Origin of the sequence: Porphyromonas cangingivalis (assembly GCF_900638305.1) — a bacterium.
In the GTDB taxonomy this organism is placed as follows: domain Bacteria; phylum Bacteroidota; class Bacteroidia; order Bacteroidales; family Porphyromonadaceae; genus Porphyromonas_A; species Porphyromonas_A cangingivalis.
The window spans coordinates 1,268,772-1,326,442 of record NZ_LR134506.1 but is presented as its reverse complement, the minus strand read 5'-3'; the positions used below and the strand labels follow the sequence as shown (position 1 = coordinate 1,326,442).

The following is a 57,671-nucleotide window of genomic DNA, read 5'->3' as shown; positions in this document are numbered from 1 at the left end:
CAATGCTGATCAAAGTCGTCTCGAGAGACAATGCACACCTGATGGAGGTCCTCAGCGAGCACATCCAAAACATCCCCGGTGTCCTCTCGACAGAGACGATGATCTCTCTCGAAGAGAACTTCTCTCGCCCCTATGTCCTTACCGATATAGTGGATGGGAAGTGACCCCTCATCCCTGACTTGATGAAGGGTATTTGAAACAACGAGGTGCATCGGACCCCGAGAGGGGATTGCGGTGCACCTCGTTTTATCTCATAAAAGCTGTTAAGTCCCTCGTGTGTAGGACAGAGATGTGTTGAGAATTTGGTTTTTTATTCATATATTGCGAGGCGGATGATGCAAGGTTGTTGTACTCCGTGGATTATAGGTATAGAAAAGGGAATGTAATCGAAATCCAAGTATTCACACTCTAAAAAGGAAGAGGAGGATAATAAAGATATGAAAGCTCTAAAGTGGATTATTATTGTGATGATGTCACTCGTTTCGGTCAATGTGTTTGCACAGAACGACTTTGACGATGCTTACCTCACACCCTCTCAAGCTCGAAAGATGAGGGAAAAGAAGGAGGCCGAACGTCTCGAAGCGCTCAAAAAGCGTCAACAGATCCTTGCCGAAAGGGAAGCTGAAGAGGCTAAGTATCAAAACGAAGTCACTGACTGGTACAACAGACGTGGTATGAAGGTTACTGTCGAGGAGATGGAGGATAATCTCGACCGTCTCGATGGGGCTTCCGGTACGAAACGCCCTAAGGGTGGAGAGTACAGCAAACGTCTCCGTCGCTTCCATAAGGACGATAAACTCGTCTTGACGGGAGTGGACAAGGTCTACATCGTCGATGATATGGAATATGACGCTTGGTCGGACCGCTATTACGGCTATGACGACCATGCCAATGTCAATATATATGTCGATGCCAGTGCGAGACCAAGGTATTATGGCTCGTGGGGTTATCGCTCGCCTTATTACTACGACAGGTATTACTACCGTAATCTCTACCCTTGGTACGACTCATGGTATGATCCTTGGTACTACGGTTGGGATGGCTTCGGATGGGGCTGGAGTTACTATGGTTACTACAACCCATGGAGGCATCGCTACTATGGCGGATACGGCAGTAGCTACTACAATGGTTACTACGATGGCTACTATGACAGATACTATGGCGGGTATTACGGAGGTTACTCCCACTCTTACTCTGTTCCTCGTCGCAATTACTCGTCTTATGGGCGTTCGGCAGGATCTGCGAGTTACAATAGTTACAGCCGCACATACGGAGAGTCTTTAGGTACAGGTAATGTCCGTAGTTATGGCAGTGGTGGCGATGTTCGTAGTTATGACAGCTACAACAATCGCAGCAGCCGTAGCTATGATAGTGGTAACTCCAGATCGTATGACGACAGTCGCCGAGGTCGTATTTCTTCCCCAAGTCGTTCGGAATGGGGGCGTTCGTACGATACGAATACCCGTAGCTCATCTGACTACAGACGTAGTGATGACAGAGGGTCAAGCTATCGTTCGGGATCGTCAGGATCATCCGGAAACTCGAGCTCGTCCGGTAGTAGTGGATCGTCCGGCCGTAGCGGAGGCTCTTCACGAAGAGGCCGATGATAAAAGTAATGTGATCATAAATCTCTCAACAATATTATTAAGGCAATCCTTATGAAATCTCTATACAGAATATCATTCATGCTTCTGGGAGCATTGGGGCTGGGTATGGCTATACCTGCCGGCGCAGATGCTCAGGGGCCTATCGAAGCATACAGGTTTGGACTCAAGGGACTTCATGGTACCGCAAGAGCTCAGGCACTTGGGGGCGCAGTGGGCGCCTTGGGTGCAGATCCCACAGCGGTTTATGTGAATCCTGCGGGCTTGGGGCTTTACTCACGCTCCACGATCTCCATCTCCGCTGACCCGGGGTGGGGTAAGAGCATGGTAAACTGGCAAAAAAGTCATCAGAATGAGGTGTCATACAGCCCCGGGGGCTTCAACAATGTGTCATACATGACACCCTTCTACGACTCGTCCTCGGGTACGAAGTTCTCCATGGGGGTGTCCTACAACAGAGACTATGACTTCGATCGTACTTATCGTATGACTACAGGTGTCCTCGGTGCCGGACTTGCGGACTTGATGATGCTCATCGGTATGGACGAGGGGATAAGTTTTAACAAGTATATCGATGGGTCAACACCGGGGTATAACCCCTTTAAGAACATGGTCCATCCTCTTGTTGCCATGGGGGCGAATGCGGATCTCATCCGGCCGTTTTCGGACAATGATAAATTGTTCAGGCACGCTTTTCTTGATACTTATAATGAGACAACCAAGAAATGGGACTTGTTGCCACCGGATATGACGATGCTTGATGTCGTCGAGAATGGTGCTCGAAATTCGGTGGACATCAATATGTCCATGGGCTTCGGTGACATCTTCTATGTCGGTGCAGCTCTAAGGCTCGGTACTGTGTCACACGTACGTTCGACCAAGTACAGAGAAGACTTCAAGTTCATCAACAGAAAATCGAATGCTGAGGTCAACAATCATATGATCCTCGGTAACGAACTCACCACTTCGGGCAACTCGATCGGCTTGAATCTGGGTGCCATGGTGATGCTTGGGGACTATGTTCGTTTGGGGCTTTCTTATATGACACCCGAACGCATCAGTATGGAGGAAACTTACTCTGCAAGGATGGTCACTTATAACGAGTTTATTGAGCCCAAGAATAAGAGGGAACTTACTTTCCAGACCGCGCTGTATGACAACAGTTATATCCTCAGGACACCCGGTCAGCTCACAGCGAGTGCATTGGTATTCCTCGGACAGTATGGTTTCGTATCGTATGACTTCCAGTATAGAGATCTTGCCACGGCCAAGCTTTATGCCGGTGATCGTACCCTCAATCCACTCACTGAGGTGATCAAGGAAGACTATGGCAAAGAGATGACGCATAAGTTCGGTATCGAAGTGCGTCCGATACAGAGACTTGCCCTTAGAGGAGGGATGTCCTTCACCGGTAATCCTATGAAGGGAGAGGAGTTCGATGTCGAGCCTGCAAATGGTCTCTCGAGAGATGCAGTCGCTGTCGGTATGATGCCTGACTTCACTCTGCCGAGATCTTATCAGGCGTTCTCTCTTGGTGTCGGTTATCGTATCTCCAAGGTCGTTTCTATCGATCTTGCTTATGCACGCTCAACACGTACGGAGCAGGTCTACCCATTCAGTGGTTATCGCAACAAGCAGAACCACCTCGGTCTCCCAAATATCGAGATTAAGGGTGCTCGCATGGAAGATGTTCGCAATAATCTCGTTGCAACACTGACCTTGGCATTCTGATTCGTACATCTGAATAAGTAATACGGAAAGTCTCCCCGATGGCGGATATAACCGCCATCGGGGAGACTGTTTTTTTTGATACTCAGAGTCTAAATGTTCCTTTCGACCAAACTTCGTTATTCGCTTTTAGAACTCAGAGGATGAACGATTCCTCTGTGGTTCTCTTTATGGTAAATGTCAAGTTGTAGCAGTCTTGGTGGGAGGTGAATGTCCTTATGTATATTGATCGTATTGCACATCTTTGTTGTATGTGTGTGCTTTTTGATCTACCTTGAGGTGCTTTTATGTAATTTTTGAGGTTTTGTTTTTCGATTTAACACTGATTTGTATTTTCTGTCAGGCTAAAGTTATACCTTTGTGCCCAATGACAAAAGAACATAAAAAGAGAGATCGAGAGATACTTAATTCTCTTACCGGTTATCAACACTTAATTCTATTGAATTATATATATTGTATTACCGGTTAGACATTAGTAGGTGAAGGGTTGAGCTCATACTTGCGAGCCCCCTTTAAGGGAAGATAGATTAGGTTTTTTATCCCTGCCAATTTCGGAGACTTCTTTTTTTGTAAAACTTCACTTTGACTCGATTTGGGTTTCCGCCCAAATGGCGAGTGTCTCGTATATTTATGTGTGCGAGTGGGGGCTTTTAATCAGAAAAATAAAACAGAAACTAAAATAACAGTATTAATTAACCGTAGTAAGAAATGAACAAGAAAAATCTACTTTTCAATGGATTGCTTTTGGTATTGTTCTCGTTTCTTTATTCCTGTTCAGGGATCGAAGCAAACGTAGATATTACCCTGCCAAAGGGACCAAAAGGTGATTCAGGCCTTTCGGCTTATGAAGTTTGGAAGGAAAGCGTAAACAACGGAGTCGTTAATTGGCCTAAGAATGAGGTCGATGTCAATGACTTCTTTAGGTATCTCAAAGGTAAAGATGGCAAGGATGGTAAGGACGGCAAGTCAGCTTACGAACAATGGAAAGAGTCTATCTCTACCGGAAATGTCGAAGATCCTCACAACCCCGGTCAAAAGTGGGATTCAAACAAGAATACTGTAAAAGACTTCTGGATGTTCCTTGCCGGTAAGGACGGTAAGAATGGTCTTGATGGTAAGGATGGTAAAAATGGTCTCAGTGCGTACGAACTATGGGCTAAGGATCTTGCCGATAAGTGCGGCACCGCAGACCAACTCATGGATCCACACAATCCTTCACAGCCATGGCCTTGCGACAAGAACAGCATGCAGGACTTCTGGCAATACCTAAGAGGTGTGGACGGTCAGAGTGCATACGCTCTTTGGAAGCAAAAAGTTAATGATGGTACTATCGATTGGCCAAAGAATGAGGTGTCAGAGTCAGACTTCTTCAGATACCTCAAGGGTAAGGATGGTAAAGACGGTAAGGATGGTGCCGACGGTAGAGATGGTGAAAGAGGTTACAACGCTTATGAAGTGTGGTATCAGTTCATTTCTTCCGGCAATGTGCCTAATCCTCATAAGCCAGGCGAAAAGTGGGATCCAAACAAGAATACCATGCAAGACTTCTGGGTGTTCCTCACCGGAGCGAAGGGAGAAAATGGTAAGAATGCATACGAGCTTTGGAAAGAAGAACTCGAATCTCGTTGTGGTACTACAGACCCAATGATGAATCCTCACAATCCTACGATGAAGTGGGACTGCCAAGAAAATAGCATGGAGGACTACCTCAGATATATCCGTGGTGTCGATGGTGCAAGTGCATATCAGGTGTGGAAAGATGCCGTAGAAAAGGGTACCATCACTTGGGCCGGTAGTAAAGATACTGATGGCTTCTTCCTATACCTCAAGGGTGAAAAGGGCGAAAATGGTGAACCTGGTAAGAATGGTGCAACAGCTTATGAAGTCTGGAAGGAATTCATCAAGAATGGCGATGTCCCTAATCCTCATAATCCAACCGAATTCTGGGATAAGAATCACAATAGTGAGGTCGCATTCTGGCAATTCCTTGCCGGACCTAAGGGTGAGAAGGGTGACAACGGTACAAATGGTACTAACGGTACAAATGGTACAAATGGAACTAACGGTGTCAATGGTAAGAGCGCTTATGAACTTTGGAAAGAACAGGTTCAAACCAACTGTGGAAATGTTGTTACGCAAGTAATGAATCCTCACGATCCAACTAAGGTTTGGCCATGTGATAGGGTTACTCAAAATGACTTCTGGGATTACCTAAGAGGACCTAAGGGTAGTGATGGTAAGGATGGTAAGGATGGTGAACCGGGTCAGGCTGTTGAAATTGGCAGACCTAATGTGCTTCCTATATTCTTCAATGGTAAGTTGAGAGAGTATGTAGATCCTACTGACGGTTCTGTCAGATTCCAAGTCTTTGACAAGGATGGAAATAAGGTTGGGCCTGGTGTTAAGGTAAAAGGTATTCCTGGGCTTGCAAATCAAAATAAGGAGTTTGAAACTGATGCTGAAGGTAAGATTAAGGTCCTTAGAGAAGACCTACCTGTCAGATTTGCTCCAGGGCAAAGGGCTGGTAAGGCATTTGTAGACCTTCAAAAGAATGGGGTTTTTGAAGAAACAGCTCCTAATATATTGACTCCTAATCGTATATTTACACGAATCAAGATGGAGTTTGCATATCTTCGTCAGTTGTATAACTCAAGTTGGTCTCGTGCTTTTCCTAATAATTTCACTGTGATTCATTATAAGTATGAGCGACAAGTTGATGATCGATGGGAAGAGTATCCTGTTGGGCTTCCTACCCCGGATACAGAGACTGTAAAGATACTTAATCATGCACAGCCTATAGCAGAAAACAATGTGGTTGCAGATCCAGAGTGGGGTAAATCAACATTGGGTATTCTTCCTTATGATAAGAAGGATGGTAAGACTCACATTTTCTATCGTCCGGTAGTTTTGACAGCTAGTGAGATTAAGGCTATGAATCAAAATTTGGATATTTATGCAGAGCATAGTTCAGGATGGCTCAGAGATCAGTGGAATATGAATAAAAAGTATAGCTGGAATAATGTGCCTAGGTACATGAGTATCCGAGGTGTCACGAACTTTTATGGGGAGACTCCGATTATGGATGCAGTAGTTCATGTTCCTGAAATTTACGCTGCGCCTTCACTTTCTAAAATTGATCTCAAGATGCAGATTAAGACTGGTACGACTTCTCTTTGGGGGTACCTAAAGACTACAGATCAAGAATTACCAGAGTTTTATCTTAAGTATAATGAGCCGGTAGGTAATCTTTGGGCTGCTACTAAGATGGCAGGGTCGCAACTTCCACAGCATACTCTCATCGGTATAGGTATGACAAAGAACTGGAATGGTGGTGGAGGTAGTAGCTATGTGGCTATCAAACCAAAGGTATACCCAACAGGATCCAAATTCCTTTTGAATGATACATATCCAGGCAACTTTATTGGGGCATACTCGTACTTGACCGACTCTCAAGGAGGTGTAACTCTAGGCAATAAGGATGAACGAGTATTGCAAGCAGACTGGGTCCCATATCGAGATAGTGCATTCTATAAGTTGGTTACCGACAGCAATGACCTATCTAATCCTGGTACAATCAAGGTCATTGATCTTTTTGACAAGACGGTTGAGATCCCGGTTACTAAAGAGGATGCTCCCACAAATTGGGTTATTGTAAAATAATTAGATTGAAGCATGAAATTATCAAGAATAACATATACTCTACTTTGTGCGGCACTGGGGACTTCCTCAGTGCTCGCACAGAGCACAGAGCCTCGCAACGAGGAGCAGCCCAAGAGCCGTAAGGCCTGGGAAATCGGTATCGGTGGTACTTGGGTAAGTTGGGATCGTATCTCTGTTACGGGCTTTCAGAACCGTCCTGAGGATTACTTCTACAACCTCAAGGTCAATCACCTTCTCACCGGTGGTAATCTCTACATCGCAAGAGAATTGAACTCTTGGTTTTATCTCGATCTTCAAGGCTCTATGAGTTTTGTCGAGAATCACCACAGACAGGCCGGAGATGCTAAGTATCAGTATCTCTTGACTGCAGGTCCCGGTCTTCAGTTCCGTCTCTCACCACTGTTCAAGTCCAAGTATCTTGAACCTTATCTCAGACTTGGTGTCAACTACTTGTACAAGAACTATGACGTCATGAGCGCAGGAGTCTTCAAGGACGATCCTACGGGTCAGGCAAAGTGGGAGTCTTTCAACACTTGGCACAAGGATAAGATCAATGACAGCAACTCATACTTCCCTCTATCTCTCGGCTTTGGTGCCAATGGATGGTTCAATAACCACTTCGGTCTTGGCATCCAGGCTCAGTATCAGCTCCCTCTTCAAAAGGGTCTTCCACGCTTCGCTCAGATGTCTGCACGACTCCTATGGCGTATCGGTGGTGAAGACAAGAAGGGTGCTCCGAGAGTACAGTACGTAGAGAGAGAGGTCGAAAGGATCGTTGAGGTCGAAAAGATCGTCGAGAAGCTCGTCCCTGTGGCTGCAGAGTCAAGGATCTATGAGATGTTTGAGAACGTCAACTTTGAGTTCGACAAGCACGATCTCACTCCAAGATCCCTCGAAATCCTCAAGGAGGCTGCAAGCATCTTGAAAGATCTTTCAGGTAGCCACTTCCTCATCACCGGTTATACCGATGCGAGAGGTAGTGATGAGTACAACCTCGATCTTTCCAGAAGACGTGCTGAGGTCGTTGTCAAGGAACTTGTCAAGCAAGGTGTCCCTGCACACATGTTGAAGTGGAGAGGTGTGGGTAAGAAGGTTGTCTCTGTATCTGAAGCAGAAGCCGACAACGTCCGTCTCGGAGACCGTAAGACCACTATCGAAAAGATCTCTAACATGGAGTACTGGAACAAACTTCCATAATCTCTATACAATACCTACTCATAAAAGAGGGTGTGTCGAAATTCAGTTTTCGACACACCCTTTTTTTCGTTGCCGAAAGGAGGAGTCAGGGTGAAATGTGTACGACTCTTGACAGACCTTTAACGATCCTCGAAATCAAGTCTAACGACTTTCGTCATCGAGTTTAACGACTTTAGAAATCAAGTCTAACGACTTTTTTGTGTTGTTCTTTCCGTCCTGATGCGTTGCTTGTATTGTTCTCGTCTGATAGGAGTGGATGGGATATTCTGCCCCAGTGTCGATCTTTGTCGTCGAGGGTTTCGTGCCGGCTTTTTTCCGGATTTGCTTCCGCATTTCATCCTCCCATAGAGATTAGCAAGGAGTGAATATGAGTTCGGATACTTATGAAAATACTTTGATTTACACTAGTTCGATTTAAGCGCAAGTGGTAAATTTAAGTTTTCTGACGACTTCAATATTCAGTTCAGGCTTCTTACGGAGAAAGTTGTACGTAAATAGTCCCGAGATAAGGTTGGTAAGAAAGTTGTTGACGCTACGATGTTGAGTATGCTCTATCTGACAGCCTTTTTTGAGCATATCGTTGATCGTTCGCTTTTCAATTATAAGATGAAAAATATTAGGTGGTTAATGCGTTTAGTGGGATGTTTTTTCTTATGTCAAACTGACATGATTAAAAAAGAGAAGAATAAAGCTTCCTTGATTTTAGTTGATTGGGGGAATGGACATAGCGCGATCAAGTGCGTCTATGATTTTTGCCTCTTCGTTGTTACCATCCGTCGAAAGACGCAGTAGGGATAATCCCAGTTTCTGTAGAATGTGATCTTTCTTTTGATCTCTCCTTTGTTGTACCTCTTTCTTGTGGAACGAAACACCATCTACTTCTATCGCAAGTATTGGTGTTTTATCTATTTTACTGTATAAGAGGAAGTCCAATCTTGAATTGTTTTGTATGAAGAGCCGCTCTTCTTCGGAGAATAGGTTGTATTCTCTAATAAGGTCTCTTAACTTGTACTCTCTTGCCATGTCTATGGCTGCAAATCTATGGTTTTCAACTAGTATTTTTTCTTTCAAGAGACGATGTATGATGATTTCTGCAGGAGAGCCACCTAGTGTATTATTCGAAGTGTGAAGTAGAGAATAAGCATTGTTGTACTCTTTATAGAGGATGTCAAAGACCGAGCAGAGCTTTCCCCTGATAATAATCTCTTTAGGGTCTGATATATAGCATATATAGCGTATCAAATCGCCTATATTAGTACCGTGAGGAAGATCCATCAGTTCTGGTTTTACTACCACAAATTCTTTTATGGCTCTTGAAACTGCTACATTGATGAGGTTTGGGTTATCTATAAAGTCTACTATTTCCGACCTCACGGTATTCAAGATAATGATTTCTTTCTCTCTTCCTTGAAATTTGTGTATGGTATCAGCTTCAATATTCTCAGGGAGTTGTTTCTGTAGCATATTGGCGTGACTGCGATATGGTGCTATCACTCCTATTTTTTCATACGAGTGAGGAGAGAAGCTTTTGATGTATTCTGCTGTTTCCTCGATTTGTCTCTTGTTAAAGTTCCCTTTGCCTCCTTTTGTCGTTGTATTTATTATCTTGAAAGGGTATTTGTTCTCGCTGTGGGTCATTGTGATTAGAGCATTGTTATAGTACTTCTTGTTGCAAAAGGCTATAATCTTAGGGTGACATCTGTAGTGCTCTTTCAGAAGAACGGATTTGAGATGCTCTCCATAGAGGAGCTTCAGGGACTCGAGTATGTTTTGCTTGACATAGTCATAAGCGGGTGGGGTATGATAGATTTCATTCAACTCATCCGCTATCTCTTGGCTTTGTTGATCTACAATGTGGGTTAATTGCATACTGTCGCCCACGACAACCACATTGCGACAGCATGAGAAGCATACCGCAGCTTTGATGATGTCCACCTGAGATGCTTCATCAATGATCACGTAGTCAAGTAAATGGTTGCTAGGAATACTGCTACTGAGCGACAGTGTAGTGCTCAGGAGTAGAGGGTAACGCTCAATAAACTCATCGAATCGTTTGAGATAATTATCTGTTTTAAAGTCCGTAATCGTCGATAGTTCGCAGTACTTGTTATACAGCTCGGTGTTAAAGATCTTTTTTGATAGATCAACGAACTGTGCTAAGTTGCTGTTTTCATCATTTTGCTTTAACCACTTTTCCTTTTTGTGTATTTTGGTTTGGATCTTTGCTATGTAAAGCTCATAAAACTTGTGATTGACGTAATTCTCAAAGTCTTCACCTTGCTCCAGTAGGTGAGGTAAATATAGGATACCATAACTGAAGAGGGCTTTCATGTGATCAAATACAGAAAGTCGCTTTCTGATTGAGACTTTGTGACGAAGATCTTTTAGTTTAAGTATTTTGCTATAACTGATTTTTCGATGAAACTTAGCATCTATTTGTGTCTTCATTTCCGGATGGAGGGGTTGTTCCGCTTTTAGGTGTTCGAACTCAGTCTGCATGTCTGAAAGTAACTCCTTGAGTTTAGCTATCTCGTTGCGATACTGAAATCCCTTTGTCAGGAGTTGATTCAGTTTTGTTGCTTTATCCTTGGCTTGACTTAGCCTTTTTGTGGATAGGACGAGCTCTTTACTAAAGCACTGGCGATTTATCTCCTTGAAGAACTCGTCTTTGTTTTCTTTATTGCCGAGTGACGCGATGATCTGACCATAGCCATTCTTTTGAAGCTTTTCTCGGACATTGAAGACCGCCGAGTTATTATTCGAGACAACGGCCACACTCTTATTCTGAGTAATTAGATTAGCTATGAGGTTTAATATCGTTTGAGTTTTGCCTGTGCCCGGAGGTCCTTCGATGACACTAATGCTGTTGGTTAGTGCTGTCTCGACCGCAAGCTTTTGACTTTCATTACATCCGAAAGGGTATATGAGCGGAGATTTAGGCTTTTCAGGGTTTCTAGTAACCCCATCTATATAGTCAGAAAATGCAGATCTAGACTCTTGTAGGTCTATATTGTTAAGGGATTTTAGAAGGAGGTCGTTGCATACTTGCTCCACAGTTTTGTCTTCAGTTGTTCCCGTTTCTATATCAAAAGATACGCCTCCAATCTTTGTCAATATAGATGTGAAGTACCTCATGATAGAGAAGGTTTCTGATGAGACTTTCTTAATATCACATATCTCTATGTTTTTGCTGTTAAGTATGGGATGGGTACTGTCTTTGTGGTTCCTGAATATCAGGTACATTCCATAGTTGTCAACTGAGTTGTATTGGGGATTGAGCTTCCCTCTTTCATAGATACGGACATTTTCTCTTGTTGATAAGAGCGGATAATATCTGACTCTTTCACTGTTGTAGTTATATGTCTTGTGGTTGGAGAATGTTATTCTATATCTGCCCTTAATGCAGGAGACTCTTGTGATCCCTTTTGTGTACTTAAATTCGAAAGTTTCTTTGTCTCGCAAGAAGACTATGAATGGTTGGCTCATATGGATGTTTCTGGCATTTGGGGAATTAAAATGTGTGTTGCGCTAAAATAGTGAATTTTGATGAGTTTACTATGTGCGTAATTTTTTTTCGGCGGTGTTATTGTGTTTCTCTCAAGTTTTTGTTTTGCTTTGGGTGATTGTAAATTGCAAAAAAATATCTCCTTCCTGTGTGTGATGTTGTTAGGGATATTGCGTATCTTTAGGATTCAGTTACTATTCATCCTTATTACACCCATTTTTGACGCCCTGATCATGGCGAAAAGTAAGAAAAAGTCTTCGACCACAGTTCCGGAAGATGGTATTGTCACAGCCGGTTGTTACCATATCCCCGTGCTCCTCAAAGAGAGTGTGGATGCCCTTGATATACGTCCTGATGGGGTGTATATCGATGCCACGCATGGTGGTGGCGGTCATAGTCGGGAGATACTTGGCAGACTTGGTCCGGAGGGGCGACTCTTCGGGGTGGATAGGGACTTGGATGCTTTGGCAAACTGTGTGATCGATGATCCGAGATTCACCTTCGTGCGCTCGAACTTCAGACACATCGCTCACTTCATGGACTTCTATGGTGTGGAGCATGTGGATGGCATCCTTGCCGATCTCGGGGTCTCGTCTCATCACTTGGATGATGAGGAGAGGGGTTTTTCGTTCAGGTTCGATGCCCCGATAGATATGCGCATGAACCAAGCCGGGGGCCGCACGGCGGCGATGCTCATCCGGGAGACTGAGGTGGGTGATCTGGCAGACATCTTCAAGACCTATGGGGAGGTCAAAGGCTCGTACAAGATCGCCACTCTCCTTAAGGAGGCTGACAAGGCCGGGAGGCTCTCCACGATATCCGACTTGCTCGAGGCCCTTCGTCCGGTATGCCCGCCCCATGATAAGAAGAACCTCGCGAGGATCTTCCAGGCTCTCCGTATCGCGGTGAATGAGGAGATCGATGCCCTCCGACAGCTGTTGGAGGTGTCGGTGGAGCTCCTTCGTCCCGGTGGTCGTCTGTCGGTGATCACGTATCATTCGCTTGAGGATCGCCCGGTGAAAAATTTCATCCGTACGGGCAATATCGATGGTACTCGACACACGGATGTTTTCGGTGCAGTGATTTCGCCGATAGAGCCTTTGGGGAGCAAGCCGATCTTGCCTTCGGCCGAAGAGATCACACAGAACCCTCGCTCAAGGAGTGCCAAGCTTCGTGTGGGGATAAGGAAGGAAAAGAAGTAGTAAGATCAAAGACAATAAGTCACATGGCAACAGAGAATAAGGGGACAGATAGGGTCAAAAAGTTTTGGCGATATGCGGGGGGGAGTTCCTCAGCGATAGCTTCCGGGCGGATACACTGAAGTGGATCATTGCTGCGACGCTACTTGCGCTCTTCCTTGTGTACAACAACTACACTGCCATACGTCAGCTCCGTGCGATCAACAACCTCAAGCGTGAGATCACAGACCTGAGGATGGAGGAGGTCTCTATCTCTTCGACCCTCATGGGGGCTACCCGTATCTCCGCCATAGAGGAGCGAGTGAGGGAGGAAAATCTCGAAATCTCGATCCCCAAGACCCCTCCCATAATCATAGAGAAGTAATCAGTATACATAGTAAATAGCTGTCAGGAGTCGTATGGAGAAGCATAAGGATCAAGAGCGTCGGTTGAAGATGTTGACCGAGAGGAGTAAGCATGCCTCTATCAGATATATGCTGGTAGGGGTGGTGATTGTATTGTCTGCCGTAGTGGTATTTTTGGCAACCTTTACGGTAGCCGTGACCAATGCAGGATATTGGAGGGAGCTGGATACACAGTCTCGTCTCTCGGATGCTTATGCGCCTGCTTCGAGGGGAAATATCTACTCGGACAACGGTACTGCTCTTGCCATCAGTGTGCCCAAGTATACCGTACGTATGGACTTTGGTGCTCAGGGGATCGTGGACTCTACGTTTTACAACAATGTCGATGCCCTCTCCAAGGCTCTCGCCGACTACTTCGGAAACAAAAGCAAAGCGACATATAAGAACGAACTCTTGACTGCTTTCAAAGCCAAGAAGAGGGCGCATCGTCTGTTGCCCTTTGAGATCAGTCATACCCAGCTCAAAGCACTCAAGGAGATGCCTTTCCTCTCTATCCCCAATCGAAACAAGTCCGGTATGGTGGTAGAGATGACGGTGCGTAGGGAGAAGCCTTTCAACACGATGGCTTCTCGTACCATAGGCAACCTCGAGAAGGATGTGGACAGCCTCCAGCGCACGCATGGCAGCAGTGGGTTGGAGATGGCTTTCGACTCTGTGCTCTGTGGGACTCCGGGCATAGATATGAGACGCTACATCGGTGGTACGACGATACGTATATCCAAGGTCAAACCCATCGATGGCGTCGATGTACACACGACCCTCAATGTCGGGATACAGGACATCACCGAACGTAGTCTCAGGGCGATGCTTACAGAGGTCAATGCCGACTGGGGGTGTGCCATCGTGATGGAGGTGGAGACGGGTCAGATCAAGGCTCTGTCCAATCTCGATCGTATCAGTGAAGGGGTCTATGCCGAGAAGACGAACCACGCACTCGCAGACTTGCTTGAGCCGGGGTCGACCATAAAGGTGCCTTCGATCATGGCAGCTCTTGAGGAGGGCAGCTGTGAGCCCGGAGACAGCATAGATACAGGCAACGGTCTCTTCCCTTACGGTGGTCGTACAGTCGTGGACCACAATGCCAAGAAGGGTGGGTATGGTCGTATCTCTGTGGCTCAGTCGATACATTATTCGTCAAACGTGGGGGTTGTGAAGACCGTCCTCAAGGCATTCGAGAAGGATCGTCAGAAGTTTGTCCGACATCTGGATGACATGTCTTTCCTCGAGCCTATCCGGCTTGAGATACCGGGTACTGCCGCTCCTCGCATCAAGAGGGACATCAAGCAGTGGGACAGGACTTCGTTGGCCTGGATGTCGTTCGGGTATGAGACGATGATCCCACCGATATATATGTGCAGGTTCTACAACGCCATAGCGAATGATGGTAAGATGATGGAACCCTATATCGTCACTGCGATAAAGGATAAGGATGAGGTCATCGAGAAGTTCAAGCCCAAGGTGGTGAACAAGAAGATCGCATCCTCCAAGACCTTGAAACAGATGCGTGAGATGCTTCGTGGGGTGGTGACTTCCGGTACAGGGAAGGATGCCGACTCTCGGTACGTCTCCATCGCAGGGAAGACCGGGACAGCTCAGCGAAGTGGGGAGGGAGGCTATGGTAATAGTGGACACAATGTGTCGTTCTGTGGCTTCTTCCCTTACGAAAACCCAAAGTACACTTGCATGGTCACGGTGAGCCGTCCCCGTAATGGTTATCCATCGGGAGGGCGTATAGCCGGTGGGGTCGTTCGGAACATTGCCGAACAGATCTTTGCCACCACGATGAGCATGGATGTGGACGAGCTTGTGCCGGACTCTACGGCACACTTCGATGTCGTCATACATGCCGGTGCTCGTTCGGCCGTGAAGCACGCTTCGGACATCTCGGGGATCTCTTCGTACGATATCAATGGCAGTAAGAAGTGGCTCTCGGTACAGAGACATTCGGGTGATGAGAAGAGACGTCCCAATGAGTATCAGGCCTTCGATCTTGAGCATGGCATCGTCCCCGACCTTGTCGGTGTATCGACGACAGATGCGGTCTTCATCGCAGAGAAGGCCGGACTCCGAGTGTCCCTCTCCGGTCATGGAGGGGTCGTCCATCAGCAGTCGCTCCGTGCGGGACAGACATTCAATGGCAATCCTACGATAACACTTAAACTACATTAAACCACAATACATCACAATCATTATATGAGACTCAGTCAGTTACTCAAAGGCATTGCGCACGAACAACTCGGTGATGCTTCGGCCGTAGAGATAAAAAAGATCACGAGCGACTCACGAAAGGTGGAGCCGGGGGATCTCTTCGTTGCGATCAAAGGTACCATCACGGACGGGCACAACTATATCGATCAAGCGGTCAAGAAGGGAGCTGTCGCTATCTTGTGTGAGGAGTTGCCCGATGAGCAGGCAGAGCATATAGCATACATCCGTGCAGAGCATACCGATGTGATCCTCGGGGAGTTGGCGGCAAACTATTACGACCACCCTTCCGAAAAACTGAAACTCATCGGAGTGACGGGGACGAACGGCAAGACGACGATCGCAACACTCTTGTATCGACTCTTCAAGGGGTTGGGGTACAAGGTGGGGCTCATATCTACCGTCTGTGTCTACATCGACGATGAGGTGAGGGCGTCGGAGCGCACGACTCCCGATGCGCTTACGCTTCAGTGCTTGCTCAACGAGATGAGACAAGCCGGCTGTTCGTATGTGTTTATGGAAGTATCCTCTCATGCCGTCTGTCAGCATCGTATCGGTGGTGCGGTCTTTGTCGGCGGGATATTCACGAACATCACCCATGATCACTTGGATTATCATGGCACGTTCCTTAACTATCTTAAAGCAAAGCAGGGCTTCTTCGACGGGCTCTGCAAGGAGGCTTTCGCCTTGACCAATATCGATGAGCCCAACGGTGGCGTGATGGTACAGAACAGCAAAGCCGATATCCACACCTACGGACTCAAGAGGGATGCGGACTTCAAGGGAAAGATCCTTGAACAGCACCTTGAGGGGACGGATATGCTCTTCGGCTCTACCGAGGTCTTCACCCACTTTGTGGGGAATTTCAATGCGTACAATCTCCTCGCTGTCTATGGGGCTGCGATGTTATTGGGTGCGGACAAGGATGAGGTGCTCCGCCTCATGAGCACCCTTCGTCCGGTCGATGGGAGGTTCCAGACGATCCTTTCGCCCAAAGGATATGTTGCTGTCGTGGACTATGCCCACACACCTGATGCTCTGGAGAACGTCCTTACGACACTCACCGATCTCATCGACAATACGGGAGGTCGTCTGATCACCGTCGTCGGCTGTGGAGGTAATAGAGACCAGGCCAAACGCCCTGTCATGGCTGCCATAAGTGCCAAGCACAGCGACCTCGTCATCCTCACTTCTGATAACCCTCGTGACGAAGATCCTGTCGAGATCATCAGGCAGATGCAGGAGGGGCTGGATGTCGACGCTGCGGCTCGTACGCTGAGCATCACCGATCGTCGTGAGGCCATTCGTACTGCTTGTACCATGGCTATACCCAAGGACATCATCCTCATTGCCGGCAAGGGACACGAGACTTATCAGGAGATCAAGGGGGTGAAGCATCACTTCTCCGACTTTGAAATAGTGACAGAGATAACTTCTAAGGAAAAACCACTGGTATAAAATATTTTAAGGGAGGATATCACCATGTTGTATTATCTATTCGAATACCTCAAGACGCTCGAAGTCCCCGGCATGGGGGCGTTCACTTACGTCACCACACGTGCGGGGCTGGCATTTATTTTGTCCATGCTCATCGCAACGATTGTGGGTCGTCGTATCATCGACAAGTTGCAGCTCAAGCAGATCGGGGAGACCATCCGCGACTTGGGCCTCGAAGGTCAGATCTCTAAGAAAGGTACTCCTACCATGGGGGGATCATCATCATCATCGCCCTGCTCATCCCCAGCTTGTTGCTCTGTAAACTCAGCAACATCTACATCATCCTCATGATCGTCACGACGCTGTGGCTCGGCGTGCTGGGCTTTGCTGACGATTATATCAAGGTCTTCAAGAAGCATAAAGAAGGACTTAGAGGCAAGTACAAGATCATCGCTCAGATCGGTCTCGGTATCCTTGTCGCGGTGACCCTCACCATGAGTCCGGCCGTCGTGATCAAGGAAAACATCCAGACGACGACATCCGACGGTGTGACCCTTGTCGAGTACAATAAGCTCGAGCAGAAGAGTGCACAGACAACCATCCCTTTTGTCAAGAACAACAACCTCGACTATGGGAAGGTGGCTGATCTCCTCGGACTCAATGGGCACAAAGATCTCGTGACTTTCCTCGTGCTGATCATTGTCTGCATTTTCATCGTCACTGCGGTCTCCAACGGATCGAACCTTACCGATGGCTTGGATGGTCTTGCCGCCGGTTCTTCAGCCATTATCGGTGTGGTGTTGGGGGTGTTGGCTTATATGTCTTCACACATGGAGTTCGCCTCTTACCTCAATATCATGTTCATCCCCGGTGCAGAAGAGCTCGTGGTCTTTGCTGCTGCGTTCATCGGATCCATCGTCGGCTTCTTGTGGTACAACTCCTATCCTGCTCAAGTCTTCATGGGGGATACCGGTAGTCTCACTCTCGGAGGCATCATTGCGGTCTATGCCATCGTCCTGCGCAAAGAGCTTCTTCTACCCATCCTCTGTGGTATCTTTTTGGTCGAGAGTCTTTCGGTGATGATCCAAGTCTTTTACTTCAAGTACACTCGTAAAAAGTATGGCGAAGGCCGAAGGGTATTCAAGATGACTCCCCTTCACCATCACTTCCAAAAGCCCGGCAACGCAGGCATAGATGCTCTCATCCAGCATCCCGTAGTGCCTGTCCAAGAGGCCAAGATCGTCTTCCGTATGTGGATCGTCGGCATCATACTTGCCGTGCTCACTGTCATCACGCTCAAACTAAGGTAAACATCATGGCATATACCATCGTCCTCGGAGGTGGCGAAAGCGGTCTTTGGGCAGCAGCTCTCGCTGCCCAAAAAGGCCACAAAGTCCTTCTCTCCGACAACGCAAAACTTTCGGACGAAAGCAAGACTTTTCTTCACGAACATCACATCCCTTATGAAGAGGGAGGACACATACTTCCGGATCTTGCTGTGGCGACGCAGGTGGTCAAGAGCCCCGGCATTCCGGATAAAGCTCCGATCATTCAACGTTGTGTCGAACTTGGTGTCTCGGTCATTTCGGAGATCGAGCTTGCTTTCAGATACATCGGCGACAGTCAGGTGATCGCCATCACCGGCAGTAACGGAAAGACCACAACGACTTCTCTAATCTCCCACATCTTGAGAGAGAACGGTATCGATGCCATCGCTTGTGGCAACATAGGGACCTCGCTCGCTCAGTGTGTTGTCCGTGATCCGCATAAAGTCTATGTCGTCGAGTTGAGTAGTTTTCAGCTCGATCATATGTACGACTTCAGGGCTGACATTGCAGTACTCACGAACATCACGCCTGACCACCTCGACCGTTACGAATACGCACTGGAGAAGTATGCCGATGCCAAGGGGCGTGTCTTCCGCAATCAGAAGCCCGGAGATCTTGCGATCTACTTCAGAGAAGATCTTGTCACCGCAGACATGTTGGCTCGTAGAGAGTCTCCTTTGGAGAGCGAAGTCCAGACCTTTGGTTTGGACAAGGTGCTTCAAGGAGCTTATGTCGATGGTCGATGCTTTTGTGTCAGACTTGGTGACAAGTCGTACGATATAGATTACAGCCAAATGCCACTCCAAGGGATCCACAATGTCTACAACATGATGGCATCCACCCTCGTGGCACTACGCATGGGTCTTGAGATCCAAGGGATCGAGCAGGCTCTCCATTCCTTCAAAGCTGTCGAGCACCGTATGGAGCCTGTCGCTGTCATCGATGGTGTCCGATACATCAACGACTCCAAGGCCACCAACATCGACTCCACGCACTATGCCCTGTCGGCTATGCCCGATCACAAGACTGTCATCCTCCTTGGCGGTACGGATAAGGGCAACGACTATAACATGATCTATGACCTCGTCTCTGCCAAAGCCAAGGCACTCATCTATCTCACCACTGATAGTGAGAAGTTGCACCGAGCATTTGACCGATTGGGTTTGCCGACCATTGATGCTCACAGTGTGACCGAAGCACTCGACTTCGTTGAGACCCTTGATCTCGAAGAGGGAGATGTCGTCCTGCTTTCACCTGCCTGTGCGAGTTTTGACTTGTTCAAGAATTACGAGCACCGCGGACGAGTCTTCAAGGAAGAGGTCCTTGCTCGCAGAGAACGCCCATGAAACGTATAGGTGTGCTCTCCGACACCCACGGGACTTGGGATGATCGATACGCACACTACTTTTCCGAGTGTGATGAGATCTGGCATGCCGGAGATATCGGCGACCTCTCTGTCCTTGAGGGTCTCCGTAAGATATGTCCGGTGCGTGCCGTCTACGGCAACATTGATGGGGCTGTGTTGCGAAGAGAGTGCCCTGCCGAGCAAGTTTTCGAGGTCGAGGGTGCGAAAGTACTCATTCGTCACATCGTCGGACGTCCCGGTAAGTATTCGTTCGGCATCTCTACCCGCCTGAGGGCAGAGCGACCCAAGATCCTTGTCGCCGGTCACTCGCACATCCTCATGGTCAAGTACGATGCCACTTTCGATACCCTTTATATCAATCCCGGTGCGGCAGGCACTTATGGGGCACAAGTCGTGCGGACCCTCATCCGTTTCACCATCGATCAAGGCATCCCCAAGGATCTTGAGGTCATCGAACTCCATTCAAGATAACAATACAAAGCATTTATATCATCCTTATGAAAAGACTCATCTTAATCCTCTTGATGCTCTCTGTCTTTTCTTTCTCCTCCATGGGGCAAGAGTTATCAGGAGACATCCGAGTGATCATCAAGCCCTCGGACGACATCACGGCTCCGAGAGTGTGGTATCAGTCGAACGATTCAACCTTTGTTTATAAGCCCGAAGCAGGCTTGACTCTCTATTTTACGTTCAATAAAGAAGAGCGAGGCACGATCACCCGAGAGGAAAAGGGCTTGATGACCTTCACACCTATCGAAAAGATCCTCAGAGACTACGACCTCTCCCATGTCGGTCGGTACGAAAACCTCCAGCGGAGATTCCTCCAAATCCTATTGATCGACGATTCCAAGGTCGAGGACCTTGATGTGTACGAGGTGACCTACTGCTCGGCCAAGCGCACACAGCCCAAGCCTGCTGCTGTCTATATTCCCATCAATATGAGGGTCAAAGGTGCCAGTCGTGTACCTTTTGAGAAGTGGAGCCTCAGCAATACCCCGATGAGGATCAAGGCACAACTGACGACCAAAGATCCCTCTCAAGAGCGCGAGGCTGTCCTCTACTTCTTCAATGCCATGCCACACTCCACAGCCATCATCAAGGCCGAAGATATAGGTGCATACAGACTCTCTCATCCTCATGATTTGTGGAAGAAGATGGGATCTACACGTACCACAAATCCCGGCACATATTATTATCCCGATGTCTATCTCATCGAGGATAGGGGAGAGCCTTTCTACTACGTTTATAGGGTCGAAGACTGGGAAATACTTTTCCCTCCTGCTCCACCATCTGACAGGTGATGAAAAAGCGGACCGTGTGATCGCACCAAAGCACCGAACCTTTACGAACAGCACCCCAAGAGTTGGATACAAAACTTTTGGGGTGCTGTCCATTTTCAGTGAAGACTTGAGATGCGAGGCAAGTCACCGTATTGTCCCATGTCGTGTTTGGCTTTGCTTTCCGTACGTGAGATTATGTCTTCTGACATCGGTTCATTTCGTAGTATCTTTGTGCATCAGAGGACAAAAAAGAGGGCGTGTCAAAATGTTAATTTTGACACGCCCTTCCGGTATGTATAAGGTGTCCGAGATTAGACGATACCTTGTTCGAGCATTGCTTGAGCCACCTTCATGAAGCCTGCGATGTTGGCACCCTTCACGTAGTTGATGTAGTTACCTTCACGACCGAACTCGACACATTGGTTGTGGATGTCGCTCATGATTTGGTGTAGCTTAGCGTCTACTTCTTCAGCTGTCCAAGAGATGTGCATTGCGTTCTGAGTCATTTCGAGACCGGATGTCGCCACACCACCAGCATTCACTGCCTTACCTGGAGCGAAGAGCATTTTCTTTTCAACGAAGTATTCAGATGCTTCAGCTGTACAACCCATGTTAGATACCTCGCAAACGCAGAGTGTACCGTTAGCTTCGAGCTTCTTTGCATCTTCGAGGTTAAGCTCGTTTTGAGTAGCACAAGGAAGAGCGATGTCTACCTTTTGTTCCCAAGGCTTCTTACCTGCGAAGAACTTAGCACCGAACTTTTCAGCGTAAGGAGCTACGATGTCGTTACCGCTGTTACGGAGTTCGAGCATGTAGTCGATCTTTTCGCCGCTGATGCCGTTTTCGTCGTAGACATAACCGTCAGGACCTGAGATAGTCACGACCTTAGCACCAAGTTCTGTAGCCTTAGCTGCAGCACCCCAAGCAACGTTACCGAAGCCGGAGATAGCGACAGTCTTGCCCTTTAGGCTGTGGTTGTGTGTAGCGAGGAGCTGATCAAGGAAGTAGATAGCACCGTAACCTGTTGCTTCAGGACGAAGGATAGATCCACCGAAAGTCATACCCTTACCTGTGAATGTACCTGTATTTTCGCGAGCGAGCTTGCGGTACATACCGTACATATAAGCGACTTCACGACCACCTACACCGATGTCACCTGCAGGGACGTCTGTGTCAGGACCGATGTTTCTCCAAAGCTCAGTGATGAATGATTGGCAGAATCTCATGATTTCGCCGTCTGTGCGACCCTTAGGAGAGAAGTCTGCACCTCCTTTACCACCACCCATAGGAAGGGTAGTCAATGCGTTTTTGAATGTTTGCTCAAATCCTAAGAACTTAAGGATTGAAAGGTTTACTGAAGGATGGAAACGGATACCACCTTTGTAAGGGCCGATGCAGTTGTTGAACTGTACACGGTAACCGATGTTTACATGCACTTCGCCGTTGTCATCTACCCAGGGCACACGGAATGTGAAGATACGATCAGGCTCTACCATTCTTTCGATGATCTTAGCCTTTTCAAACTCTGGGTGTTTGTTGTACACCTCTTCGATCGACAAGAGTACTTCTCTTACTGCTTGTAGATACTCAGATTCACCTGGGTGTCGAGCTTCAAGTGCTGACAAGATTTCTTGGGTCTTCATCTTGTATTGTTATAAGTTAATGATTAAATAAGTTGGATTCTGCATTTACTCATTCTGTCCCTGCTAAGGGACACACAAATGTATTGATAAAAAATGTATTGGCAATAGTTATTTCAGAGTTTTTTCTCTGATTTCATTTTTGTCTGAATTTGCCCTCTGATAGGGCTTTCTTTTTGCAATAAAAGGGGATGTCTTTTGATCTATATTAGGGCATAGATTATACTACTGGGTGTCAAGATAGAGGGTCGTTTGTATTGGGGTTTATTAGTGATTGTTTGGATTAATGAAAATTATTTGTATATTGCGTGCTGTGATTATTTAACACATATTTCATTTCACTAAAATCTTATTTTTTTACATTAACTATGAAGACGAATGCGGTCAAATTACTTATTTCTTTTTTTCTGATTGTAAGCTATGGTGCTTGTCAGTCTAAAACTTTGCTTGAAACTACCCCGGATGATAAGCATCCAAGTGAAGCCTATATCAGACAGGATATTTCTGATATGGGAGATGCAGGAGGAGATGTAGGCGCAGAACTACTTCGTTATTACCAAAATATAGCCTCCATGGCTGAATGGTATGCGGTTCATCCCCAAATTGTCGCAGACTATCGAGAGCAAATATCTAAACCTATTTCTGATGATCTTGATTTGGGCACAGGTGAGCACCGTATGAATACCGTCATCGAAAAATTACTTGATATGAAGTTTGAGGCTCCGGATGGAAGGAGTTTGTCTTTCTTTGATCTTGAGCCGAGGCTTAGGCAATCTTTTTTGTCTGAAATGCCTCGAATGGAGGCTCGATTTGTGGCTGAAAAGGTGCATAGATTAGGAAATAAAAACTCTGCGGATGCTTTTAGACTGCAGTTGGAAAAGGCTAATAAGGCATTTGATGATGTTTTTCACTCTGCCGCACTTCGGAGTTCGGAGGAAGAAGATCCTTATTGGAAAATACGAGAAGCTATGGAGCAAACAGATGAGAGTCCCACACCTCGGATGAGTTCTGTAGCCCCTCAATCTATAACTGCTGCAGCATTTTGGACACTGGCACTCGCTTTGACAGAGGTTGCTGTCGTTTTTGATAAACAACCTTCAATAGATCCTGAAATTTTATTCGGGAGGATAAAGTGGGGGATAGAAAAAGGACGACTCCTTATCGCTCTTCCTGGAAATGGAATGTTTGGAAATAAGAGTGTCATACGTTATACAGGATCTGAGACTTGGGATTTTGGACATGTGGCGGTCTTCTCTAAAACAAAAAATGAGATTGATGAAGATATCGCTCGGCTTAAGTCAGAGGGTGAGAAACCCTTTGAAAATTTGCAAATAACGATTGGAACTGACTTAGAAAAGGATATGAAAAATGAGAACTTTAAGGAAGATTGGGCAAATCTTCATCCTTTTGTGCATGTCGGTCAGATATTTGATGTGAAGTATAAGTTTTGGAGTAGAGGGATATTCAGGTGGGGTTGGAAGCGTGTACAGACAGATGTCGATAATGATGTGATTTACAATCAGGCTCTCGAATCTATCGGAACCTACTATTGTAATCCCATTCAAGTCCTTTTTGCCAAATATGCAGCCCCTAAGCGACTCATTTGTAGTAGTGCCGCATGGTGGTATGCTAAAAAGGGTGCAAAGGTAAATATTGGGGATTGGTGGAAGCCCACAATTTTTCCGGGTGGTGTTTATTACTCGGATAGAGTGAGGATCATATGGTAAAAGGTAATGTCATGAAATCTTGGATTGTACTTTTATTAGCCCTTTTTGTGTTCGTAGGATGCTCTTTCGATCCGATTGATGGGAAATGTATGAAGAAGTTGGAAAAACTTCGTCAGAAGCCGAGAGACCCTCGATTGTTCGGGGTTTGGATTCTTGAAAAGGATAAAGATCGTCTGAAAGAAGATAAAGATGCGTTAGTAAATTTTCAAGTCTTTCGGAGCGATGGATATTATATGCCGGCCTCTCTAGTTTTAGAGTTGAGTCGATGGGGATATGGTGCTTGGTACACAGACAAGGATACGGTCTTTATGAGTTGGTGCACGAGTGGGAATTTTCAGCCGGGCCGTAAAGCTATTTATAAGGTTGATGCTAACACCTTGAAACTCTACAGTGTAAGTGAAAAGACCGGTGATGTGGAAAAAAGTCCTTGGGTTTATGTTCGATACAAAGAGTAATGCTTTCTGTTTTGTCAAAAGCTGAAACTGTATATAAAGCAATAATTTTATGAAGTCTTGGATTGTAATTTTATTAGCCCTTTTTGTGTTTGTAGGATGCTCTTTTGACCCGATTAATGGGAAATGTAAGAAGAAGTTGGAAAAACTTCGTCAGAATCCGAGAGACCCTCGATTGTTCGGGATTTGGATTCTTGAAGAGGATAAAGAGCGTCTGAAAGATAAAAACGCATTGTTGAATTTTCAAGTCTTTCGGGATGATGGATATCACCGAACAGCCTCAATAGTTCTGCAGTTGGATCGAGCGGTATCGAATGTATGGTACACGGAGAAGGATACGGTCTTTATGAGTTGGTGCACGAGTGGGAATTTTCAGCCGGGTCGTAAAGCCGTTTATAAGGTTAACGGCGATACCTTGAAGCTTTGTACTGTTTACGAAGAGACAGGAGAAGTGGGGAAAAAAACTTGGGTTTATGTTCGATACAAAGAGTAATGCTTTCTGTTTGGTCAAAAGCTGAAACTGTATATAAAGCAATAACGTTATGAAATCTTGGATTGTATTTTTATTAGCCCTTTTTGTGTTCGTAGGATGCTCTTTCGATCCGATTGATGGGAAATGCAAGAAGAAGTTGGAGGAACTTCGTCAGAAGCCGAGAGACCCTCGATTGTTCGGGGTTTGGATTCTTGAAGAACACAAAGAGCGTCTGGAGGATCCTGATCCTCATAAGCAAATAGCTTTTCAGTTCTTTCGGGAAGATGGTTATTGGCAACTAGCCTTAAGTCGTTCGGTATTGTATCGTTTTGCATCTGATGTCTGGTACACAGACAAGGATACTCTCTTTGTCCATGGTTGTAAATATGGATATTTTGCTTTGGACAAGGACGTTTATAAGGTTAACGGCGACACCTTGATGCTTTATACTGTTAGCAAAAAGACTGGAGACGTGGACAAAAGTCCTCGAGTTTATGTTCGATACAAGGAGTAACATCCATTATTTAATCAAGAGCTGAAACTGTATGTAAAGCAATAATGTCATGAAATCTTGGATTGTACTTTTATTAGCCCTTTTTGTGTTTGTAGGTTGCTCTTTCGATCCGATTGATGGGAAATGCAAGAAGAAGTTGGAAAAACTTCGTCAGAATCCGAGAGACCCTCGAGTGTTTGGGGTTTGGATCCTTGAAAAGGATAAAGATCGTCTGAAAGAAGATAAAGATGCGTTAGTAAATTTTGAAGTCTTTCGGAGCGATGGATATCACAGAAAAGCCTCGATAGTTTTGGAGTTGAATAGAGGGGTATCACATGTCTGGTACACGGAGAAGGATACTATCTTTGTACGTCGATGCACAAGTGGACATTTTCAGTTGTTTAGTAAAGATGTTTATAAGGTTAACGGCGACACCTTGATGCTTTATACTGTTAGCAAAAAGACAGGAGAAGTGGCCAAAAGCCCTTGGGTTTATGTTCGATACAAGGAGTAATGCTCTCTGTCCGTTGTGTTTAGGGGGCAAGAGGCATAGAAAGAGATACAGTATTTGCCCGGGCAGATTCTTCGGTTAGGTAATCTATATCTCAATATTAAATCAAGAGAGAGGCGGTGTGTGGAAGCTTTGTCTTCCTGCACCGCCTTTCGGCATCTTTTGAGGTGTGAAAAGCCGCCTTTCAGTGAGGGAGACTAAAGGGAGACTGTTGCATAATGCGGCACTTACTGCGTTGTTTTCGACATTCGGACTCGGTCTTGTGCGAAAGCACACTCCCTTCGTTCTCAGTCTCACCGCCTTGTAATTACCGCATTTTGCAGGCCGTGCAACGGTCTCAAAGGGGATGAAAAAAAGTCGTTAAAGACGATTTGGAAAGTCGTTAAACTTGATGACGAAAGTCGTTAAAGACGATTTTGAGGATCCCGGGACTTTATTTCTGATCTTTTGGTGTTATGTGGATGGTGAGAGAGGGTGGAGATTATCCCTTTCGTAAGAGCTCGTACCCTCGTCGGAAGTACTCTTGCCCGTAGTCCTTGGGGCGGAGGATGTTGCCGTCTTGGACAACGATATCGATGTCGAGGGGGACATCAGTAGAGCCCTTGGTGCGCCCCATGCGGGCTTCGAGAGACTTGGCGACGGTTGAGAGTTCGGTCGCCGTGATTGGGGACTCGATGCGAAGGACGGTGTTGGCGTAGATCTTTGAGGTCTTACCTGTTGCATCGGGTGTGGAGTAGAAGTCGCACATCTCACCCTCGGGCCATGTCTCGGTGATGAGTCGGCGAAGTGTGGCGAGGTGTTTGGACTCGCTTTGGTCTGTCCCGATGGATAGGTAATAGATACTCTCAAAGCCTTTCCCCAGCCCTTTGATGCGACGAGCAAGCAGACTCTGAAGTAGTCCTCTGACTGAGAGATAGGCGAGGAAGGCGATCCAGAGTGCATGGTTGGGGTCTTCGGTCTTGATCGTGAAGAAGAGCACAAAGAAGACCATCACCGCTGCAAGCATACTCCACAACATCTCTTTGGTCGCTGTCAGACCTATATAGATGCCGTCCCAGAGAAAGGCGAGGAAGCCTGCCACGGGGATGAGGTAGATCCATATCATATAAGGTCGAGCATGAGAGATGAGTTCGGGTTTGTCGGTAAGGAAGCGCAAGAAGAGGTCACTACCGAAGACATAGAGGACGGTCGCCATCATCGTGATCCCGACACCCCACCACATAAGATAACGGACGGAGGTGCGCAGGAGTGCTCTGTCCTTGCGACCGTAATACAGACCCACAAGAGCCTCTGCTGCGTAGGCAAAGCCATCGGTGAAGTAGGAGAAGATGGTGAAGAATTGAAGAAGCAGGGTGTTCGTCGACAGCGTGAGACTGCCGAACTGTGTCCCTGCGTAGGTGAAGAAGCCCGTGACGATGATCAAGAGCAGGGTACGGAGGAAGATGTCGGCATTTGTTTTGAAAAATCGCCCCAAGCCCGTCGCAAGTGCACGGACATGGGTGGGCAGGGTGGCTTCGCCCTTACGGAGGTAGAGGACATAAGCACCGACAGAGAGCATGACCACACCTACATAGTGCGCCACGAGTGTACCTGTTGCTATCCCTTGGATGTCCCATCCTTCGACCAGTACGAGGTAAGCACTGGTGGCGATGTTGATGGCATTTGTGGTGATGCTTACCGTCATCGGCCACCATGTGTTTTGCATTCCTATGATCCAGCCATTGAGGGCGAAAGAGCAGAGGACGGCAGGGGCGGCATAGATGACGATGTCGAAGTACTTGATGCTGTAAGACACAAGTGAAGCTTCGGGCGAAAGGAGGGCCATGATCCCTGAGAGGAGCGGTGCTCGGAAGAGGAAGATGAGCAGACCGAACCCAAGACCTATGACGAGAGACTGTGCCAGCAGTCGTCCGATGAGTGAGCGATCGTCAGCCCCCTTGGCCTGGGCTGTCATGCCCGTGGTCCCCATACGTAGGAAGGCGAAGTTCCAATAGATGAGGTTGAAGATCGTGGTCGCTATGGCAATCCCCCCGATGGCATCGACATCGTTGAGCCTGCCGGCAAGGGCAAGGTCTGCAATCCCGAGGAGTGGGACGGTGATGTTGCTGAGGATGTTGGGCAGGGCGAGGGCGAGGATCTTACGGTTGAACTGTAAGCGGTCGGCGGTCTTGGTCTTCATGGCGTTGCTCAGGCTTGGGGACGAAATAGGATCGAACTGTCACCGTAGCTCAAGAAGCGGTAATCATTCGCAAGGGCGTGGTCATAGATACTTTTCCAATCGTTCCCGACAAAGGCGGAGATCAGCAGGAGGAGAGTGCTATGAGGCTGATGGAAGTTGGTGATGAGTGTCCCGACAAGCCTGAACGTAAAGCCAGGGACGATGATGATCCGTGTCGCCCCCACAAAGTGGTCTTCGCCCGAGGCTTCGAGGTGACGGATGATGGCAGAGAGGCTCTCTTCGGTGGAGTATTTGTAGTCCCTCTCGTAGGGTTCCCACTGTTCGACCTCAAAGGGGGAGTCTTTCCCCTCGATGAGGTGTACGCCGATGTAGTAGAGACTCTCCAGCGTGCGTGTCGATGTCGTCCCCACTGCGGTGATGTGTCCGAGATGGGTCTTGAGAGCTTTGAGCGTCTCAAGAGAGACGACGATGGCTTCGGTGTGCATCGTATGACCTTCCATCGTCTCCGACTTGACAGGACGGAATGTCCCTGCTCCGACATGGAGTGTGACTTGGGTCGATCGGATGCCTTTCTCTGAAAGAGCCTGCATCACCTCGGGTGTGAAGTGTAGTCCTGCCGTAGGAGCTGCCACGGAGCCTTGCACTCGTGCGAAGAGGGTCTGGTAGGTCGTGAGGTCGGACTCCTCGGTTTCTCTGTTGAGATAGGGCGGTATGGGGAGTTCGCCATAGGCTTCGAGGATAGCACCGAAGTCTGCGCCACCATCCCACGATAGAGCGATCTCCTGCCCATCAGGTGTGGCGGGGCTCGCCTTCGTTGCCGTCAGTACGATCTCTCTGCCATCGGGTAGGGTGACGGTCGAAGTGATGCTGTCCTCCTTCCATTTCTTCGCATTGCCGACGAGGCAGTGCCAGGTGCAACGACTGCGCTCTTCAAAGACTGTCTCATATACCGATGGTGCCACAGGGTCGAGTAGGAAGATTTCGATACGTCCGCCTGTGGGTTTGAAGAACTCCAACCTTGCCCGGATCACTTTCGTGTCGTTGGACACGAGGAGTGTGTCCTCCTCCACGATGTCAGAGATGTCTCTGAACGTGTGGTCGGTGATCTCTCCGCCCGAGTACCTGAGCAACTTCGATTCGTCTCTTCGGCTGAGTGGGTACTTGGCTATTCTTTCGTCGGGAAGATGGTAACTAAATGATTCAATCTTTGTATTTTTGTAGTCATGCATAAGGCTTTTCCTTTAACGCTTTGTATTTGAATGCAAAATTAGTGAACTTTGAGGGAAGGGCGAAACTTAGAATACTTTTTAGACATGAGTCACAAAGACATAAAAGTAGGCGACAACGTCCGTTTCCTCAATGCTACGGGGAGCGGTGTCGTCAAGGCCATCCGTAGCGGGGGCATCATAGAGGTGGAGGATGAGACGGGGTTTGACATCCCTGTCCTTGCAAGTGAGATCGTGGTCGTCACCCCGGGAAGCGGTATCGTCCCCAAGCCGGAGATCCCACGTCGCAATACACCACAGCCGACATCGGCATCCGCTCCTATGGCAGTCGCCCCCGAGCCGGAGAAGCAACGTCCTGCCACACCCAAAGTGGATCGCCCCACCGATCCGGCACACGAGGTCATCAATGCCGTGCTGGCTTACCTCCCAAGCAATCCCGAAGCCGTGGGAGACTGTGATTATGAGGCTTATATCGTCAACGACAGCAACTACGACCTCTACGCGCACTATATGATCAGCGACGGTGGAGACTGGCGAGTGATGTTTTCGGGGGTTGTGCCTTTCGATAGTTCGACCTTTATCGAAGCATTTCCCCCAAGCGGTCTCGCAGCACGCAACAGGGTGAAGGTACAGCTCCTCTCATTCAAGAGCGATGCTCCCTTTGTGGCAAAGCCTGCTTACGAAGCCAACTGTCGCATCACGGGGATGAGGTTCTTCAAGACGAATGCTTTCGTCCCCAATGATTACTTCGACGACGGAGCGATCATCTTCCCTCTCATCGAGGACGATAAGCCCGTACAGAGCAAAAAGATCGACGCCCAACGCCTTGAGCAGGAGATGATGATGCCCAAGACAAAGGGTGATACGACCCCGACGAAGCCCAAAGCCAAGGAGCCCAATCAGCCCCGGGTGATCGTTGAGGATCTGCACATCCACGAGCTCGTGGACTCTACCGCAGGTCTTGACAATAAGGCGATGCTCGACATACAGCTGGAGCATGTCCGCAAGGTGATGCACCGCCATCGCAACGAGAAGAAACGTCGCATCGTATTCATCCACGGTAAGGGTGAAGGGGTCCTTCGTAAAGCGGTGATGGATCTCATCAAGAAAGAATACCCCAAGGCACTGATGCAGGATGCTTCGTTCCAAGAGTATGGTTTCGGAGCGACCGAAGTTATCATTTACTAAGAAGATATGGGTGTAGAGATCGAAAGGAAGTTCCTCCTCCGAGATGAGGCGATTCTGTCCCAAGCGGAGCGTGTGTTGACGATAAGGCAGGGGTACATCAAGAAAAGCTCGTCCCTCGGTGTCCGCATACGGGTGTCCGATGACAAGGGCTTCATCACGATCAAGGGATCTAAGGCCGAGGGCTCTATCGTCAGAGCCGAGTACGAGTACGAGATCCCTGTGCAGGACGCACTCGAACTCCTCTCCATCAGTGGTGAGAATGTCATCTCCAAGAAGCGTCATCACATCCGACACGATGGGATGCTTTGGGAAGTCGATGTCTTCGAGGGCGACAATGAGGGGCTCGTCCTTGCCGAAGTCGAACTTCCTGATGAGACTGCGGATGTATCCATCCCCGAGTGGATAGGAGAGGAGGTCACGGGATCTCCCGAGTACTACAACAGTTATCTCGCCTTGCATCCCTACACGACGTGGGACGAAAAGAAATAAGTAACACTAATCATAAAATCCAATTACATGAAGATTTTCAAAATGCTCAGCGCAGCGTTCTTTGCGACACTTCTCTGCGCACCTTCACTCAGAGCTGACGAAGGGATGTGGCTCTTGCCCTACCTCAAGCAGCAAAACATCAAGCGTATGCAGGAGATGGGGCTCACCCTCTCGGCCGAACAGATATACAGTCCCGGCAAAGGCTCTGTCATCGATGCCATCGTACACTTCGATGGCGGATGTACGGGCGAGGTGGTCTCTTCTCAGGGGCTTCTCCTCACCAACCACCACTGCGGTTACGATCAGATCCGTGAGCACTCTACGGTCCAGAACAACTTCCTCCGCAACGGCTTCTACGCTCCTACGATGAAGGATGAGCTGCCCAATCCCGGACTTGTCGTCACCTTCATCGACGAGATCGTGGACGTCACCGGCTTTGTCAACGCTTACCTCAAGAAGGCGAAGTGCAACGACCCCATGGAATACCTCTCACGTAAGTATCTCTCCAAGATCGCAGATGCGTGGTACAAGAAGAATAGGGGCAAGAAGGCCGGCTATGTCGTCCTTGACCTTGCACCATTTTACGAAGGCAACAAGTTCTTTCTCTCTGTGAGTAAGGAGTACTCGGATGTGCGTCTCGTGGCTGCCCCTCCGACATCTATCGGTTCTTACGGTGAGGACACCGACAACTGGGTATGGCCTCGCCACTCCGGAGACTTCTGTGTCTTCCGTATCTATACCGACAAGGACGGCAAGCCTGCGAAGTACGATCCCAACAATGTCCCCCTCAAGCCTAAGCACTACTTCAAGGTCAATTCGGGTGGACTCAACGAAAACGACTTCGTGATGATCATGGGTTATCCCGGACGTACCAACCACTTCTACACCGCTGCCGAGGTGGCAGAGCGTCGTGACATCGACAACACCGTGCGTATCGATATGCGTAAGGTGCGTCAGGAGACCATGCTTGCAGAGATGAGAGCGGACGAAGCGGTCAAGATCCAATACGCTTCGAAGTATGCAAGATCCACCAATGCTTACAAGAATGCCATCGGATCGAACTGGGCCATCCGCAAGATGGACTTCGAAGGCATGAAGAAGGCTCAGCAGGAAAAGCTTGCCAAGTATGCGACCGAAAACAACAAGCCCGAGTACATCGAAGCGATGAAAAAGATCGAAGAGATGGTCGCTCAGCGTGCGGACTTCCGTCGTCAGGTATGGATGATCGACGAAGGGCTCATCCGTGCTGTCGAGACTGTCTCAGCTCCTGTCTTGGATGAGAAGACTTTTGCCGAACTCAAAGCCGATGCCGGCAAGCGTCGTAAGTTCATGGACGAAAAGTACACCACAATCTTCAACAAGGACTACAATAAGGAAGTCGACCGCAAGGTCACCAAGGCTATGCTCACCGCTTTCGTCAAGGGTACCGCTGCGGCCAACCTCCCTGCCGTCCTTCGTGATGCCAAGGACATCGATGCTTTCGTAGATCGCCTCATCGACAAGTCCATATATATGGATGCTGCGGCACTCGAAGCGGCGATCACGACCGGGGACTATGCGACCTACAATGCCGACCCTGTGGTGAGACTTGCCAAGGATGTCAATGCTCGCTTCAAGGAAGTGAAGGACAAGGTGGCAGGCTTCGACCGTGAGTTTGCACGTGTCCGCAAGACCTATGTCAAGGGCGTGATGGAGATGGAAGGCGAGATGAACGTATGGCCCGATGCCAACTCCACCATCCGTTACACCTTCGGACAGCTCAAGGGTTACATCCCTCGTGACAATGTCTACTACGGCTTCCAGACCACTATGGACGGTGTCATGGAGAAGGAAGATCCTACCAACCCCGAGTACACCCTCAGTCCTAAACTCAAGGACATCTACAATCGTAAAGACTTCGGCTCTTATGCCCTTGCCAACGGTAAGATGCCTGTCGACATCTGCGCCACTACCCACACCACCGGAGGCAACTCCGGTAGCCCGGTCATCGATAAGTATGGCAATTTGGTCGGGCTCAACTTCGACCGCAACTGGGAAGGTGTCGGAGGTGACATCAATTACCTTGCAGACTACCAGCGCAGTATCATCTGCGACGTACGCTACGTCCTCCTCATCCTCGACAAGTATCTCGGTGCACAGAGACTTATCGACGAGATGGACATCGCGAAGTAAAGACGGCTCTGTCGGTCTTCTCTCTTGTCTCGGACAAGTCCGGAGCCGACACCATATATGATACAATATCCTCACACGTTCCATCCTTGTGCAGAAAGTTTTCTGTATAGGGGTGGAATGTATTCCGAAGCCCGACAGAATATATTCTGCCTTGTGCCGGAATAAATCGAATCAGACAACCTCGGGGGCGATCCTCCCCGGACTTACACAACGAACTAACCGCCTTATCATGCGCATCCGTCATCATCTGTCAGCCTTGGTGCTGTTCCTCATTGCCGGGCTTTGGACATCGTGTCAGCCACAGAAGCAGAGCGATGTCGTCACCATTGACATCTTCCACACCACAGACCTGCATGGCAATGTCTTTCCCCACGACTTCATCAACGAGACCGAGGGCAAGGGGAGCTATGCCCGTATTGCGACCTATATCAACGCTTACCGACAGTCCTCCGGAGAAATGATTCTCCTCGATGCCGGAGACATCTTGCAAGGACAGCCTACGGCTTACTACTACAACTTCATCGACACCACTTCGCGCCACCTTATGGCTGAGGTCCTCAACAAGCTCGACTACGATGCCGTCACGATAGGTAACCACGACATCGAGACAGGGCATGCCGTCTACGATCGTTGGGTCAAGGAGGTGTCCGCCCCTGTCCTCGGGGCTAATGTCATCGATCTCGCCCGTAGCGAAGGGAAGGAGATGCCCGAGCCTTATTTTACCCCTTATACGATGGTGACGAAGGGGGGCAAGAAGTTTGCCATCCTTGGCCTGACCACACCTGCCGTGCCCAACTTCCTCCCCGAGATCCTATGGTCGGGGATGAGGTTCGACGACATCGTCGAGACCGCTCGCAGGTATATGGATGAGATCCAAGAGGCGAAGCCCGACTATGTCGTCGCGCTCGTGCACTCGGGTCGGGGAGACAGGACGGACTCGGTGCAGTACTTGGCAGAGGATGCGGGCTATGCCCTTGCCAGCCAAGTCGATGGTATAGACCTCGTCCTCCTCGGACACGATCACCGCAGTTATGTCGACTCTGTCGTCCATGAGGATGGGCGCAAGACTTATATCCTCAATCCTGCCAACGACGGGCACAACCTCTCTCGCACCACGGTCACATTCAAGACCGATGCCGATGGCAACCCCTTGGTAGAGAGTGTGCCTGCGATCATTGAGTTGGACAAGTTCATACCCGATGGGAAGTTCATCAAAGACCTCACACCTCAGTACAATGTCGTCAAGAACTTTGTCTCTCAGCGTATCGCAACGACCACGGCGGACATCTCCTCTCGTGCATCGTTCGTAGGCCCTTCACCTTTCGTAGACCTCATACACGAGGTACAGTTGGGACTCTTTGACGAAGCGCAGATATCCATCAGTGCTCCCTTGGTCTTCGACACGAAGATCGCAAAAGGCGACATCAGGATGAGTGACCTCTTCAAGCTCTACAAGTACGAAAATATGGCTTACCTCATGCGTCTTTCGGGGCAAGAAATCAAGGGGATGCTCGAAGAGGCTTACGACCGATGGATCGTCACCATGACGAGTGCCGATGCTCCTCTGTTACGCCTCTCTTCGGGAGGGGATACGGGACGGTTCAACAAGTTTGAGAAGCCTTTCTTCAACTTCGACTCGGCTTGCGGAGTCGAGTACACTGTGGATGTGACCAAGCCCAAGGGTGAGCGTCTTTCGTTCAATACCTTGAGAGACGGTACGGCCTTTGACCTTGCCAAGGATTATCTTGTCGTGGTCAACTCTTACCGTGGCAATGGAGGTGGAGACCTCCTCACACAAGGGGCCGGCATCCCACACGATGAGCTGACTTCGAGAGTGGTGCGTTCGACCGAAAAGGATCTTCGTTACTACCTCATGGAGCACCTCAAAGCCCAAGGTGCCATCTCTCCCAAGACACTCTCCAAGTGGGCATTCATCCCTGCCGAATGGACACGTCCCGCTCTCACGCGCGACAGTCTCATCCTTTTCGACAAAAAGTAACAACATCACTCATCTCACTCTGATATGACATTAAAACAAAATATATACTGCGTCATCATGGCCGGTGGCATCGGTGCGCGCTTTTGGCCTATGAGCCGTCAGGACAAGCCCAAGCAGTTCTTGGATATCCTTGGTACAGGCTTCACCATGTTGCAGGACACTTGCCACAGATTTGAGTCTATCGTGCAGGCAGATAACTTCTTTGTGGTGACAGGGGAGAAGTTCGGTGGAGAGGTCATGCGGCAGTTGCATACGCTCCCCCCACACAACATCCTTACCGAGCCGGAGCGTCGCAATACAGCTCCTTGTATCGCTTATGCCGCTTACAAGATCTATGCGACAGATCCCAATGCCATCATGATCGTCACCCCCTCGGATCATCACATCGGTGATGTGGAGGCGTTCAGACAGTGCCTCGTCAGAGGGGTCGAGTATGTCTCTCAGAATGATGTGCTCCTCACCATAGGAATTCCGCCTACATTCCCTGCGACGAGCTACGGATATATAGAGCAGGGGGACGAAGCCCTGGAGACGGGTAGAGGAGCTATTGTTCGATTTAAGGAGAAACCTCAGAAGGAGGAGGCCGAAGCGCTCCTTGCTTCGGGGCGTTATGTGTGGAACTCGGGGATGTTCGTCTGGAAAGTCAAGGACATTGTCGCTGCTCTGGAGACCTATCTCCCCGAAGTGGCGGCTCTCTTTGCCAACATCAAGAGCTACAATACCACGAGCGAGCGTACAGATGTCGCTCAGGCCTTCCTCAACTCTAAGTCCATATCCATCGACTATGGTGTGATGGAGAAGGCGGACAATGTCCATGTGCTTTCGGGAGATTTCGGTTGGGACGACATAGGGACGTGGGAGTCACTCTACCGCCATGTGTCGAGCCTGCCGAGTGGCGAAAATCCAAACCACAAGCTCGAAAACTCGCCCCATACTCTCGTTCGTGTCTCAAACCCTGACAAGCAAGTCATCGTCTCCGGGCTGGACAATTATGTCGTGGTAGATATGGATGATGTACTCGTCATCGCTCCCAAGGGGGACGAAGCTACCCTACACGATCTGCTCAACAAACACGCTAAAAACTTATAAGTCATGACACAGAAAGGTGGCACATTCAGAAAGAGTTTTCTCCTCATCTGGGTACTCTCCATGATTGCCGTCCTCATCTCCTTCTTCGCCGGAGAAGACAAGGACAGCAAGTAAGACATAACACACAAAAAAGTAGCCTCGGGGCAGTGACGGAAGTCTTCCGCACTGCCCTGAGACTGTTATGGAGAACTGGGGACCTGTTTTCTTGACTGTATTTGACGCCGTCTGATGGTATTATCGGAGACTACCTGTCATCTTTTTCGCAATACCCGAAAGGGTGATTTTTACTTATATCAGCCCTAAATTTCAAAGGGTGGAATGCTACGTGAGTTTGTGAGGTGACGGTGGATAAAGAGGTTGATTGGAGACGTGTTCTGTGTTTTGATCTATTGATGGTAATAGATTAAATGATGACAATAGATCAAATTTGACGATAATCGACCGTATTCGACTATAATCGACTTGGACGCTTTGAGTGTGCTTTATCTTTGCATCAACACTAAGCGTTCATAGACATTTTGATCAATATGTATATCGTGCGGAAGCCCGATAGTATGAATAAGATGTTGTCGGACTGAGACAGTGTCAGGGGTGGTCTGAAGTGATTAGGTTGGGATTGCTTTGTGAAGAGAGATCATGACTCGTTGATCTTGAGCTTGACAAGCCCGATCTTATTGCCACTGGCACGGATGATGTGAAAGTGGAAGTGGGGTGGGTAGTATATCTCTTCTCCTCGCTTTGGGAAGCCTTGGTAGAAGTCAATAAGTAGCCCCGAGACGGTTTTGTATTCGTCGGAGGTCGGAAGGTTGAGCTCCTCAAACTCTTCATTTACTTGTTCGATCTCTGCACGTCCGGAGAGGATGTATTCGTCGTCGCTGATCTTACGAATGACGACGGACTTGATGTCATGCTCATCTTCGATCTCACCGAAAATCTCTTCGACAATATCCTCCAGTGTCACGATACCTGCTGTGCCGCCTAATTCGTCAACGACGATGGCGATGCTTTTTTTCTTCTGCATCAGCAGGCGCATGACTTTGTCGGCTGCTTGTGTCTCGGGGACATAGATCGTGGGGTTGATGTTCTTTTGCCACTGTTCCGTATTCTTGAACATCTCTATGGCATGGATGTATCCGACAAGGTCGTCGATGGTGTCCTTGTATACCAAGATCTTGGAGTATCCCGTGGAGTCGAAGATACTGATGAGTTCTTCTTTTGTTGTGTCGATATTTACAGCTGTGATCTCATTGCGAGGGACAAGGCAGTCGCGCACTTTTACATCCGGAAAGTCGAGGGCATTCTGGAGTATCTTTACTTCTGTATTGTTGAGTGAGGGTTGATCTCCGCTTTGGGCATTGGATTCGATGTAGTTGTCCAAGTCGAGTCGACCGAGACGGACATCTTTTTCGTCTAATCCTTTTACCTTGAATATCTTGAACAGAATCTTACTCAACCATGACGAGAATATCGCTATGGGGTAGAGGAGGATGTACAGTCCGAAGAGTGGGAGAGCGAAGGTCCTAAGCTGCCAGTTGGGATTGAGTTTGGATACGGCTTTGGGGATGAACTCTGCCACAATGAGAATGAGTATCGTGGAGAGTATGGTCTGAGCGAACACGACGGCGAAGTCATTCGTGATGAATTCGTGCAGTGGTGGTTCCAACACGACTGCCATGAGAAGACCATAGATGACAAGTGCGATGTTGTTGCCCACGAGCATAGTGGTGATGAAGAGATCAGGAGCTCCGAAGAAGAGGGTCAGTATCCTTGAGTAAAAGCGTCCATGAGACTTCTCTAACTCTATACGAAGCCTATCTGCGGAGACGAAGGCTATCTCGCTCGCACTGAAAAATGCTGAAAACATCAGCACGACTATGATCCAGAAATATATCATTGCTCGATGATTGTATTGGCCGGTGGTTATCTGAGATTTGGAGCTAAGGTCTCACTGATTGCCACACTGTCGGCTTTGAGAGAGTCGGTCGGCGCAGTGGGTGCTGTCGTGCTCTCCTTGTTGACATCCATGTGTCCGGAGGAGGTAAAGATTTTATAGCTGGTCATGTCTTGATTACTTCTGAAGCCATACTTCCCTCTGAGCTCCTGCCCTTCGGAGCGGATGATACGAACCGAGTCGTGGGAGTAGACTTCTTCCGTGTACTGGTTCCAAAAGAGGGAGTTGGAGTAAAACTTCTGCCCCTCCCTATTCATTACCTCCACATTGCCGATGAGATGCCACAATTTCTTGGCCTCGAAGTAATAGGCTGTGTCTGCTTTGACTGTTGCTTGGGCATTGAAGAGGGTGTCGAACTGTTCGAGATAGATGCCTTCGGGGAAATACCACTTCTCCTCAGGACTATCGTAGGTGTACCATACATCAGCCATGAGTTTGTACTTCGTCACCCCGGAGTCAGAGACAAGTGTCTCTACCATCCTTGTCATGGTAGAGAAGGTTAAGGTGTCTTGTTCGCTCTTCACTGCATCTCCTTTCCCCGGCCCACAAGCAGTTGCAGACCATATAATATACAGGAAAACACCGACACACCCCCACAATGAGGGGCGTATCAGTGTTGTCTTCTTATTTGTGTTTGGCTTATAACTGTCTTCCGTATCCACAGTCAGAGCAATGTTGTTATTAGTTAGTCACACGGATAGTGGTTGTCTCTCCGATCCATCCACCGACAGTGAATGATTGACCTTCTGAAAGGTCAGGGTGGAGGAAGACATCTTCCTTGCGAGGGAAGTAACGGCTATACGTGCCGATGAGCTTGTTTGCTTCGTCAGAGATCGATGGGTCAATGGATTTTGCACGAGCCGCCTTATCTACCACGAGGCAGTACACGATCTGTTGCATGATCGGGTCACCGGGATAGATTGACGGAGCTGTTGCTGCGTACATCGTTGCGATGAGCAACATCGGAGTCCCGAAGTTGGGACGCTCTTCCATAGCCTTCATAGCGAGTTGTCTCGCTCTACCATACTGTCTCTGCTCATAAGCCATCGTAGCCATTGTGTAGTACACTTCAGCCTTTTCTTCGGGCTTGGTGCTTAGCTTTATAGCCTCCTCGTAGAACTTCGCTGCTCTGTCATAGTCTTTCTTTGCAAGAGCTTGACGTGCGATGCCTACTGCACCACTCACGCTGGGAGTGATGGCGTAGTTGTACTCGGCTGCTTTGTAGTAGATAGGGTTGTCATTACACTTGAGACTGACAAGGAGCTTCATCATCATTTCGAGATATTCTTTGTTTTCCTTGTTTGCATCAAGTTTGGGACCGAATATCTTAGCTACAGTCTCGCAGTCTGCAGCACCACTGGCAGCAAAATGAGTGTCTGTGTTTGTCTTATTTTGGCGATAAAATTCAGCTGTGCCGTTGTCTCCGGCCTCTTCTGCCAATCTTATGGCTTCATCAAAGTAGCCCGATACCTCCATGTAGTCAGCGATGTACTGTTCTCTGTGTTCAGGTACGGTCGCCATCTTTTGCATGGATGCAAATACATAGATGGAGAGTGCGAGTCCATCTGTAGTCGCTTTCTTTTCTACTACAACGGGTTGGAGCCAGTTGTAAACGAGGTTAAAGTCCGCTTTGTTTTGCTTGTATCTGATGTAATCAGAAGCCTTGTAGCCCAATATATAGTCTGTCCCGGTCTGAGGATCATTACCGAAATACTTGATACGATCGTCGTACATTGCCATGAGCTCGTTGAAGAGCTTTTCTTGCTCCTCTGCAGTCTTTGCATTTTCGAGCTTCCAGTTTAAGATCTGTGCTCCGAGGATGTAGAGATCTTTACTTGAATCAGGACAAATCCCATACGCTTTCTTCCAAAAATCATAGGCGTCGTCAAAGTTGCCACTTTTAGCATAAGTCTTGGCGAAAGACGTGTTGCGACGGCATTGGATGCTGTCGTTGCCGGCTGTTGCCGGAGTCTGTGCAAAGGCAGATACACTCATAAGGAGTGTCACTGCCGCAATGATCATTCTTTTCATCGTGATTATTCCCTTTAGGTTGTTTTGTTTCAAGTGATTTAGTATATCTTCAGCTTTTTGAACCAGGTCTCACTGAAGTTGATGCTGAGAGAAAGTCTCAACATATCTTCAGAGAAGACTTTACTTCCGCCGGAGGGTAAGCCTTTGCTGTATTCGAGTGAAAGGTTGATGTATGATGTCCGCTCGTTGTACGGAGTCACGGGAAGCCCGAGTCCGAGAGAGCCGATCACTCTATCCACCTTGCCCACTAACGGCAGGTCGGTATACGAGGTTTCATAATTTACACCTCCTCGGTAGATGACTCTGTCAAAGTAGTTCCTGGAGAACTTATCCTTGAGGTACTCCATACCCAAAGCGACTCGATAAGTATCTCTCAGCAAAAGATTGTCGTTCTCGAAGATATTGGGGACGCTTCCCCATCTTGTCATTAGGACGTCTCCCGCGACCAAAAGTTTATTCCCTTTGGCCCATGATGCCCCAAAACCTGCCTTTAGAGGCATCTGAGTGCTTGGCTTGAGGGTCTTTGTGGTGATTTCGGGTTGGATCGTAGAGCCTTCGTTTTTGTTTTCTACGAGGGTAAGTTCAGGCGTCATCTTGATCGCCGGAGAGAATGTCGCACCAAGGACAAAATAGTCCTCCTTGTTGTAGTTTAGTCTATACTGAGCACCGAAGTCAAACGCCCAAGATGATAGTTCGATTGTGCTTGACTTCAATGTCCTGCTGAATAATGACGAGTTGGGTGTCACTTGTGCGATATGTGTGATACTGCCGAAGGTGTACTTTACGTTCGCACCGAGAGAGAAACCTCCGATGACCTTTACACCAAAGCCTGTGTATGCCGACTGGATCGAGCCCGACCCTTTGAATTCCTGCTGAAACACATCACGACCATCTTTTCCACCCTCGACCTGCACAAGGTTCTTGAGCCCATAGCCGGCCGTTGAGAATGGTACCAATCCTGCACTGAAGATCAAGCGATCTTTGAGTACCGAGAACTGCATCGCAAGATAGTCGATGTTTCCCAAGAAAGTGTTTTTAGAGATCTTTCCGTCACCGTATCGAGACCAGTTTGCACTGACACCCATGTCCATAAGGAACGACAACGAGTCCGATGCAGCATAGGCTGCCGGATTTGCGAAGTTGATGACCTTCTCGTTTTGCACACCGATGGCTGTTCCGCCCATCCCTTTCAGAGCTACAGGTACCGAACTATTCAGTTGACCGTATCCAAATCTTGAATATGGAGACGACGTGATGTCTTGCCCTTTCAGTCCTGCCGGTAGAGCCAAGATTGCAAGCGCGACAAGAGCCAACTTCATATTTCTATATATGTTCGTATATGACATATCTTCCAGTATTAATAATCTTTGTCGAACGAGGGTGCATGTTGCTCGCTCTATTCAAAATACAAAGATGACATTTTTTACCCTTTTGTCAAAATATATGGGGCGCTATGCTGTTAAAAATTTCATACCTGTCTTACAAAACTCAATCAATGTCCTGATATAAGTCTGTTATACAAGATGTTAAATTAAAATCTCTGCGAACGGTTTTATGTTGATACAAACGTAATACATACAGCACTCATTCAAGTCGATTTCGCTCTGTTATTTATCTGAGTTTTGGGAAAAATAATGCTTGGCGGGGAGGATTCGTGTGGCGACAAAAGAACCTTGCCGGGGAATGCCTTTTCCACGGCTCGTTTTATTTGTCACTCTTTTGGATTCCCCATTATTTATGTATGGTGAGAGATGGTGAGGATAGCGACAAAGCGAGTTTCCGGTGTGAGGGTGGTGAGGAGGTATCTGCCCGGCGGTAGTGGTGTATTTCGGGGCGATCGGTAGAGTGGGGTGGTGGAGGTGAGGGTAGGGCGGAGTTCTTTTTGGAGAACTTCGGGAGACGAATAGTACTTCAGTTCGAACAATCCTGTGGTGTTATCGCCAAGGTAACGCTCCCCGAGCGCAAGTGCAAGCCAGCCCATCGTAGGGCGGACATTCACTTCGATACAAGGGTGAAGGTGCAACCTCCCCCCTTCTTCATGGACCATAGTATCGATACCGATAGGGCCGTGGTATCTTCCGAGAGGTAGGGCTTCAATTGCATGGACGAGGTGATTCACATAGGTATCGTGGCTGACACTTGTGGCAGTGCTTCTCCAACGATCGTGGATGATTTCGGGTCGCTCGACTCGATTACCGTTGTATCTACCCTCTGTGGTGTAGAAGTCCGATGGCCCTACATAGATGACCTTGCCATCCTCTTGGCGTACAAACTCGTATCCCCGATCACTGATTTTGTCGTGGCGAGGTTCGAGGTATAGGCGTTTGGACGAAGACTTGTTTTGTCGACGTCGGATGAGGTCCGATATCTCGGCTCCCTTGGCGAAGACCACACCTCTCCCCGAGGACGAAAATTCTTCTTTCAGTACATAGCTCTTTGTCGCCTCGATGACGATCGAGGGCAACGTGGGATCGATGACTTGCGGAAGGATATCCTCCGAGTAGACGTCGGGGTAAAGTCGTATGAGTTCGGATAGCAACAAGTATGTGTTGTGACGAGAGCTCCACTGTTTCATCTCATCGTAAGAGTAGGGAACAAGCTCTGACAGACGGCCATAGCGTAGCTCGGGAGCCCATCCCCAAGGGCAGAGCTCATACCCCGATAGATCTTGCGATGATGGTAAGTCATACGGGCAGAAGACGATGTCGCCCTTGTCGGCATAATAGTACGGAAGCTCCCACAAGTCATGGCGCATCATCTGCACCATGCCTGATGGTGTATAAGACCTATCTCCCAGTGCCACCGAAGACTCATAGCCGGGGTTAAAAAAATGCGTGCGAGGTCTTGTGCCTCGTACGCATTCTTTCATTTTTGATGAGACAATGCTCATGTCTATATATCAATCCTTTTGGTGCTCTTTGATCTCTGCGATACGTTCCTCAAACCTCTTGATGTCCGCTTTGAGGTTGTCGATCTTGCGTTGGATCTGCTGAGTGAGAGGGTTCACCTTCTTTTCACCTGTAGGTTGGAAGAACCACATGTTCTTCTCATACTGTTTGATCTCCTCTTCGATCCTGCCGATGATGCGAGTCAAGCGACGTTGTTCATCCGAGAGTTGTTCAGATGTGTAGGTCGACAGATCCTGGTCGAAGGTGGACTTCTTGCCACCACCCTTGCTGCCATCATTCTTACGTGTGCTTCTTTGGAATTCTCTCACGAGTCCATAGTAAGCATCATTGATTGCATCCTTGTTTTTGTTGGGTACGTGGCCGAGCTTCTGCCATTCCTCTTGGATCGCTTCGACATCATCCGCCAAGTCTTCGGTCGGATTAGCCTTGAGGGCTTCGAGTTTGGCTATGAGTTCCTCCTTGGCTTTCAGGTTCTGAAGGCGTTCGGTATTTCTCTCCTTGAAGTCTGCGTGACGATTTTTGAAGAACGTGTTGCAAGACTCCGAGAACGTCTGCCATAGCTTTGTAGCCTCTGCCACACGAGTACCAAGACCGCCGACAGCCTTCCACTCCTCTTGGAGCTTCACGATCTTTTCGGAAGTCTTCTTCCAATCCTTGCTGTCCTTGAGAGCCACAGCCTGCTCTGTGAGCTTGCGGTACTTTTCGAGCTTCGCATCCACATCGATACTTAGTTCTTTGAGGAACGATCTGCGCTTCGTATAGAGGTCGTTGAGTGTCGTGCGGAAGCGTTGATATATCTCATTGTTGTGCTTCTTCGGTGCAAATCCGATGGTGCGCCATTCGTCTTTGAGGGTGTTGATCTCATCCATGAGCTTGCGCCAACCCTCACGAGTCTCGGGGAGACTCTGTGCAAGAGCCTCTATGCGCTCACAGAGATTTGTCTTCGCTTCGAGGTTCTCCACCTCTTTGGCACGGAGAGCGGTGAAGTGGTCTTGATGTCTTTTGTTGACAATGGTCGAAGCCTGCTTGAACTCTCTCCACATCGGCTCTCGGTCATCATAGGCCACAGGGCCGGTCTCTTTCCATCTGTCGTGTAGTGATTGGAGTTCGTTGAATGCCTTGATGACATCCGACTCCTCGCCGAGAGCCTTGGCACGCTCTATGAGAGCCGTCTTAGCTTCCTTGTTCTTGGCGAAGTCGTATTCTCTGAACTCGTTGGTGATGGCATTGATCTCGTAGAACTGCTCCATCTGCTCCTGATACATCTTGAGTATCTCTGCCTTTTCGTTCTGAGGTACATCGCCTATCTCTGACCACTCGTCACGTATCTTGCGGAACTCGGCCTTGATCTTGCTGAAGTCCTCGGTCGAAGTGAGGAGGTCCTTCATCCTTTCGAGAAGGGTGGTCTTCACCTTGAGGTTCTCTTCATGTTGGCGTTTGAGCTCTTCGTTGGCCTTGTGGCGAAGCTCTTTGTAACGAGTCTGGAGGTTGATGAATCGCATGATGAGCGCATCCTCCACCGCTTCCGAAGCATCTTCGAGGTCCTGCTCTTCGTGCTCCTCGTCGGAGTCTGTCGTTGTCGCTTGTGGCTTGCGATAGATAAGTGCTGTGAGGCGATCCATGTCTGCCTTTTCAGGCAAGATGCCGGCATTCACCTTTTCTGAGATTGTCTGGAGGAGGGTCTCCACATCATTCGTTTTGCCGGCTGTCTCTGTCACTTCGGTCGAAGGTGCAGTCACAGCGATGTTTTCTTCGTTCGCCACATTGGTCATTTCAAGATCTTGCTCCATAGTCAAAAAGATAGTTTTCAAGATAGTTCCTCAACTCCTTGGCACGCAAAAAGCACCTGCCCCGAAGTGAGGGGGTAATACAACAAAAGTGATAACTCCCCCATGGAGTCATCCATACTTGAGCGCAAGGTACGAAAAAAAACTAAAAAACGGTTTGATTACCACTGCGATATGATCTTTTTCGCCCAAAAGGGCTTCAAGGCCTTTGTCACATACGTCGCGAAACCGACATCGCACGGCCAGGTTGGAGCCTTCCTTACCTTTAAGCTTTGCCCTTATCGGTGCAGCTTTTCAATCAAGGACTACAATAGATGTCAGAATTCCCAAGGTGTCTGCTATAAGCCGAAGTTATTTGACTAAATCGATGAATGCTGACTCTTTTTTTCTTGCTTATCGGGTAATATGAATGGGAGAATGTTTTTTATGAAGTAGCCTATACTATTATGATCCGAATGGATTGTAGACGAGGAGGGTACCTCTGTTTCTACCAAAGCAATGAGCGCAGAGTTATAGAACGTAAAGCTGTAATTGATCATTGCCCAGCTCCCACGGAACACCTTGACCCTGTAAGACAATTGTTCTACAAGTCCTTGATCTTTGTACTTTACAAAAGCTACCTTGTAAGGAGCCCCCATTATAGCTTTTACTTTGTCTTTGCTGTAGCCGATCTGCACAGAGTCTACTTTTTCCATAAACTCGTTGTGGCTAAAGGCCTGATTTTTGCTTTGGGCGAAAGACGCGAGACTGCAAAAGATGAGCAGTAATAGGATGCCGATGATTTTTTTCATATCCGTATGTTATTATTGTGGGCGAATCAGTTTGTCATATTGCCGGCTTACTTTCAGTTAAAGCTGAATGTTTACTCTCAAATACAATTTTATGAAAGAAAGTTTGAACACCCAAATTTTGACGACCTCTTTGTATCGACAACGAGACAGTTCTTTCTGTATCGGTAGCAAAACGGTTCGCTATTTTTTGTTATTCTCCGATGTCTTCTTTTGGGAAGAATTTTTCACCGGAATACATTCTGTCTCGTGTCGGAAAACTTTCTGTCGGGCATCAGAACACATTCTGTCGTGGGGCAGAATGTGGGCGTATATGAGATTTGTATCTGAGAGATGGGATTGAAGTGTTTGTCCTGTAAGTGAATACAGCCTCTGGCACTTTATTGCTATATTTGCACATCAATCTTGTTGCAGAATAATAGTTGAGAAATGAAACGTACAATCACAATCGTAATGATGCTGGGGCTACTGGGTGGTTTATGGGCTTGCTCCAAAAGCCGAGATGACTCCCAAGCGTTGAGCAAAAATAAGTACACCATGGAGTATTTGGACTCTATGCTGGACAAGGGAGGTGTCTTCGAAGAAGCTATCTTGCAAGATCTTGATTTCAATAAGAGGTACGACGAGGCCGAAAGGATTGGCAAGGACCCTGGTCCGCTCAGAGGGCATCACATAGGGCTGAAGTACAAGACCGTGGTCTTTTCGAGTCGTGGCGGTTGTATCAGAGTCCCTGCGGATGGCAACAAGGATTGGTCGATTGATGCGATCTGGGGTAATCGTCAGGGCGTGAACTATCGGGATGAAAAGCCAGAATTTTTCGGGCAGCCTGTCCGTATCGTGAAAGAGGTGCAGGGCAATTCGTCCTTGTCCGTGATGTTTGAGTGCGACTACTTCAGGGTGAGAAAGGTCGACAATGCTCTTGACATCATTCTCCTTGATAACCCCTCAAGTGAAGCGGTCGAATTGACAATTTCGGTACGTAACTATCCCAATAGTGAGTTTATCAAAGTCATCCAACAGAAGAGAATATAAACTTTTGCGAAGTAACGAAAAACCATAAACCGCATGAAAAAAGCCATTGTTCTACTGATGATCACGATGATGACACAGGCTCTTGCCTATGGGCAGGATGAGGCGACGCTCCTTCGTCTGGTGCGTCTGCCTCTCAAGAGCATCTCTGTCGAGTACCCCAACAAGACGGGGCAGGTCATCAATGATGAGGTGGATGCCAAGAGGACTCCATCCGAACTTCACCCGGTGTTTTTCGGTGCCTTCGACTGGCACAGCAGTGTGCACAGCCATTGGATGCTCGTCCACACCCTCCATACCACTCCGGCGATCTCGCTCAGAGACAGCATCGTGGCGACATTGGATCATTCGCTCGTGGCAGAGAAGTTGCAGGTCGAGGCGGACTATTTCGATCGCCCGAACGGTGCGAACTATGAGCGTACCTATGGATGGGCATGGCTGTTGAAGTTGGACGAAGCTCTGGTTCGTTTGGCTCGGGACAAGGCGACAGATACTGAGCTTGCCCGACTCGCACAGAAGTGGCACATGAACATGAAACCCCTTACCCAAAGTATCGTCAAGAGGTGGAAAGCCTACCTCCCCAAGATGACCTATGCGGATAGGATAGGGACGCATACCAATTCCGCTTTCGGACTCGCCTTTGCTCTCGACTGGGCAGACCTCGTCGGAGATAAGGACTTTGCCGAGGCTCTACGGCGAAAGGCGACGGACCTCTACGCCAAGGACAGCCTCCTCCCTGCCGAGTGGGAGCCCAATGCCACTGACTTCTTCTCTCCCTCACTCGTCGAGGCCGATCTCATGAAGCGTGTCCTTGCGCCCGAAGCCTACGTGGCATGGGTGAAGGGGCTCTTCTCTTTTAAGGGCTTGGAAAGGGTGTGCACGCTGCCCATTGTCTCCGACCTTAGTGACTATCACATCGTGCACCTCGTAGGGCTGTCGTTTTCGAGAGCTTGGTGTATGGCTTCGGTGGCGAAGGCTTTGCCCGAGGGAGACCGGCTTAAAGCTCGTTTCGAGGCTTCTGCTCTTGAACACTATGAGGCAGGTATGAGCCAGATCTTCCGCAGCAACTATGGCGGTGACCACTGGCTCGGGACATTTGCTGCGTATGCGTTCGACCAGATGAAAAAAGACTGATCCCTCCCTTCTCTCTGATATGAAACTGCTCCTTTTTCTTCTAAGTCTCTTACCCTTGACATTGAAGGCAACTCCGCACAACCCTGCACCTTCGGCCGTCATCGTGGTGACCGACAGCCTCGTGGGGAGATACGATGGCGCATTGACACGTGTGCACATGAACGAAGACAAGGCTCCGATAGCAGGGGTGAGTTCGGTGGTGTCGGAGCTGTCGGACGGATTGCTGAGGATACAGATACCACCGTTCAAGGTCGGATCGATGCCCGGGGCTGTGACGGTAGATGCTCGGGGGATCAAGGTCGGGCAGGACGGTAAGTTCGGGCAGAAGTGCAAGGATATCGTGAAGATCAAGATCATGGGCCTGCCGATGAGCTATGACGGTGAGATCGTGGGGCGTTTCGATGACGGACGGCTCATCTATACCGTCACGGTGCGTGGCAAGATCGCCTTCAAGTCCTTCGTGAACATCACCACCTTTGAGGGTCAAAGGTCTTAGGCTCTGCGCCTTGCCACGCAGAGCAGTCGTCGGAGCCCATCGTGTATGGAGTGTGCTCATTCGGAATATATTATGTATTTTTGTCCTCCATTAGCTTACTTCGATGAACGTTAAGATAAATACAGCCGAACTCAACTATATGCTGGAGCGCACTCCGGCGACACACAACATCATGCTCACGGGGCGACACGGTATAGGGAAGTCAGAGATACTGACCGCCTACTTCGCCCAAAAGGGGATGAAGGTCATCACTCTCTTCCTCGGACAGATGAGCGACCCGGGAGACTTGATCGGGTTGCCCGATAAGTCGGGCGAGCTCACCGTCTTCAGACCTCCGTACTGGTTTCCTCTCGATGGCGAGCCCGTGGTGCTCTTCCTCGATGAGCTCAACCGTGCCCGTCCCGAAGTCCTCCAGACGATCATGGACTTGACCCTCAACCGCAAGCTCGCAGGGCGTGCCCTCCCCGAGGGTAGTCGTGTCATCGCTGCCATCAACGAGGGGGATGAGTATCAGCTCACGGACTTGGATCCTGCGCTTGTGTCGAGGTTCAATATCTTCAGGTTTGAGCCTACGGTGGACGAGTGGTTGAGATGGGCTGAGGAGAGTGGTGTGGACGCTCGTGTGACGGAGTTCATACGAGAGAACCACGAGTGGTTGGACAAAGACCCTCAGCAGGACGAAGAGAACGATACCGGGCTGGACAAGATGCCCGACCGTCGCTCATGGAAGCGTGTCTCCGATGTCATCCGAGGGGCAGCCATCGGGCACAACGACATCAAGCTCATTTCGAGTATCGTCGGGGTCAAGGCGGCAAACCTCTTTGTCGCTTCGATCGGTAAGGTCAAGGCTGTCGATGTCAAGGACTTTTTGCAGCACTTCGATGACTACTGCGAGGCTTTGCCTACCTTTCAGACCCATGACTTCTCGGTGATCAACGAAGATATCTTCAAGTACATCCATACCACATTCCTCGATGACGAGATCGAGGATGTCATCGCCCCCAATCTCATCAAGTACATCGACTACATCGAGAGTGAGGGCAAGAACGAAGTGTTGGCGAGCTTCGCACACTTCTTCCAGCAGGACCGTTATGATGAGACTCAGGAGTTCATCATGCGCAAGTGTCCCGATATCGCACAAAAACTCTTCAGCTACACCGCAAGCATCAGGTAAGCATGCTGCCCGAAGTCCGCAAGATCATCGATCGCTGGTATCTCTCCGAAGGGGCACTCTTTCAGACCTTTGTGTCGCACAACTTCGAGGAGAACCTCTCCATCTCTGTCCCCTTCCGTAGCGGTAGAGGCAAGGTCGAGTACAACTCGATGATCCTTAGTTCGATGCGCCCACGTGAAGTCGAATTACACCTCAAGGCTGAGATGGTGCGCATCCTGCTCAAACACCCTTACGAACGCCAGCCCGAGGGGTGCAACAAGAAGTCCATCGCTGTCGGGAGCAACCTCGTCCTTGGCGACAATTACGACTTCTCTGAGATCAATATGCCCACGCCCGAGGCCTTCGATCTGAAGGAAAAGGAGAGCTTCGAATGGTATTCGCACCGTGTCGAGGAGATGTTCTCTCCCAAGGAGATAGACCTCGACAGTATGAGTGAAAACCCCAACGACGACAAGTCAAGTTCCGACAGTGCCAATGGCAATGAGGGCAATGAAGACAGCGGAGAGACTTCGGACGAGCTCAACCCCAATGCACCCGACAATGCCCCTGACAACGACCTCGAAGACCCTTCGGAGGATGTGGAGACGACTTCAAGCCTCGGCAAGACCAAGCACAGAGACGATGAGCAAGGGCAACCCTCCGAGAAGCCCAGGGAGGACAGAGATCTCGACTATGAGATGAAGGAGATGGGGCTGGCAGACCTCTGGGAAGAAGACCCTATGATGGGGTGCTCCATCGACTCTCTCATCGACGAGATAGAGGCCTCCAACGAGTGGGGGAGTCTTGCAGGTACGTTTGCTCGCAAGATCGTGGCGAACACCAATGCCAAGGTGGACTACCGCAAGGTGCTGTCAGGCTTCAGGGCGAGCATCCTCTCTTCAAAACGATGTCTTACCCGAATGCGCCCCAACCGTCGTACGGGCTTCGACAACATGGGCAGTATGAGGCGTTTTGATACGAAGCTCCTTGTTGCCGTCGATGTCAGTGCTTCCATCGGGGAGACGAGCATAAGGCACTTTTACTCAGTCATCAACAGGTTCTTCAAGTACGGTATGGATCAGATAGATGTCATACAGTTTGACACCTCGCTCTCGGAGGTGCAGAAGATGACGAAGAAGCAACTTGAGGTCAAAGTCCTTGGCTTCGGAGGGACGAGCTTCCAGCCTCTTTTCAACTACCTTGGCGAGCATCCCGACTACAACGGTGTGATCATCTTCACCGATGGCGATGCACCCATCCCCAACCTCCCTCCAAAGATGAAGACCAAAGTCATGTGGGTCTGCAACAGTCAACGGCACCTCGAAGTCAACAAAAGCTGGATGCAGAAGATCGGCCGTTGTTGCGCCATCGACCTGTGATACGATCCAATAAGTTTTGTATGATGATAGAATGCGCCTGAGCTTCCGTAATCAGAGTTCCGTATGGTAGAATAAGAGGTGTGATGGGTGAAGGCGGTAGACGTGCCGATAAAGCTCTCGGGCAAAGACCTCCGGGTTGTCGTGCTGACCCCTCACCATCAGGCGAAGTTCGACGGCTTCGGTGTCCTCGTGGTATGCCGGCTGATAGTAGGTTCGATCGATGAGTGTGAAGCCGTTGCGACGGTAGAAGTCGATGCGGCGATCCGACCATTCGTTTGCTCCCGGCGGTTCTGCTTCGAGGACTATGGGCTTGGTGACATGATCGAATATGTGTTTGAGTGCCTTTGCTCCCCATCCTCCACTTCTTTTGTGATGGGGCACACAGAGGTACTCGATGTACTCAAAGGTCTCCAAGCGGTGTAACATCGCAAAGGCTGCGAGTCCATCCTCATCGGGAGCCTTGAACAGAAGGATGTAGAAGCCCCCCGCCTCCTCTGACAGTAGAGAGAGGACACTCTCTCGCTTGCGACGCTCTTCGTAGGGGAAAGCCTCTTCGTAGGCTTGCCACATCTCATTGACCAAGTCACGATGGTTGTTGAGGTCGGCGATGTTGTGTATGACAAGGTGTTGCATCTCTACTTGTTCCTTTTCAGTTGTTTTCTAATTGTTCTTGGCTTTCCTCCCACTCCGACATCAGATCGGCGTGGAGTTTCTGTAACTCATCGTAACGAGAGATGAGAGACGATGAGGTGTCTCCTTGAGACATCTTCTCCTCGATGTCGGAGATCTCTTGTTCGACTTCGGATATTTTTTTCTCGCACTGTTCGACTTGTTGTCGTAGCTTTCGGAGTGCCTTTTGTTGCTCTTTTTGTTGGACGTAGTCTGTCTTTCCGATGCTCTCTTCGGTAGTCGTTACTTTGGGAGGCGGAGCTACTTTGTTGTCTTCGTTGCGTAACGAGAGCGCACGGAAGTAGTCCGGCATACCCCCGAGGTAGTTGATGATCTTCTTGTCCTTGAACTCTATCGCCTTGTCCACCAGCCCTTCCAAGAAGTCTCGGTCGTGTGAGACGATGAGTACCGTCCCCTCATAGTTGCGAATGGCCTCCTTGAGCACCTCTTTGCTACTGATGTCGAGGTGGTTGGTAGGCTCGTCGAGGATGAGGACATTGGAGGGGGAGAGGAGCAGGCGTATCATCGCCAGACGGCTACGCTCCCCTCCTGAGAGGACTTGTACCTTCTTTTCGGAGACCTCTCCTCCAAACATGAATGCTCCCAATATGTCATTGATGCGTGTGCGGATGTCTCCCACAGCGACATCGTCGATGGTCTGGAATATGGTCTTGTTCGGGTCAAGGAGTGAGGCTTGGTTCTGAGCAAAGTAACTGACTTCGACCTGATGTCCCTCTCTGATCGTCCCCTCGTAAGGAATCTCACCCATGACGGCACGCACAAAAGTCGTCTTGCCCGATCCGTTCTTTCCGACGAGGGCAATCTTGTCTCCACGTTCGATGGTGAGCTCGATGTCTTTGAGGACATTGAGGTCACCATAGGATACTGACAATCCTTCGACGATCACGGGGTAAGCTCCCGAGGGGACAGCCATGGGGAAGCGGAAGTGTATCCGTCTACGGTCTATCTCCTCGACTTCGATGCGTTCGACCTTTTCGAGCTGTTTGATGCGAGACTGCACCTGCACCGATTTTGTTGCCTTGTACCGAAAACGCTCGATGAAGTCTTCGGTGTCCTTGATCATCTTTTGTTGGTTTTCGTACGCACGTAGCTGTTGTTGGTATCGCTCCTCCCGAAGTGTCAGGTAGTGGGAGTAAGACGCTTTGTAGTCGTATGCCTTGCCGAGAGAGAGCTCTATCGTACGGGTCGTCGTATTGTCGAGGAACTTACGGTCGTGCGATACCATCACAACAGCAGCAGATGTAGACTTGAGGAAGCCCTCCAGCCAGATGATCGACTCCATGTCGAGGTGGTTCGTGGGCTCGTCAAGGAGGAGCAGGTCGGGACGACTCAGGAGGATCTTTGCCAGCTCGACACGCATACGCCATCCTCCGCTGAACTCCGATGTCTGTCGCTCGAAGTCCGTATCCACGAAGCCCAGCCCCTTGAGTGTCTTCTCTATCTCAGCCTCTCTCCTATCCGACGAATACATCGCAAGGAGCTCGGTATGGTTTGCCAAGCGCTGGATGAGTTCCATATACCCTTCGCTCTCGTAGTCTGTGCGCGAAGCGAGCTCTTCGGTAAGGGCATCGACGGTGCGCTTGATCTCCAGCTCACGGCCGAAAGCCAGACGCACCTCTTCTCTCACCGTGCGTTCGTCTTTTGTCAGCAAGTGCTGAGGCAGATAGCCGATGGTCATGTCCGTAGGATGGGATATGCTGCCTTCGGTGGGTAGGAGGCGTTTGGAGATGATGTTGAGCATGGTCGTCTTCCCTGCGCCATTGCGACCGGCAAGGGCGATGCGCTCTTTCGGATTGATCCTCAGTGAGATGTCCGAAAAGAGAGGCTCTGCGCCAAAGTAGACCGATACATTATTGAGTGCAAGCATTGTCGTGTCATTTATTATTGCCGGCAAAGTTACTCATTTCCCTCCGACTAAATACAGTGGGGTAGAGAGAGGTATGTTTTCGGCCGAATGGGGCATTGGCGAACCGGCGTTAAAAAAGGATACTGTCCTAAAAAAGTGTGTAAGCCCCATTAGTCCTTAACTTTGAGGTAAGAAAAAAAATAAACCTAAGAACAATGGAGCTTACAACAACACAAAAGTCGGCATTTATTTCTGAAATGCTATCATCAGAGGCAGGTATTAACGAACTTATCCGTGTACTATTGGACACCTTCTCGAAGCAAGAACGTGCTCTCTTTGTCGAAGAGCATGAGGGTGAACAGTGCAATGGTTTCCGTCCTCGTCGATGGCGAGGCTACGGCTGTAGCTTTGAATTACGGATTCCTCGAACACGTTCGGGGAATTTCCAACCCCTGATTTTGGGAATCCTCTCCGGCCAAGAGAGCGAACGAGCCTTGTTGTTTCACGAGTTTTATACCCGAGGCCTTTCGTGCGAAGACATTGGTGCTGTGTGCGAACGGATCTACGGCTATCACTATAGCAAGCAGCAAGTCAGTTTTCTCTCGAACACGAGTAAAGAGGAGATCTACAAGTGGTTGGAACGCCAACTGTCGCCCCACTATTTGGCGGTGTACATCGATGCTACCTTTGCCTACACACGGTGGGATGATCGTGTGGCTCAGGAAGCCTATTACACGATGTCGGGGTTGCTTCCTGACGGTAGTCGGGAGGTGCTTTGTGTGGTGAATCATCCCACGGAAGGAGCGTTGAATTGGGAGGCAGAGTTGAAAGCCCTCAAAGCACGTGGAGTCGAACGTATAGACCTGATCATCTCAGATGCTTTACAGGGGATTGAACGAGCCATCGCCTCGGCTTTCCCTCACTCCTCCCATCAGCTGTGTGTCGTTCATTTCAAGCGTCACGCACTTAATGCCGTATCGAAGAGGGACAAGGATCGGATGAGACAAGAGTTGGAAGACTTGTTTCCTATTTCGGGTACAAGTCTTACACCCATCAAAGCATTTGAGAAATTATGTACATTTGCAGAACGTTGGGGGAAAAGCTACCGGAGCCTGCTCTCCTTGTCGGCATCTCGCAATATAGGCTACTTCACTTACCTGATGTTCCCGGAGGGTGTTCGTCGTATGATTTACTCGACGAATTGGGTGGAGCGTCTCAATCGCAGCTATAAGCGCACGCTGCGTATGCGTGGGGCTCTACCCTCGGCTGATGCCGTCGTCTTTCTCTTGGGCTCTGTAGCCCGAGAAATGACTGAAAGGACTTATGCTAGGAGGTTACCCTATTTCCAAGAGTGGAGTACCAAATAAATGAGTAATGAGTAATAACACGAAAAACTCAAAGTTTTTTCCCCTGGGGCATGCCCCAGGGGAAAAAGGGAAAACTAACCTTACACACTTTTTCGGACACTACCTAAAAAGTCGTTAGACTCGACGACGAAGATCGTTAGATTCGATGACGAAAGTCGTTAGACTTGATGATGAAGGTCGTTAGACTCGATTCAACGTGCCTTACCCCACGGAACACCGAAGTCATTTATTGTGTATCGGTACGTTTGGTGTTGGATTCAGGATTTTTAGGCATTTATATCGTTTTCAGATCGCATTTACTTGCATTGATCCCCAATTAGACTTAGACGTTGACCATTCTTTGGTATTCTTTTCATGAGACAGAGTATGTGAAATAGATTGATTCTTCAACCGCTTGTTCGTTTTATGATGTGTTTCTTTAGATCGAACCTATGTTGAAACAAGCAAAAGAGGGTACATCAAAATTTTATTTTGATGTACCCTCTTTTGCTTGTTTATGGACTTTAGTCTATAGGCAATGGGATAATAACAGGTTTAAGGTGTACTTTCCAACCCTTATTTTCTGCTATTGCCTTATCACACGTGTTTGTTCCGGGATTGCCGTAGACATGAATTTCTTTACTTACTTCAGTCAGAGCTTTCACATCAGGGAGTGTGGAGAAGAGAGTATTCAAAGTCTCAGCACTCAGGTTACAATTGCCACAATCTAACTCATTATTTATGGAGCTCGGGATTTTCAAAGAGCTTAACAATTTGTTATCATTACAAAATAGTCGCATCAACTTTGTATTTTTGCTCACATCCAAAGTTGTGAGTGTATTACCGCCACAGGCCAAGAGCTTCAAATCCTTATTTTTGCTCACATCCAAAGCTGTGAGTGTATTACCGCCACAGGACAAGAGCTCCAAATCCTTATTTTTACCCACATCCAGTGATTCGAGTGAGTTGCCCCAGCACCACAATCTCATCAGACTTTTGTTGCTTCTCACATCCAGTGATTCAAGTCCATTCGAAGAGCAGTCTAATATTGTCAACTTGTTGTTATTAGTCACATCCAATGATTGGAGTTCATTCCCGACACAGACTAACTCTATCAAGGCTCTATTCTTACTTACATCCAAAGCACTTATCTTTTGACTTATGCAAATGAGCACACTGACCTTCCCGTATATCGTGATGGTCTGAGAGGCTATGGGGTATGCTTGATATTCATCAAAAACTGTGACGTTCTCCCCTTCGTCTTTAGTGCCGTTCCCATTCAAATCTATCCAGACATCGGGGCGGTCTTCCGAACCTGCATCTATCTTAAGAACAATTTCATCTCCAACTTCTTTTTTCGTCGTGAGAACCATAATGTGTGGAGTAAGAGGCTTGCCTTCTACATCGACTTCCCAACCCTTTTTGGTCGCAATCTCAGGATGACAGTCGGCAGCCCCGGGATTTCCGCTGACCATAACCTTCTTTATTTTGTCCTTAGTTTCGCTGATATCCGGTAAAGTATTGAACAGATCATCTAAGGTCTCTGCACTGAGTCCACATGACCGACAGTCTAATGTTTCAGTAATGTTGTCACTTATCTTCAGATCGGAGAGTTTATTGCAAGAGCAGTTTAGTTCTTTTAACCTCGTGTGCTTCCTCACATCCAAGGAACTTAAATTGCAATCTTCGCAGGATAGAGAAACCAAATTCAAGTTTTGACTGATGTCTAAAGATTTGAGATCATTATTACTGCAATCAAGTTCTTCCAATTTTGTCAGCTGGGTCACGTCCAATTTTGATAGCTTATTGTGAGCACAGTCTAAATCTCTTAGATTAAGATTTTGGCTGATGTCTAAAGAGGTGAGGAAATTAGAGCTACAATCAAGTTCTTCCAATTTTGTCAGCCGGGTCACGTCCAATCTTGATAGCCCGGTGTCCTCACAAACTAAATCTATCAGATTGACATTTTGACTGACATCTAGTGTCTCAAGTTCGTAACTGCCAGAGCAGTCTAATATTTTCAGTAACTTGTTTTGAGTGACATCTAAGGAGGTCAGATTATCAGAGCCACAACTCAAATTTACCAAGTATGGGGCCTTGGTGACATCCAGAGCTTTAAGCTGGGAATTATCATAGCAGGAGAAGTAAAAGACCTTCCCATATATTGTGATTTTCTCAGCACCGATAGGGTAGAAGACTTCGTACTCTCCAGCTTCTCCGAAAGAAGTTACTTTCTCGCCATCGTCCATCGTGCCGTTATCGTTGAGGTCGATCCATACCTCGGACTGATCCTCTTCTGCTGCATTTATCTCAAGTCTTAATTCTTTTCCTATGGAGGGCTCTACAGTGAGAGTGATGTGAGGAAAGGCTACTTCGACTCCTTCGCCAAGGATTTCGAGACGATTGTTTTTCCATTCTGCTTCTACACGGTAAGCCTTGCCAGGAAGCATGGCAAAGGTCTTTGAAGTCTTTTTGTTCTCGGAGAGGATGAGTTTGTCCTCTGTCTTCATAGCGAGGATAAACTCGGGGATGGTCTTCCCATTTGGTCGATGCCATCTCACAAAGGTGTGGCTCTTGCTCGG

Annotated in this window: 42 protein-coding genes and 2 pseudogenes (2 of these 44 cut by a window edge); 29 read left to right on the top strand and 15 right to left on the bottom strand. The window is 48.5% G+C overall.

What is annotated here, in order from left to right; translation table 11 throughout:
* The 5 genes from EL262_RS05475 to EL262_RS05455 all read left to right on the top strand — a co-directional run.
* On the top strand, positions 1–164 hold the end of the coding sequence (locus tag EL262_RS05475; RefSeq protein WP_025839603.1) for an Lrp/AsnC family transcriptional regulator. Its footprint begins 310 nt before the window's first position; the window shows 164 of its 474 coding nt (coding positions 311–474); the start codon falls outside the window, past its left edge; its stop codon occupies positions 162–164.
* Between the two features lie 273 nt (positions 165–437).
* Positions 438–1,607 (top strand): hypothetical protein, encoded by a 1,170-nt coding sequence (locus EL262_RS05470; protein ID WP_126464374.1) that lies wholly within the window; start codon positions 438–440, stop codon positions 1,605–1,607.
* A 51-nt stretch (positions 1,608–1,658) separates the two neighbouring features.
* The gene (locus EL262_RS05465; RefSeq protein WP_126464373.1) at positions 1,659–3,335 is read left to right on the top strand and encodes a PorV/PorQ family protein; all 1,677 of its coding nucleotides are present in this window, start codon (positions 1,659–1,661) and stop codon (positions 3,333–3,335) included.
* A 705-nt stretch (positions 3,336–4,040) separates the two neighbouring features.
* Positions 4,041–6,992 carry a hypothetical protein gene (locus EL262_RS05460; RefSeq protein WP_078735856.1) on the top strand — a complete coding sequence of 984 codons (2,952 nt, stop codon included), beginning with the start codon at positions 4,041–4,043 and terminating at the stop codon, positions 6,990–6,992.
* A 12-nt stretch (positions 6,993–7,004) separates the two neighbouring features.
* Complete coding sequence (locus tag EL262_RS05455) at positions 7,005–8,189, top strand: OmpA family protein (protein ID WP_078735857.1); 1,185 nt, start codon at positions 7,005–7,007, stop codon at positions 8,187–8,189.
* A gap of 414 nt (positions 8,190–8,603) precedes the next feature.
* On the opposite strand, the pseudogene EL262_RS05450 reads toward EL262_RS05455, so the two are convergent.
* Together EL262_RS05450 and EL262_RS05445 are read right to left on the bottom strand one after the other, a co-directional pair.
* A pseudogene (locus EL262_RS05450) lies at positions 8,604–8,777 on the bottom strand (IS982 family transposase); the annotation flags it as partial.
* Between the two features lie 114 nt (positions 8,778–8,891).
* The gene (locus EL262_RS05445; protein ID WP_234983434.1) at positions 8,892–11,243 is read right to left on the bottom strand and encodes an AAA domain-containing protein; all 2,352 of its coding nucleotides are present in this window, start codon (positions 11,241–11,243) and stop codon (positions 8,892–8,894) included.
* Between the two features lie 684 nt (positions 11,244–11,927).
* Here EL262_RS05445 and rsmH point away from each other — a divergent pair.
* From rsmH to EL262_RS05405, 8 genes and pseudogenes are all read left to right on the top strand, one after another.
* Positions 11,928–12,896, top strand: coding sequence for a 16S rRNA (cytosine(1402)-N(4))-methyltransferase RsmH (rsmH, locus tag EL262_RS05440; RefSeq protein ID WP_078735873.1), 969 nt, complete (start codon positions 11,928–11,930; stop codon positions 12,894–12,896).
* Between the two features lie 64 nt (positions 12,897–12,960).
* The gene (locus tag EL262_RS05435) at positions 12,961–13,257 is read left to right on the top strand and encodes an FtsL-like putative cell division protein (RefSeq protein WP_126464372.1); all 297 of its coding nucleotides are present in this window, start codon (positions 12,961–12,963) and stop codon (positions 13,255–13,257) included.
* Positions 13,258–13,291: 34 nt separating this feature from the next.
* The gene (locus EL262_RS05430) at positions 13,292–15,466 is read left to right on the top strand and encodes a penicillin-binding transpeptidase domain-containing protein (protein WP_078735859.1); all 2,175 of its coding nucleotides are present in this window, start codon (positions 13,292–13,294) and stop codon (positions 15,464–15,466) included.
* Positions 15,467–15,490: 24 nt separating this feature from the next.
* Entirely contained in the window at positions 15,491–16,960 is a 1,470-nt protein-coding gene (locus EL262_RS05425; RefSeq protein WP_025838833.1) for a UDP-N-acetylmuramoyl-L-alanyl-D-glutamate--2,6-diaminopimelate ligase, read from the top strand.
* Positions 16,961–16,984: 24 nt separating this feature from the next.
* Positions 16,985–18,249, top strand: a pseudogene (gene mraY, locus EL262_RS05420) (phospho-N-acetylmuramoyl-pentapeptide-transferase).
* 5 nt (positions 18,250–18,254) lie between these two features.
* Entirely contained in the window at positions 18,255–19,613 is a 1,359-nt protein-coding gene (murD, locus tag EL262_RS05415) for a UDP-N-acetylmuramoyl-L-alanine--D-glutamate ligase (RefSeq protein ID WP_025838837.1), read from the top strand.
* On the top strand, positions 19,610–20,104 hold the full coding sequence (locus EL262_RS05410) for a metallophosphoesterase family protein (protein WP_078735860.1): 495 nt from the start codon (positions 19,610–19,612) through the stop codon (positions 20,102–20,104). The genes murD and EL262_RS05410 overlap by 4 nt, the downstream gene beginning before the upstream one ends.
* Before the next feature lie 26 nt (positions 20,105–20,130).
* Positions 20,131–20,934 (top strand): hypothetical protein, encoded by an 804-nt coding sequence (locus EL262_RS05405; protein WP_025838839.1) that lies wholly within the window; start codon positions 20,131–20,133, stop codon positions 20,932–20,934.
* A 290-nt stretch (positions 20,935–21,224) separates the two neighbouring features.
* Here the strand turns inward: EL262_RS05405 and gdhA are convergent, their stop codons facing one another.
* The gene (gene gdhA, locus EL262_RS05400) at positions 21,225–22,556 is read right to left on the bottom strand and encodes an NADP-specific glutamate dehydrogenase (protein WP_025838841.1); all 1,332 of its coding nucleotides are present in this window, start codon (positions 22,554–22,556) and stop codon (positions 21,225–21,227) included.
* Between the two features lie 365 nt (positions 22,557–22,921).
* On the opposite strand from gdhA, the gene EL262_RS05395 reads away from it, so the two are divergent.
* The 5 genes from EL262_RS05395 (at position 22,922) to EL262_RS05375 (ending at position 26,211) form a co-directional block, all read left to right on the top strand.
* Positions 22,922–24,280, top strand: a complete 1,359-nt coding sequence (locus EL262_RS05395; RefSeq protein ID WP_025838843.1) for a hypothetical protein — start codon at positions 22,922–22,924, stop codon at positions 24,278–24,280.
* Positions 24,281–24,369: 89 nt separating this feature from the next.
* A complete protein-coding gene (locus tag EL262_RS05390) occupies positions 24,370–24,735 on the top strand; it encodes a hypothetical protein (RefSeq protein ID WP_126464371.1) in 366 nt (121 codons plus the stop codon).
* Between the two features lie 49 nt (positions 24,736–24,784).
* Positions 24,785–25,225 (top strand): hypothetical protein, encoded by a 441-nt coding sequence (locus EL262_RS05385; RefSeq protein ID WP_025838847.1) that lies wholly within the window; start codon positions 24,785–24,787, stop codon positions 25,223–25,225.
* Between the two features lie 49 nt (positions 25,226–25,274).
* On the top strand, positions 25,275–25,718 hold the full coding sequence (locus EL262_RS05380) for a hypothetical protein (RefSeq protein ID WP_025838850.1): 444 nt from the start codon (positions 25,275–25,277) through the stop codon (positions 25,716–25,718).
* Positions 25,719–25,767: 49 nt separating this feature from the next.
* On the top strand, positions 25,768–26,211 hold the full coding sequence (locus EL262_RS05375) for a hypothetical protein (RefSeq protein ID WP_025838852.1): 444 nt from the start codon (positions 25,768–25,770) through the stop codon (positions 26,209–26,211).
* Positions 26,212–26,689: 478 nt separating this feature from the next.
* On the opposite strand, the gene EL262_RS05370 is transcribed toward EL262_RS05375, so the two are convergent.
* Positions 26,690–28,387 carry an MATE family efflux transporter gene (locus tag EL262_RS05370; RefSeq protein WP_078735862.1) on the bottom strand — a complete coding sequence of 566 codons (1,698 nt, stop codon included), beginning with the start codon at positions 28,385–28,387 and terminating at the stop codon, positions 26,690–26,692.
* A gap of 8 nt (positions 28,388–28,395) precedes the next feature.
* Positions 28,396–29,616, bottom strand: coding sequence for an S-adenosylmethionine:tRNA ribosyltransferase-isomerase (locus EL262_RS05365; protein WP_036852146.1), 1,221 nt, complete (start codon positions 29,614–29,616; stop codon positions 28,396–28,398).
* Positions 29,617–29,700: 84 nt separating this feature from the next.
* Between EL262_RS05365 and EL262_RS05360 the strand changes: the two genes are divergently transcribed.
* The 5 genes from EL262_RS05360 (at position 29,701) to EL262_RS05340 (ending at position 36,550) form a co-directional block, all read left to right on the top strand.
* Positions 29,701–30,801 carry a Smr/MutS family protein gene (locus EL262_RS05360; RefSeq protein WP_078735863.1) on the top strand — a complete coding sequence of 367 codons (1,101 nt, stop codon included), beginning with the start codon at positions 29,701–29,703 and terminating at the stop codon, positions 30,799–30,801.
* Positions 30,802–30,807: 6 nt separating this feature from the next.
* Positions 30,808–31,290: a CYTH domain-containing protein gene (locus EL262_RS05355; protein ID WP_078735864.1), complete on the top strand. Its 483-nt coding sequence runs from the start codon at positions 30,808–30,810 to the stop codon at positions 31,288–31,290.
* 27 nt (positions 31,291–31,317) lie between these two features.
* Entirely contained in the window at positions 31,318–33,462 is a 2,145-nt protein-coding gene (locus tag EL262_RS05350; protein WP_078735865.1) for a S46 family peptidase, read from the top strand.
* A gap of 229 nt (positions 33,463–33,691) precedes the next feature.
* The gene (locus EL262_RS05345) at positions 33,692–35,461 is read left to right on the top strand and encodes a bifunctional metallophosphatase/5'-nucleotidase (RefSeq protein WP_078735866.1); all 1,770 of its coding nucleotides are present in this window, start codon (positions 33,692–33,694) and stop codon (positions 35,459–35,461) included.
* A 24-nt stretch (positions 35,462–35,485) separates the two neighbouring features.
* Positions 35,486–36,550 carry a mannose-1-phosphate guanylyltransferase gene (locus EL262_RS05340; protein ID WP_078735867.1) on the top strand — a complete coding sequence of 355 codons (1,065 nt, stop codon included), beginning with the start codon at positions 35,486–35,488 and terminating at the stop codon, positions 36,548–36,550.
* A 634-nt stretch (positions 36,551–37,184) separates the two neighbouring features.
* Here the strand turns inward: EL262_RS05340 and EL262_RS05335 are convergent.
* The 7 genes from EL262_RS05335 to EL262_RS05305 all read right to left on the bottom strand — a co-directional run bounded on the left by EL262_RS05335 (position 37,185) and on the right by EL262_RS05305 (position 46,019).
* A complete protein-coding gene (locus tag EL262_RS05335; protein WP_025838864.1) occupies positions 37,185–38,444 on the bottom strand; it encodes a hemolysin family protein in 1,260 nt (419 codons plus the stop codon).
* A gap of 26 nt (positions 38,445–38,470) precedes the next feature.
* A complete protein-coding gene (lptC, locus tag EL262_RS05330; protein WP_051522785.1) occupies positions 38,471–39,163 on the bottom strand; it encodes an LPS export ABC transporter periplasmic protein LptC in 693 nt (230 codons plus the stop codon).
* 19 nt (positions 39,164–39,182) lie between these two features.
* A complete protein-coding gene (locus EL262_RS05325) occupies positions 39,183–40,532 on the bottom strand; it encodes a tetratricopeptide repeat protein (RefSeq protein ID WP_051522786.1) in 1,350 nt (449 codons plus the stop codon).
* 38 nt (positions 40,533–40,570) lie between these two features.
* Positions 40,571–41,878: a BamG family beta-barrel-assembly machinery protein gene (gene bamG, locus EL262_RS05320; RefSeq protein WP_051522787.1), complete on the bottom strand. Its 1,308-nt coding sequence runs from the start codon at positions 41,876–41,878 to the stop codon at positions 40,571–40,573.
* Between the two features lie 389 nt (positions 41,879–42,267).
* The gene (locus EL262_RS05315; RefSeq protein WP_078735868.1) at positions 42,268–43,401 is read right to left on the bottom strand and encodes a hypothetical protein; all 1,134 of its coding nucleotides are present in this window, start codon (positions 43,399–43,401) and stop codon (positions 42,268–42,270) included.
* A 30-nt stretch (positions 43,402–43,431) separates the two neighbouring features.
* The gene (locus tag EL262_RS05310) at positions 43,432–45,231 is read right to left on the bottom strand and encodes a DUF349 domain-containing protein (RefSeq protein ID WP_078735869.1); all 1,800 of its coding nucleotides are present in this window, start codon (positions 45,229–45,231) and stop codon (positions 43,432–43,434) included.
* Positions 45,232–45,587: 356 nt separating this feature from the next.
* Positions 45,588–46,019, bottom strand: coding sequence for a hypothetical protein (locus tag EL262_RS05305; protein ID WP_025838884.1), 432 nt, complete (start codon positions 46,017–46,019; stop codon positions 45,588–45,590).
* A gap of 426 nt (positions 46,020–46,445) precedes the next feature.
* Between EL262_RS05305 and EL262_RS05300 the strand changes: the two genes are divergently transcribed.
* The 5 genes from EL262_RS05300 to EL262_RS05280 all read left to right on the top strand — a co-directional run bounded on the left by EL262_RS05300 (position 46,446) and on the right by EL262_RS05280 (position 51,207).
* Complete coding sequence (locus tag EL262_RS05300; RefSeq protein ID WP_126464370.1) at positions 46,446–47,048, top strand: hypothetical protein; 603 nt, start codon at positions 46,446–46,448, stop codon at positions 47,046–47,048.
* 33 nt (positions 47,049–47,081) lie between these two features.
* Positions 47,082–48,179, top strand: a complete 1,098-nt coding sequence (locus EL262_RS05295; protein ID WP_078735871.1) for a DUF2891 domain-containing protein — start codon at positions 47,082–47,084, stop codon at positions 48,177–48,179.
* Positions 48,180–48,198: 19 nt separating this feature from the next.
* A complete protein-coding gene (locus EL262_RS05290; protein ID WP_025838890.1) occupies positions 48,199–48,675 on the top strand; it encodes a hypothetical protein in 477 nt (158 codons plus the stop codon).
* A 103-nt stretch (positions 48,676–48,778) separates the two neighbouring features.
* Positions 48,779–49,849 (top strand): AAA family ATPase, encoded by a 1,071-nt coding sequence (locus tag EL262_RS05285; RefSeq protein WP_025838891.1) that lies wholly within the window; start codon positions 48,779–48,781, stop codon positions 49,847–49,849.
* A 2-nt stretch (positions 49,850–49,851) separates the two neighbouring features.
* The gene (locus EL262_RS05280) at positions 49,852–51,207 is read left to right on the top strand and encodes a VWA-like domain-containing protein (protein WP_078735872.1); all 1,356 of its coding nucleotides are present in this window, start codon (positions 49,852–49,854) and stop codon (positions 51,205–51,207) included.
* 51 nt (positions 51,208–51,258) lie between these two features.
* On the opposite strand, the gene EL262_RS05275 is transcribed toward EL262_RS05280, so the two are convergent.
* Positions 51,259–51,840 (bottom strand): GNAT family N-acetyltransferase, encoded by a 582-nt coding sequence (locus tag EL262_RS05275; protein WP_025838897.1) that lies wholly within the window; start codon positions 51,838–51,840, stop codon positions 51,259–51,261.
* Positions 51,841–51,856: 16 nt separating this feature from the next.
* Positions 51,857–53,764: a ribosomal protection-like ABC-F family protein gene (gene abc-f, locus EL262_RS05270; RefSeq protein WP_025838899.1), complete on the bottom strand. Its 1,908-nt coding sequence runs from the start codon at positions 53,762–53,764 to the stop codon at positions 51,857–51,859.
* A gap of 194 nt (positions 53,765–53,958) precedes the next feature.
* On the opposite strand from abc-f, the gene EL262_RS05265 reads away from it, so the two are divergent.
* Positions 53,959–55,110 (top strand): IS256 family transposase, encoded by a 1,152-nt coding sequence (locus EL262_RS05265; protein WP_126464369.1) that lies wholly within the window; start codon positions 53,959–53,961, stop codon positions 55,108–55,110.
* 503 nt (positions 55,111–55,613) lie between these two features.
* Here EL262_RS05265 and EL262_RS05260 read toward each other — a convergent pair.
* On the bottom strand, positions 55,614–57,671 hold the 3' portion of the coding sequence (locus EL262_RS05260) for a leucine-rich repeat domain-containing protein (RefSeq protein ID WP_126464368.1). The gene runs 756 nt beyond the window's last position; only the last 2,058 of its 2,814 coding nucleotides appear in the window; the start codon falls outside the window, past its right edge; the stop codon is at positions 55,614–55,616.

Excerpts from the sequence above, each read along its gene's own strand:
- EL262_RS05335 (WP_025838864.1), bottom strand. The coding sequence starts at position 38,444 with ATGATATATTTCTGGATCATAGTCGTGCTGATGTTTTCAGCATTTTTC.
- EL262_RS05460 (WP_078735856.1), top strand. The coding sequence starts at position 4,041 with ATGAACAAGAAAAATCTACTTTTCAATGGATTGCTTTTGGTATTGTTC.
- EL262_RS05275 (WP_025838897.1), bottom strand. The coding sequence starts at position 51,840 with ATGCAACACCTTGTCATACACAACATCGCCGACCTCAACAACCATCGT.
- EL262_RS05305 (WP_025838884.1), bottom strand. The coding sequence starts at position 46,019 with ATGAAAAAAATCATCGGCATCCTATTACTGCTCATCTTTTGCAGTCTC.
- EL262_RS05375 (WP_025838852.1), top strand. The coding sequence starts at position 25,768 with ATGAAATCTTGGATTGTACTTTTATTAGCCCTTTTTGTGTTTGTAGGT.
- EL262_RS05455 (WP_078735857.1), top strand. The coding sequence starts at position 7,005 with ATGAAATTATCAAGAATAACATATACTCTACTTTGTGCGGCACTGGGG.
- EL262_RS05465 (WP_126464373.1), top strand. The coding sequence starts at position 1,659 with ATGAAATCTCTATACAGAATATCATTCATGCTTCTGGGAGCATTGGGG.
- EL262_RS05385 (WP_025838847.1), top strand. The coding sequence starts at position 24,785 with ATGAAGTCTTGGATTGTAATTTTATTAGCCCTTTTTGTGTTTGTAGGA.
- EL262_RS05470 (WP_126464374.1), top strand. The coding sequence starts at position 438 with ATGAAAGCTCTAAAGTGGATTATTATTGTGATGATGTCACTCGTTTCG.
- EL262_RS05345 (WP_078735866.1), top strand. The coding sequence starts at position 33,692 with ATGCGCATCCGTCATCATCTGTCAGCCTTGGTGCTGTTCCTCATTGCC.
- bamG (WP_051522787.1), bottom strand. The coding sequence starts at position 41,878 with ATGTCATATACGAACATATATAGAAATATGAAGTTGGCTCTTGTCGCG.
- EL262_RS05325 (WP_051522786.1), bottom strand. The coding sequence starts at position 40,532 with ATGAAAAGAATGATCATTGCGGCAGTGACACTCCTTATGAGTGTATCT.
- EL262_RS05280 (WP_078735872.1), top strand. The coding sequence starts at position 49,852 with ATGCTGCCCGAAGTCCGCAAGATCATCGATCGCTGGTATCTCTCCGAA.
- murD (WP_025838837.1), top strand. The coding sequence starts at position 18,255 with ATGGCATATACCATCGTCCTCGGAGGTGGCGAAAGCGGTCTTTGGGCA.
- EL262_RS05310 (WP_078735869.1), bottom strand. The coding sequence starts at position 45,231 with ATGGAGCAAGATCTTGAAATGACCAATGTGGCGAACGAAGAAAACATC.
- rsmH (WP_078735873.1), top strand. The coding sequence starts at position 11,928 with ATGGCGAAAAGTAAGAAAAAGTCTTCGACCACAGTTCCGGAAGATGGT.
- EL262_RS05390 (WP_126464371.1), top strand. The coding sequence starts at position 24,370 with ATGAAGAAGTTGGAAAAACTTCGTCAGAAGCCGAGAGACCCTCGATTG.
- EL262_RS05340 (WP_078735867.1), top strand. The coding sequence starts at position 35,486 with ATGACATTAAAACAAAATATATACTGCGTCATCATGGCCGGTGGCATC.
- EL262_RS05395 (WP_025838843.1), top strand. The coding sequence starts at position 22,922 with ATGAAGACGAATGCGGTCAAATTACTTATTTCTTTTTTTCTGATTGTA.
- EL262_RS05430 (WP_078735859.1), top strand. The coding sequence starts at position 13,292 with ATGGAGAAGCATAAGGATCAAGAGCGTCGGTTGAAGATGTTGACCGAG.
- EL262_RS05295 (WP_078735871.1), top strand. The coding sequence starts at position 47,082 with ATGAAAAAAGCCATTGTTCTACTGATGATCACGATGATGACACAGGCT.
- EL262_RS05350 (WP_078735865.1), top strand. The coding sequence starts at position 31,318 with ATGAAGATTTTCAAAATGCTCAGCGCAGCGTTCTTTGCGACACTTCTC.
- EL262_RS05425 (WP_025838833.1), top strand. The coding sequence starts at position 15,491 with ATGAGACTCAGTCAGTTACTCAAAGGCATTGCGCACGAACAACTCGGT.
- EL262_RS05300 (WP_126464370.1), top strand. The coding sequence starts at position 46,446 with ATGAAACGTACAATCACAATCGTAATGATGCTGGGGCTACTGGGTGGT.
- gdhA (WP_025838841.1), bottom strand. The coding sequence starts at position 22,556 with ATGAAGACCCAAGAAATCTTGTCAGCACTTGAAGCTCGACACCCAGGT.
- EL262_RS05360 (WP_078735863.1), top strand. The coding sequence starts at position 29,701 with ATGAGTCACAAAGACATAAAAGTAGGCGACAACGTCCGTTTCCTCAAT.
- EL262_RS05285 (WP_025838891.1), top strand. The coding sequence starts at position 48,779 with ATGAACGTTAAGATAAATACAGCCGAACTCAACTATATGCTGGAGCGC.
- EL262_RS05370 (WP_078735862.1), bottom strand. The coding sequence starts at position 28,387 with ATGAAGACCAAGACCGCCGACCGCTTACAGTTCAACCGTAAGATCCTC.
- EL262_RS05355 (WP_078735864.1), top strand. The coding sequence starts at position 30,808 with ATGGGTGTAGAGATCGAAAGGAAGTTCCTCCTCCGAGATGAGGCGATT.
- EL262_RS05290 (WP_025838890.1), top strand. The coding sequence starts at position 48,199 with ATGAAACTGCTCCTTTTTCTTCTAAGTCTCTTACCCTTGACATTGAAG.
- abc-f (WP_025838899.1), bottom strand. The coding sequence starts at position 53,764 with ATGCTTGCACTCAATAATGTATCGGTCTACTTTGGCGCAGAGCCTCTC.
- EL262_RS05315 (WP_078735868.1), bottom strand. The coding sequence starts at position 43,401 with ATGAAAGAATGCGTACGAGGCACAAGACCTCGCACGCATTTTTTTAAC.
- EL262_RS05410 (WP_078735860.1), top strand. The coding sequence starts at position 19,610 with ATGAAACGTATAGGTGTGCTCTCCGACACCCACGGGACTTGGGATGAT.
- EL262_RS05405 (WP_025838839.1), top strand. The coding sequence starts at position 20,131 with ATGAAAAGACTCATCTTAATCCTCTTGATGCTCTCTGTCTTTTCTTTC.
- EL262_RS05265 (WP_126464369.1), top strand. The coding sequence starts at position 53,959 with ATGGAGCTTACAACAACACAAAAGTCGGCATTTATTTCTGAAATGCTA.
- EL262_RS05365 (WP_036852146.1), bottom strand. The coding sequence starts at position 29,616 with ATGCATGACTACAAAAATACAAAGATTGAATCATTTAGTTACCATCTT.
- EL262_RS05380 (WP_025838850.1), top strand. The coding sequence starts at position 25,275 with ATGAAATCTTGGATTGTATTTTTATTAGCCCTTTTTGTGTTCGTAGGA.